This window comes from Streptomyces sp. YKOK-I1 (assembly GCF_054660435.1).
Genome location: NZ_BAAGDR010000001.1, coordinates 7797295 through 7853655 on the forward strand (window position 1 = coordinate 7797295; position 56361 = coordinate 7853655).

Annotated in this window: 50 protein-coding genes and 3 pseudogenes (2 of these 53 cut by a window edge); 27 read left to right on the top strand and 26 right to left on the bottom strand. The window is 73.1% G+C overall.

The genetic code is table 11. The annotated features are described in order from the left end of the window. From ACYQ8Q_RS34690 to ACYQ8Q_RS34700, 3 genes are all read right to left on the bottom strand, one after another. Nucleotides 1-76, bottom strand: partial view of a lysylphosphatidylglycerol synthase transmembrane domain-containing protein gene (locus tag ACYQ8Q_RS34690; RefSeq protein ID WP_460070587.1) — the start only. Its footprint begins 1070 nt before the window's first position; the window shows 76 of its 1146 coding nt (coding positions 1-76); the start codon lies at nucleotides 74-76; its stop codon lies beyond the left edge, outside the window. A gap of 203 nt (nucleotides 77-279) precedes the next feature. Beyond that, nucleotides 280-1689 carry a sensor histidine kinase gene (locus tag ACYQ8Q_RS34695; protein ID WP_460073613.1) on the bottom strand — a complete coding sequence of 470 codons (1410 nt, stop codon included), beginning with the start codon at nucleotides 1687-1689 and terminating at the stop codon, nucleotides 280-282. Nucleotides 1690-1727: 38 nt separating this feature from the next. Next, nucleotides 1728-2420 (bottom strand): response regulator transcription factor, encoded by a 693-nt coding sequence (locus ACYQ8Q_RS34700; protein ID WP_460070588.1) that lies wholly within the window; start codon nucleotides 2418-2420, stop codon nucleotides 1728-1730. Between the two features lie 152 nt (nucleotides 2421-2572). On the opposite strand from ACYQ8Q_RS34700, the gene ACYQ8Q_RS34705 reads away from it, so the two are divergent. The 4 genes from ACYQ8Q_RS34705 to ACYQ8Q_RS34720 all read left to right on the top strand — a co-directional run bounded on the left by ACYQ8Q_RS34705 (nucleotide 2573) and on the right by ACYQ8Q_RS34720 (nucleotide 5675). Beyond that, the gene (locus ACYQ8Q_RS34705; RefSeq protein ID WP_460070590.1) at nucleotides 2573-3910 is read left to right on the top strand and encodes a ferredoxin reductase family protein; all 1338 of its coding nucleotides are present in this window, start codon (nucleotides 2573-2575) and stop codon (nucleotides 3908-3910) included. A gap of 10 nt (nucleotides 3911-3920) precedes the next feature. Next, nucleotides 3921-4613 (top strand): FMN-binding protein, encoded by a 693-nt coding sequence (locus ACYQ8Q_RS34710; RefSeq protein WP_460070591.1) that lies wholly within the window; start codon nucleotides 3921-3923, stop codon nucleotides 4611-4613. A gap of 1 nt (nucleotide 4614) precedes the next feature. Continuing rightward, nucleotides 4615-5352, top strand: a complete 738-nt coding sequence (locus ACYQ8Q_RS34715; RefSeq protein WP_460070592.1) for an FAD:protein FMN transferase — start codon at nucleotides 4615-4617, stop codon at nucleotides 5350-5352. 119 nt (nucleotides 5353-5471) lie between these two features. Then, nucleotides 5472-5675: a hypothetical protein gene (locus ACYQ8Q_RS34720; RefSeq protein WP_460070593.1), complete on the top strand. Its 204-nt coding sequence runs from the start codon at nucleotides 5472-5474 to the stop codon at nucleotides 5673-5675. Nucleotides 5676-5741: 66 nt separating this feature from the next. On the opposite strand, the gene ACYQ8Q_RS34725 is transcribed toward ACYQ8Q_RS34720, so the two are convergent. Both ACYQ8Q_RS34725 and ACYQ8Q_RS34730 read right to left on the bottom strand, forming a co-directional pair. After that, nucleotides 5742-7871: an ArnT family glycosyltransferase gene (locus tag ACYQ8Q_RS34725; RefSeq protein WP_460070594.1), complete on the bottom strand. Its 2130-nt coding sequence runs from the start codon at nucleotides 7869-7871 to the stop codon at nucleotides 5742-5744. After that, nucleotides 7868-8755, bottom strand: coding sequence for a dolichyl-phosphate beta-glucosyltransferase (locus ACYQ8Q_RS34730; RefSeq protein ID WP_460070595.1), 888 nt, complete (start codon nucleotides 8753-8755; stop codon nucleotides 7868-7870). Before ACYQ8Q_RS34730 ends, ACYQ8Q_RS34725 begins: the two co-directional genes overlap by 4 nt. Nucleotides 8756-8978: 223 nt before the next feature. On the opposite strand from ACYQ8Q_RS34730, the gene ACYQ8Q_RS34735 reads away from it, so the two are divergent. From ACYQ8Q_RS34735 to ACYQ8Q_RS34745, 3 genes are read left to right on the top strand one after another with little or no spacing between them, the layout of a single operon-like run. Continuing rightward, nucleotides 8979-10127: an ABC transporter ATP-binding protein gene (locus ACYQ8Q_RS34735; protein ID WP_460073614.1), complete on the top strand. Its 1149-nt coding sequence runs from the start codon at nucleotides 8979-8981 to the stop codon at nucleotides 10125-10127. Next, nucleotides 10124-10804, top strand: coding sequence for an ABC transporter permease (locus tag ACYQ8Q_RS34740; RefSeq protein ID WP_460070596.1), 681 nt, complete (start codon nucleotides 10124-10126; stop codon nucleotides 10802-10804). Before ACYQ8Q_RS34735 ends, ACYQ8Q_RS34740 begins: the two co-directional genes overlap by 4 nt. Beyond that, nucleotides 10801-11469, top strand: a complete 669-nt coding sequence (locus tag ACYQ8Q_RS34745; RefSeq protein WP_460070597.1) for an ABC transporter permease — start codon at nucleotides 10801-10803, stop codon at nucleotides 11467-11469. Before ACYQ8Q_RS34740 ends, ACYQ8Q_RS34745 begins: the two co-directional genes overlap by 4 nt. Nucleotides 11470-11573: 104 nt before the next feature. Here ACYQ8Q_RS34745 and ACYQ8Q_RS34750 read toward each other — a convergent pair whose 3' ends face one another. The 4 genes from ACYQ8Q_RS34750 to ACYQ8Q_RS34765 are packed head-to-tail and all read right to left on the bottom strand — an operon-like array spanning nucleotide 11574 to nucleotide 15964. Beyond that, nucleotides 11574-12173, bottom strand: a complete 600-nt coding sequence (locus tag ACYQ8Q_RS34750; RefSeq protein WP_460070598.1) for a GTP-binding protein — start codon at nucleotides 12171-12173, stop codon at nucleotides 11574-11576. After that, nucleotides 12160-12609, bottom strand: a complete 450-nt coding sequence (locus ACYQ8Q_RS34755; RefSeq protein ID WP_460070600.1) for a DUF742 domain-containing protein — start codon at nucleotides 12607-12609, stop codon at nucleotides 12160-12162. Before ACYQ8Q_RS34755 ends, ACYQ8Q_RS34750 begins: the two co-directional genes overlap by 14 nt. Before the next feature lie 32 nt (nucleotides 12610-12641). After that, nucleotides 12642-13118 (bottom strand): roadblock/LC7 domain-containing protein, encoded by a 477-nt coding sequence (locus ACYQ8Q_RS34760; protein WP_059202334.1) that lies wholly within the window; start codon nucleotides 13116-13118, stop codon nucleotides 12642-12644. Beyond that, nucleotides 13115-15964: a sensor histidine kinase gene (locus tag ACYQ8Q_RS34765; RefSeq protein WP_460070601.1), complete on the bottom strand. Its 2850-nt coding sequence runs from the start codon at nucleotides 15962-15964 to the stop codon at nucleotides 13115-13117. The genes ACYQ8Q_RS34760 and ACYQ8Q_RS34765 overlap by 4 nt, the downstream gene beginning before the upstream one ends. Before the next feature lie 346 nt (nucleotides 15965-16310). Here ACYQ8Q_RS34765 and ACYQ8Q_RS34770 point away from each other — a divergent pair, with 346 nt between their 5' ends. Both ACYQ8Q_RS34770 and ACYQ8Q_RS34775 read left to right on the top strand, forming a co-directional pair. Further along, the gene (locus tag ACYQ8Q_RS34770; protein ID WP_460070602.1) at nucleotides 16311-17270 is read left to right on the top strand and encodes an ABC transporter substrate-binding protein; all 960 of its coding nucleotides are present in this window, start codon (nucleotides 16311-16313) and stop codon (nucleotides 17268-17270) included. Between the two features lie 2 nt (nucleotides 17271-17272). Continuing rightward, nucleotides 17273-19627 (top strand): aromatic amino acid lyase, encoded by a 2355-nt coding sequence (locus ACYQ8Q_RS34775; RefSeq protein ID WP_460070603.1) that lies wholly within the window; start codon nucleotides 17273-17275, stop codon nucleotides 19625-19627. 41 nt (nucleotides 19628-19668) lie between these two features. On the opposite strand, the gene ACYQ8Q_RS34780 is transcribed toward ACYQ8Q_RS34775, so the two are convergent. Next, complete coding sequence (locus ACYQ8Q_RS34780) at nucleotides 19669-21039, bottom strand: glycoside hydrolase family 43 protein (protein WP_460070604.1); 1371 nt, start codon at nucleotides 21037-21039, stop codon at nucleotides 19669-19671. Nucleotides 21040-21194: 155 nt separating this feature from the next. Here ACYQ8Q_RS34780 and ACYQ8Q_RS34785 point away from each other — a divergent pair, with 155 nt between their 5' ends. Then, nucleotides 21195-21704, top strand: a complete 510-nt coding sequence (locus ACYQ8Q_RS34785) for an ankyrin repeat domain-containing protein (RefSeq protein WP_460070605.1) — start codon at nucleotides 21195-21197, stop codon at nucleotides 21702-21704. On the opposite strand, the gene ACYQ8Q_RS34790 is transcribed toward ACYQ8Q_RS34785, so the two are convergent. The 7 genes and pseudogenes from ACYQ8Q_RS34790 to ACYQ8Q_RS34820 form a co-directional block, all read right to left on the bottom strand. After that, a complete protein-coding gene (locus ACYQ8Q_RS34790) occupies nucleotides 21676-22275 on the bottom strand; it encodes a GTP-binding protein (RefSeq protein ID WP_460070606.1) in 600 nt (199 codons plus the stop codon). The two genes, ACYQ8Q_RS34785 and ACYQ8Q_RS34790, sit on opposite strands and share 29 nt — an antisense overlap. Beyond that, complete coding sequence (locus tag ACYQ8Q_RS34795; RefSeq protein WP_055638740.1) at nucleotides 22262-22618, bottom strand: DUF742 domain-containing protein; 357 nt, start codon at nucleotides 22616-22618, stop codon at nucleotides 22262-22264. The genes ACYQ8Q_RS34790 and ACYQ8Q_RS34795 overlap by 14 nt, the downstream gene beginning before the upstream one ends. 1 nt (nucleotide 22619) lies before the next feature. Continuing rightward, nucleotides 22620-23054, bottom strand: a complete 435-nt coding sequence (locus tag ACYQ8Q_RS34800; RefSeq protein WP_359004640.1) for a roadblock/LC7 domain-containing protein — start codon at nucleotides 23052-23054, stop codon at nucleotides 22620-22622. 11 nt (nucleotides 23055-23065) lie between these two features. After that, on the bottom strand, nucleotides 23066-25696 hold the full coding sequence (locus ACYQ8Q_RS34805) for a sensor histidine kinase (protein WP_460070607.1): 2631 nt from the start codon (nucleotides 25694-25696) through the stop codon (nucleotides 23066-23068). A gap of 70 nt (nucleotides 25697-25766) precedes the next feature. After that, nucleotides 25767-26783 carry a substrate-binding domain-containing protein gene (locus tag ACYQ8Q_RS34810; RefSeq protein WP_460070608.1) on the bottom strand — a complete coding sequence of 339 codons (1017 nt, stop codon included), beginning with the start codon at nucleotides 26781-26783 and terminating at the stop codon, nucleotides 25767-25769. A gap of 260 nt (nucleotides 26784-27043) precedes the next feature. Next, nucleotides 27044-27275: pseudogene (locus ACYQ8Q_RS34815) on the bottom strand (SAM-dependent methyltransferase); the annotation flags it as partial. Between the two features lie 55 nt (nucleotides 27276-27330). Further along, a pseudogene (locus ACYQ8Q_RS34820) lies at nucleotides 27331-27393 on the bottom strand (hypothetical protein); the annotation flags it as partial. Nucleotides 27394-27500: 107 nt separating this feature from the next. Here ACYQ8Q_RS34820 and ACYQ8Q_RS34825 point away from each other — a divergent pair. Genes ACYQ8Q_RS34825 through tatA form a run of 3 tightly spaced genes read left to right on the top strand, consistent with a single transcriptional unit; the run spans nucleotide 27501 to nucleotide 30949 of the window. Then, nucleotides 27501-27890 carry an ArsR/SmtB family transcription factor gene (locus ACYQ8Q_RS34825; RefSeq protein ID WP_460070609.1) on the top strand — a complete coding sequence of 130 codons (390 nt, stop codon included), beginning with the start codon at nucleotides 27501-27503 and terminating at the stop codon, nucleotides 27888-27890. Then, nucleotides 27880-30669 (top strand): HAD-IC family P-type ATPase, encoded by a 2790-nt coding sequence (locus ACYQ8Q_RS34830; protein WP_460070610.1) that lies wholly within the window; start codon nucleotides 27880-27882, stop codon nucleotides 30667-30669. The genes ACYQ8Q_RS34825 and ACYQ8Q_RS34830 overlap by 11 nt, the downstream gene beginning before the upstream one ends. 16 nt (nucleotides 30670-30685) lie before the next feature. Next, nucleotides 30686-30949, top strand: a complete 264-nt coding sequence (gene tatA, locus ACYQ8Q_RS34835) for a Sec-independent protein translocase subunit TatA (protein WP_460070611.1) — start codon at nucleotides 30686-30688, stop codon at nucleotides 30947-30949. 75 nt (nucleotides 30950-31024) lie between these two features. Here tatA and ACYQ8Q_RS34840 read toward each other — a convergent pair whose 3' ends face one another. Together ACYQ8Q_RS34840 and ACYQ8Q_RS34845 are read right to left on the bottom strand one after the other, a co-directional pair. Next, entirely contained in the window at nucleotides 31025-31474 is a 450-nt protein-coding gene (locus tag ACYQ8Q_RS34840) for a DUF6114 domain-containing protein (RefSeq protein ID WP_460070612.1), read from the bottom strand. Continuing rightward, entirely contained in the window at nucleotides 31471-32139 is a 669-nt protein-coding gene (locus ACYQ8Q_RS34845) for a DUF6230 family protein (protein ID WP_460070613.1), read from the bottom strand. The genes ACYQ8Q_RS34840 and ACYQ8Q_RS34845 overlap by 4 nt, the downstream gene beginning before the upstream one ends. A 686-nt stretch (nucleotides 32140-32825) precedes the next feature. Between ACYQ8Q_RS34845 and ACYQ8Q_RS34850 the strand changes: the two genes are divergently transcribed. Further along, nucleotides 32826-33461 carry a Tat pathway signal sequence domain protein gene (locus ACYQ8Q_RS34850; RefSeq protein WP_460070614.1) on the top strand — a complete coding sequence of 212 codons (636 nt, stop codon included), beginning with the start codon at nucleotides 32826-32828 and terminating at the stop codon, nucleotides 33459-33461. Nucleotides 33462-33479: 18 nt separating this feature from the next. Here the strand turns inward: ACYQ8Q_RS34850 and ACYQ8Q_RS34855 are convergent, their stop codons facing one another. Beyond that, nucleotides 33480-34412: a lytic polysaccharide monooxygenase auxiliary activity family 9 protein gene (locus ACYQ8Q_RS34855; protein ID WP_460070615.1), complete on the bottom strand. Its 933-nt coding sequence runs from the start codon at nucleotides 34410-34412 to the stop codon at nucleotides 33480-33482. 307 nt (nucleotides 34413-34719) lie between these two features. Here ACYQ8Q_RS34855 and ACYQ8Q_RS34860 point away from each other — a divergent pair, with 307 nt between their 5' ends. Next, entirely contained in the window at nucleotides 34720-36531 is a 1812-nt protein-coding gene (locus ACYQ8Q_RS34860; protein ID WP_460070616.1) for a S8 family peptidase, read from the top strand. A gap of 118 nt (nucleotides 36532-36649) precedes the next feature. On the opposite strand, the gene ACYQ8Q_RS34865 is transcribed toward ACYQ8Q_RS34860, so the two are convergent. Next, nucleotides 36650-37300: a ScbR family autoregulator-binding transcription factor gene (locus ACYQ8Q_RS34865; protein ID WP_460070617.1), complete on the bottom strand. Its 651-nt coding sequence runs from the start codon at nucleotides 37298-37300 to the stop codon at nucleotides 36650-36652. A gap of 215 nt (nucleotides 37301-37515) precedes the next feature. Between ACYQ8Q_RS34865 and ACYQ8Q_RS34870 the strand changes: the two genes are divergently transcribed. From ACYQ8Q_RS34870 to cyc2, 4 genes are all read left to right on the top strand, one after another. Beyond that, nucleotides 37516-38382 (top strand): ScbA/BarX family gamma-butyrolactone biosynthesis protein, encoded by an 867-nt coding sequence (locus ACYQ8Q_RS34870; RefSeq protein WP_460070618.1) that lies wholly within the window; start codon nucleotides 37516-37518, stop codon nucleotides 38380-38382. 70 nt (nucleotides 38383-38452) lie between these two features. Further along, nucleotides 38453-39100: a ScbR family autoregulator-binding transcription factor gene (locus ACYQ8Q_RS34875; protein WP_460070619.1), complete on the top strand. Its 648-nt coding sequence runs from the start codon at nucleotides 38453-38455 to the stop codon at nucleotides 39098-39100. 144 nt (nucleotides 39101-39244) lie between these two features. Continuing rightward, the gene (locus tag ACYQ8Q_RS34880) at nucleotides 39245-40453 is read left to right on the top strand and encodes a damage-control phosphatase ARMT1 family protein (RefSeq protein ID WP_460070620.1); all 1209 of its coding nucleotides are present in this window, start codon (nucleotides 39245-39247) and stop codon (nucleotides 40451-40453) included. Nucleotides 40454-40569: 116 nt separating this feature from the next. Next, on the top strand, nucleotides 40570-42747 hold the full coding sequence (cyc2, locus tag ACYQ8Q_RS34885; RefSeq protein ID WP_460070621.1) for a germacradienol/geosmin synthase Cyc2: 2178 nt from the start codon (nucleotides 40570-40572) through the stop codon (nucleotides 42745-42747). Here the strand turns inward: cyc2 and ACYQ8Q_RS34890 are convergent. Then, entirely contained in the window at nucleotides 42735-43469 is a 735-nt protein-coding gene (locus tag ACYQ8Q_RS34890) for a CTP synthase C-terminal region-related (seleno)protein (RefSeq protein WP_460070622.1), read from the bottom strand. The genes cyc2 and ACYQ8Q_RS34890 overlap by 13 nt on opposite strands. A gap of 87 nt (nucleotides 43470-43556) precedes the next feature. Between ACYQ8Q_RS34890 and ACYQ8Q_RS34895 the strand changes: the two genes are divergently transcribed. The 5 genes and pseudogenes from ACYQ8Q_RS34895 to ACYQ8Q_RS34915 all read left to right on the top strand — a co-directional run bounded on the left by ACYQ8Q_RS34895 (nucleotide 43557) and on the right by ACYQ8Q_RS34915 (nucleotide 47893). Continuing rightward, entirely contained in the window at nucleotides 43557-44462 is a 906-nt protein-coding gene (locus tag ACYQ8Q_RS34895) for a LysR family transcriptional regulator (RefSeq protein ID WP_460070623.1), read from the top strand. 151 nt (nucleotides 44463-44613) lie between these two features. Further along, nucleotides 44614-45174 (top strand): PDZ domain-containing protein, encoded by a 561-nt coding sequence (locus ACYQ8Q_RS34900; protein WP_460070624.1) that lies wholly within the window; start codon nucleotides 44614-44616, stop codon nucleotides 45172-45174. Nucleotides 45175-45258: 84 nt separating this feature from the next. Then, nucleotides 45259-45665: pseudogene (locus ACYQ8Q_RS34905) on the top strand (hypothetical protein). A gap of 106 nt (nucleotides 45666-45771) precedes the next feature. After that, nucleotides 45772-46899 carry a M24 family metallopeptidase gene (locus tag ACYQ8Q_RS34910; protein WP_460070625.1) on the top strand — a complete coding sequence of 376 codons (1128 nt, stop codon included), beginning with the start codon at nucleotides 45772-45774 and terminating at the stop codon, nucleotides 46897-46899. A gap of 61 nt (nucleotides 46900-46960) precedes the next feature. After that, nucleotides 46961-47893 carry an aminoglycoside phosphotransferase family protein gene (locus tag ACYQ8Q_RS34915; RefSeq protein WP_460070626.1) on the top strand — a complete coding sequence of 311 codons (933 nt, stop codon included), beginning with the start codon at nucleotides 46961-46963 and terminating at the stop codon, nucleotides 47891-47893. A 91-nt stretch (nucleotides 47894-47984) separates the two neighbouring features. On the opposite strand, the gene treZ is transcribed toward ACYQ8Q_RS34915, so the two are convergent. Further along, entirely contained in the window at nucleotides 47985-49730 is a 1746-nt protein-coding gene (treZ, locus tag ACYQ8Q_RS34920) for a malto-oligosyltrehalose trehalohydrolase (protein WP_460070628.1), read from the bottom strand. A 175-nt stretch (nucleotides 49731-49905) separates the two neighbouring features. Between treZ and ACYQ8Q_RS34925 the strand changes: the two genes are divergently transcribed. The 3 genes from ACYQ8Q_RS34925 (at nucleotide 49906) to ACYQ8Q_RS34935 (ending at nucleotide 52415) form a co-directional block, all read left to right on the top strand. Next, nucleotides 49906-50457, top strand: coding sequence for an FHA domain-containing protein (locus tag ACYQ8Q_RS34925; RefSeq protein ID WP_460070630.1), 552 nt, complete (start codon nucleotides 49906-49908; stop codon nucleotides 50455-50457). 183 nt (nucleotides 50458-50640) lie between these two features. Further along, on the top strand, nucleotides 50641-51960 hold the full coding sequence (locus ACYQ8Q_RS34930; RefSeq protein ID WP_460070631.1) for a M14 family zinc carboxypeptidase: 1320 nt from the start codon (nucleotides 50641-50643) through the stop codon (nucleotides 51958-51960). Further along, complete coding sequence (locus tag ACYQ8Q_RS34935) at nucleotides 51957-52415, top strand: SSI family serine proteinase inhibitor (RefSeq protein WP_460070632.1); 459 nt, start codon at nucleotides 51957-51959, stop codon at nucleotides 52413-52415. The genes ACYQ8Q_RS34930 and ACYQ8Q_RS34935 overlap by 4 nt, the downstream gene beginning before the upstream one ends. Before the next feature lie 36 nt (nucleotides 52416-52451). On the opposite strand, the gene ACYQ8Q_RS34940 is transcribed toward ACYQ8Q_RS34935, so the two are convergent. The 3 genes from ACYQ8Q_RS34940 to glgX all read right to left on the bottom strand — a co-directional run. Further along, a complete protein-coding gene (locus tag ACYQ8Q_RS34940) occupies nucleotides 52452-53702 on the bottom strand; it encodes a M14 family zinc carboxypeptidase (RefSeq protein WP_460070633.1) in 1251 nt (416 codons plus the stop codon). Nucleotides 53703-53849: 147 nt separating this feature from the next. Further along, a complete protein-coding gene (gene treY / locus ACYQ8Q_RS34945; RefSeq protein WP_460070635.1) occupies nucleotides 53850-56186 on the bottom strand; it encodes a malto-oligosyltrehalose synthase in 2337 nt (778 codons plus the stop codon). Nucleotides 56187-56261: 75 nt separating this feature from the next. Continuing rightward, nucleotides 56262-56361, bottom strand: partial view of a glycogen debranching protein GlgX gene (gene glgX / locus ACYQ8Q_RS34950; protein WP_460070637.1) — the end only. 2009 nt of this gene lie beyond the right edge of the window; 100 of the gene's 2109 nt are visible here — the last part of the coding sequence; its start codon lies off the right edge, out of view — the gene reads right to left on this strand; its stop codon occupies nucleotides 56262-56264.

A 56361-nucleotide genomic window follows, 5' to 3' on the forward strand; every position in this document is an offset into this window, starting at 1 on the left:
GGTCGGCGGGATGGTCCGGCGCGGCGGGGGGCGGGGGCGTGGTGGCGGGGCTGGTGGGGAGCGGCAGCAGGGTCACGGCGCACGTCGTCCTTCCGCGGCGCCACGGCGGCGCCGTACAGGCCCTGGGGTGGGGAGGGGACGGGGGAGAAGTTTCCCCTCCGGTGTGACGGCGTGGTGTCCGGGAGCCGACGAGGTGCGGGCGGAGGGGCGACCGGGGTGCGGTGCGGCTGTGGGAGTTCTGCCCTGCCCGGGTACCGCTCATCCCGTCGGCGCCGCGGTTCAGGCGTGACCCAGGGGAAGGGTCAGCAGGAAGGCGGTGGGCTCCGGGGTCTCGGTGAGCTCCAGCGTGCCGCCGTGCGCGCGGACCAGGGAGCGGGCCACGGACAGACCCAGTCCGCTGCCGCCGCGGTCGCGGCTGCGGGCCTTGTCGACCCGGTAGAAGCGGTCGAAGACCCGGTCCCGGTCGCCGGGCGGTATGCCCGGGCCGCGGTCGGCCACCCGGACGCGGGCCGTGAAGGGGGTGACGGAGACCTCGATGTTCACCGGCGTGCCGGACGGGGTGTGCACGGCCGCGTTGGTGAGGAGGTTGTCCAGGACCTGGCGGATGCGGTGCGGGTCCATGCGGAGGGGGAGGGCGGCGGGGCCCGGGGCGAGCGTCAGGGGGTGGCCGGGGTGGCTCGCGCGGAACGCGTCGGCCGCCTGGGCGACCAGCTCCACCAGGTCGGCGTTCTCCATCCTGAGCGGGGTCTCCACCTCCGCCGCGTCCAGCCGGGCCAGCAGCAGGAGGTCGTCGAGGAGGACCCCCATCCGGGCGGCCTCGGCGCGCAGCCGGGCCAGATGCCGGTCGCGTTCCTCGGGGGCGTTGGCGGCGGCGTACTGGAAGAGGTCCGCGTACCCGCGGACCGACATCAGCGGGGTGCGCAGTTCGTGTGAGGCGTCCGCGACGAACCGGCGCAGCCGCTGCTCGGCCCGCGCCCGCACGGCGAGCGAGTCGTCGATGTGCTCCAGCATGGTGTTGAACGCGGTGCGCAGCTCCTCCACCTCCGGGCCGCCGCCCGGCCGGTCGGCGCGCAGCGGCAGCCGGGACGCCGACTCGGTCAGATCGTGGGAGGCGATGCCGTGCGCGGTGTGCGCCATGGCGCTGAGCGGCTGGAGCCCGCGCCGCAGCATGGCCCGCCCGAACACCACCAGGGCCGCGAGCGCCAGCACGAACGTGACGACCTGGATGGTGATCAGGTGCTGGACGGTGTTGTCGATGCCGTCCAAAGGAGCGCCGCTGACCAGGACCACGCCCGGCTCCACCTCGCAGGCGCGCAGCCGGTACACGCCGTCTCCTCGGAGGTGCTCGGTGCGCACCACCTCGTGGTCGGCGACGGTCTGCGCCCGGGCCAGGGTGGTGAGGTCCTCGACGTCCTCGGGCACGTCGCCGGGGTCCTCCGGCTTGCGCAGCACGGGCGTGCCGTCGCGCACGTCGTACACGGCGTAGTACCAGCCCCAGTACTTCTTCCCGGTCAGGCTGCCGGAGTCGACGATGCTCTTGGTCTGGGCGACCTGGGCGATCGCGAGCTGCTCGTTGAGCTGGGCCGACAGATAGTCCCGCATATAGGTGGTCAGGGCCGTGCCGACGACGGCGAAGACCACCAGGGCCAGCGCGCCGAGGCCCAGCGCCAGCCGGGTGCCGAGCCGCATCCCGCGGTACGTCCGCCGCAGTCTGCCGATCGCCGGGCTCACTCGGCCGCCTGCCGGATGACGTACCCGAAGCCCCGTACCGTCTGGATCAGCGGATCGTCGCCGGTCACGTCCAGCTTGCGGCGCAGCCGGCTCACCACCAGCTCCACCACGTTGGAGCGGCCGCCGAAGCCGTACTCCCAGACGTGGTCGAGGATCTGCGCCTTGGTCAGCACGGTCGGCGACTTGCGCATGAGGTAGCGCAGCACCTCGTACTCGGTGGGGGTGAGCGTCAGCAGCTTCCCGGCGCGGCGGACCTCGCGGGTGTCCTCGTCCATCGTCAGGTCGGCGACGCGCAGCACCGAGCGCTGGAAGCCGGGCCCGGCGCTGCGCCGCAGCACGGTCCGCAGCCGGGCCATCAGCTCCTCCACCGCGAACGGCTTCACCAGGTAGTCGTCCCCGCCCCGGGTCAGCCCCGCGACCCGGTCCGCGACCCCGTCCCGGGCCGTGAGGAACACCACCGGCACCATGGTCCCCGACTGCCGCAGCCGGTCCAGGACGCCGAAGCCGTCGATGTCGGGCAGCATCAGGTCGAGCACCACGATGTCCGGATGGAACTCGGCGGCGCGGCGCAGCGCCTCCTCACCGGAGTTCGCGGTGACCGCGCTCCAGCCCTCGTAGCGGGCGACCGTCGCCACGAGATCGGCGATCGGCGGGTCGTCGTCCACGACGAGGAGGCGCACTTTTTCCACCCGCTCATAGTGCGCCACCCGCGCCCCGGCGCCAGACCCGCGTCCGTCCCGCGCGCGGATCGATAAACTCTTGAAAGTTGTACGACAGGAAATCGACAGCACAGCACGGACAAGCTCTGTGTTCTGAGGACCCGATCAAGGAGTTTCCGTCCGTGACGACCGTCCAGTCGCCTCCCGTTCCCCCCACGGCGATACGTCCCAAAGTAGTGGCCCGCACCGGCCTGTACGCCGTGCTGGCCGCGAACGCGGCCGTCGTGACCCTCTTCGCCGTGCAGGCGGGATTCGCCTCCAACGCGCTCGTCGTGATCGGCCGGTTCGCCGGTCTGTACGGCGCGCTGCTGATGGCGTTCCAGCTGCTGCTGGTGGCCCGGCTGCCCTGGCTCGACCGCCGGATCGGCATGGACCGGCTGACCAACTGGCACCGCTGGACCGGCTTCGGCCTGCTGTGGACGCTGGTCGGGCATGTGGTGTTCATCACCTTCGGCTACGCCGACTCCTCCTCGATGGACCCGGTCAGCCAGCTCGTCGACCTCGCCGAGACCGTCGAGGGCGTGCTGCGCGCCGCCGTCGCCATGGTGCTGATCCTCGTCGTCGGCGGCGTCTCCGCCCGCTGGGCCCGCCGCCGGCTCGCCTACGAGACCTGGCACTTCATCCACCTGTACACCTACGTCGCCGTGGTGCTGGCCTTCACCCACCAGGTCGCGGTCGGTACGACCTTCACCGCCTCCTCCGCCGCCACGGCGTACTGGTACGGCGTGTGGACCGTCGCCCTCGGCTCGGTGGCCCTCGGCCGGGCGGTCCTGCCGCTGTGGCGCAACTGGCGGCACCAGCTGCGGGTCGAGAAGGTCGTCCCCGAGTCGGACAACGTCGTGTCCGTCTACATCACCGGCCGTGACCTGGACCGGCTGCCCGCGCGCGCCGGCCAGTTCTTCCTCTGGCGTTTCCTGACGAAGGACCGCTGGTGGCAGGCGAACCCCTTCTCCCTGTCCGCCGCCCCCGACGGCACCCGGCTCAGGCTGACCGCCAAGGCCGCCGGTGACGGCTCCGCGGGCCTGCGCCACATCAAGCCCGGCACCCGCGTCTTCGCCGAGGGCCCCTACGGCGCCTTCACCGCGATGCACCGCACCCGCCCCGAGTCCCTGCTCATCGCCGGCGGCGTCGGCGTCACGCCCATCCGGGCGCTGCTGGAGGAGATCGACGGCCACGCGATCGTCGTCTACCGCGTCGGCGGCGAGCGCGACGCCGTCCTCTACGACGAGCTGCGCGACCTCGCCGCCGCCAAGGGCGCCGAGCTGCACCTGGTCACCGGTCCGCCGGTGCCGGACCGGCTGGCGCCGCGCGAGCTGGCCGCGCTGGTGCCGGACATCGCCGAGCGGGACGTCTTCCTGTGCGGACCGCCGCCGATGATGAACGCGGTGCTGGGCTCCCTGCGCGAGCTGGACGTGCCCAGGACGCAGATCCACTTCGAACGCTTCAGCCTGGCGGGATGAGGAAGAAACAGTGAAGCGAGCCCTACCTGTCCTGGTCCTGAGCGTGGCGGGTCTGATCCCGGTCTGGCGCTACGAGCCGTCCACCCCGGCCTCGTCCTCCTCCTCGGCCGCGGCGGAGTCGACGACCCCCTCCACCTCCGCCTCGGGCACCACCTTCACCGGTACGACCGTGACCACCGAGAAGGGCGACGTCCAGGTCCAGGTGACCTACGACGGCGACGAGATCACGGCCGTGAAGATGCTGAAGCAGCCGAACCATCCGCAGACCACGGCGGCGGTGCCGAAGCTGATCTCGCAGACGCTTCAGGCGCAGAGCGCCGACATCGACACCGTCTCCGGGGCCACCCTCACCAGCGACGCCTACAAGGAGTCCCTCCAGGCCGCGATCGACCAGGAGGCGTCCGCCGCGTCGGCGTCCCCGTCGGCCTCGGCCTCCGCCGCCTCCTCGCAGACGGTCCCGGGTTCCACCGTGTCCACGGAGAAGGGCGACGTCCAGGTCCAGGTGACCTTCGAGGGCGACGAGATCACGGCCGTGAAGATGCTGAAGCAGCCGAACCATCCGCAGACCACGGCGGCGGTGCCGAAGCTGATCTCGCAGACGCTTCAGGCGCAGAGCGCCGACATCGACACGGTGTCCGGCGCGACGATCACGAGCGACGGCTACAAGGAGTCCCTCCAGGCCGCGATCGACGCGAAGGGCTGACATGCACAGGGTCGAGCACGTCATGGGCTTCCCCGTCTCGCTGCGCATCGACGACGAGCGGGTCCCCGAGGGGGCCGCGGACGCCGTCTTCGCCTGGCTGCGGGAGGTCGACGAGCGGTTCAGCCCCTTCAAGGAGGGCAGCGAGGTGTCCCGGCTGGACCGGGGCGAGCTGTCCTCCGCCGAGGTGAGCGCCGATCTCGCCGAGGTGCTCGGCCTGTGCGAGGAGTACCGGGTCGCCACCGGCGGCGCCTTCGACGTACGGCTGCCCGGGCGGGGCCTCGATCCCTGCGCGGTGGTCAAGGGCTGGTCGGTGCAGCGGGCGGCGGAGCTGCTGACCGGCGCCGGGCTCCACCGCTTCTGCCTCAACGCCGGGGGTGACGTGGTCGTCTCGGGCGGGCCCTGGCGGGTCGGCGTACGGCATCCCCATCTCGCCGACAAGGTCTGCGCGGTGCTGGAGCTGACGGACGCGGCGGTCGCCACCTCCGCCCGCTACGAGCGCGGCGACCACATCCTCGACGGCCGCACCGGCCTGCCCGCGACCGGCCTCGACAGCCTCACCGTCGTCGCCCCGACCCTCACCCTCGCGGACACCGTCGCCACGGCCGCGTTCGCGCAGGGCGCGCAGGGTGTGCAGTGGGCGGCCGGCCGGGCGGGCTGCGAGGTGTTCGCGGTGCTCGAGGGCGGCGATGTACTGCGCACCCCCGGTTTCCCGACCGCGGGGGAACGGGCCGCGGCCTAGGACCTGGCCTCTGTCGTCGGAAGCTCTCGACTTCCTCAAGTCGTGCTTGGCGTACGGCCCGTGCGGGGCATCCCCCTGCCACACAGATCCGTAGCGAGAGGCAACGGGGGGCAGGAGAGATGGAGTTCCTGGTGATCGTGGGGTTCGGGCTCGTCGTGATGTTCGTGGTCGGGGCCCTGCGCGGGACCGGGTCGTCGCGCCGTCGGCGCAGGGGCGGCTGGGGTGACGGTGGCGGGGGCGGCTGCGGTGACGGCTCGTCCTGCGGGGGCGGTTCGTCCTGCGGCGGTGGCGGTGGTTGTGGGGGCGGCGGGGGAGGCGACTGAGCCCTGAACGCCAAGGGGCGGGCCGCCGGAAGGGGATCCGGCGGCCCGCCCGTCCTTCCCGGCGGGTCAGCTCACGTCGGAGGCGTCCAGGCGGTACAGACCGCTGTAGTCGGAGACCGCCGTGCCGTTCTTCTTGACCCAGGTCGAGATCTCGGTGTTCGACGAGCCCTGCCCGCTGTCGCTGACGACGATGTAGTGCAGTTTGCCGGACTTCACCAGGGACTTGAGCTTGGCGAGGGTCATCGCGTTGTCCGAGCCGGACCAGCCGCCCATCGAGATGACCGGCTCACCGGACTCCAGGATGATCGAGGAGGCCGTCTGGTCGGTGGCGACCGCGACCAGCCAGGTGGCGCCGTCCTGGTTCTTCTCGAGATAGCTGATCATCGCGGAGCTGACCTGCGTGCCGCCGCCCATGCCGCCGCCGCTGCGGGCGCCGTCCGTACCGGACTCGGTGCCGGATTCCGTGCCGGACTCGCTGGACGAGGAGCCGCTTCCGGAGGGGGCGCTGCCGGACGGGGGCTGGCCCGTCGACTGACCGCTCGCACTGCCGGAGCCGCTCGAAGCGCTCGTCGACCCGCCCGGACCGCCGTCACCGCTCGGCCGCTGGCCCCCGCCCATGCCGCCACCGCCGCCCATGCCGCCTCCGGTGCTGGGACCGGCCGTCGGGTTGGTGCCGTTGGTGCTGGAGGTCGCCGCCGAGACCGAGTAGGCCGCCGGACCGGCGAGCAGGGCCACGACCGCCGCGAGGGCCGCGACGCCCATCAGCCGGTGCCGCCGGGTGAAGCGGCCGGCCAGCAGACCGAGGACGGACAGGGTGCCCAGGGCGGCCACCGCGATCTCCGCGACCGTGTACAGCGTGCCGGAGCCGGAGACCCGCTGGAGCAGGACGACCGCCCAGCCGGTGCTGGCCGCGACCGCGGCCGGGAGCACCCACGCCCACTTCGCGGCGGCACCCTCACGGAAGGCCCGGTACAGCATGACCCCGCCCGCACCGGCCAGCGCCGCGACGCCGGGCGCCATGGCGGTGACGTAGTAGGGGTGGAAGGTGCCCTCGGCGAGGGCGAAGGTCAGGTAGTGGAGGACGAACCAGCCGCCCCACAGGAGGAGGGCCGCGCGCTTCGCGTCGGTGCGGGGTGCCCGGCCGCGCAGGACCAGGCCGGCCACCAGGGCGATCGCCGCGAAGGGGATCAGCCAGGAGATCTGACCGCCCATGATCTCGTTGAACAGCCGGTACAGACCCGCCTCGCCGCCGAAGCTGGCGCCGTTGCCCTGGGAGCCCACCGACGCACTCGCGCCGAAGATCCGGCCGAAGCCGTTGTAGCCGATGACCAGGTCCCAGACCGTGTTGTCGGTGGAGCCGCCGATGTAGGGGCGGGAGGAGGCCGGGATCAGATCGACGACCACCATCCACCAGGCGCTGGAGACGACGAGCGCGACCGTGCCGACGGCGAGGTTGCGGATGCGGCGGCCGAGGGAGGCGTTCGCGGCCCACAGGTAGACCAGGAAGAACGCGGGCAGGACGACGTACGCCTGCATCATCTTGGTGTTGAAGGCGAAGCCGATCGCCACGCCCGACCACACCAGCGGCATCAGCCGTCCGGTGCGCACGGCCTTCAGCAGGGCCGCCGCGCCCAGCAGCATCAGGAAGACGAGGACCGGGTCGGGGTTGGTGTCCCGGGTGATGGCGACCGTGATCGGGGTGAGGGTCAGGGCGAGGGCGGCGATCGTCGCCGCGACCGGACCGAAGTCCCGCTTGACCAGCCGGTGCAGGAGGGCGACCGAGCCGGCCCCGACCGCGACCATCGGCAGCATCAGCTGCCAGGTGCCGTAACCGAACACCCGGGCCGACAGGCCCATCACCCACAGGGCGAAGGGGGGTTTGTCGACGGTGATGAAGCTGCCGGCGTCCAGGGCGCCGAAGAAGAACGCCTTCCAGCTCTTGGTGCCGGAGTAGACGGCCGCGTTGTAGAAGGTGTTGCCGGAGATGGAGGACAGGTTCCAGGCGTACAGGGCCGTCGCGAGGACGAGGATCGCCCAGAGGGCCGGGCGGGCCCAGCGCGGGTCGTCGGGGGCGCCGGTGAACAGACGGCGGGCGCGGGCGGCGAGGCCGGACCCGGCGCCGTCGGCCGGCGGGACCGACCGGTGACGGGGGCCGTCCTCCCGGGACGGGGCGGGCGGCGGGGCGAGGGTCGTCATGACGCGTACTCCAGGTGGGCGTGCGCCCCGGCGGGCCGGGCGGTGGGGACGGAGGAGGCGGAGGAGTCGGGGGAGTCGGGGGTGGTGCGGGCCGCGGGTACCTGCGGGGTGCTCGTGCGGCGCGGGACGCCGGGGACGCGGGTGCGGCCGGTGAGGGTGGAGCGGAGCATCCGGCCCATGCCCTTGAGGTCGTCGACGGCCGTGCGGACGATGTCGACGCGGCTGTCGGGGTCGTCGGTCCAGTCGACCGGCACCTCGTGGATGCGCAGCCGGTTGCGCTGGGCCAGGACCAGCAGTTCGGTGTCGAAGAACCAGGCGGTGTCCTCGATGTGTGGGGCGAGGGCGCGGAAGACATCGGCGCGGACGGCCTTGAAGCCGCACTGCGCGTCCGAGAAGCGGGCGCCGAGACCGGCCTTGAGCAGGGCGTTGTAGGAGCGGGAGACGAACTCCCGCTTGGCGCCCCGGACCACGGCCGACTGCCGGTGCAGCCGGCTGCCGATCGCGACGTCGCTGTGGCCGGACAGGAGCGGTGCGACCAGGGGGAGGAAGGCCTCCAGGCCGGTCGACAGATCCACGTCCATGTAGGCGACGACGTCCGCCGTGGACCGCGACCACACGTGCTTCAGGGCGCGGCCCCGGCCCTTCTCCTCCAGCCGCCGGGCGTGGACATGGGGCAGACGCAGGGTCAGATCGGTCGCCACGCTCCAGGTGGCGTCCGTGCTGGCGTTGTCCGCGACCGTGATGCGGAACGGGAACGGGAAGGACTCTTCGAGGTGTGCGTGGAGACGGCCGATGCTGTCGGCGAGGACGTGTGCCTCGTTGTACACCGGCACCACGATCTCGACCGACCGGCGCCGGACGCCTCCCGCGTTCGTTGCGTTCATGGTCTTGACGATGGGGGCCGTCTCTGGGCAATCCCTGAGCCGCTTCTGAGGGGAGAGTGAGAATCAGGGGACTCACAGGTCGGGCACAGAAGACGGAGGTGAAGCGCGCCATACACCCGCTGCCCGTCTGAAACACGACCGGTCTAGACTCTCCCCGCAACAGTCCGAACTCGGCTGGTCGAGAGCGGGCGGGAACGGCCAGACCCGAAGGGTGTTCGGCGTTTTGATACGGATAGATTCAGTCACCAAGCGGTATCCGGACGGCACGGTGGCGGTCGACCATCTCTCCCTGGAGATACCGGACCGCGCGATCACCGTCCTCGTCGGCCCCTCCGGATGCGGCAAGACGACGACGCTGCGGATGATCAACCGGATGGTCGAGCCCAGCGAGGGCGCCATCTGGATCGACGGCAAGGACAGCCGGCAGCAGCCCGTCAACACCCTGCGCCGGTCCATGGGTTACGTCATCCAGAACGCCGGGCTCTTCCAGCACCGCACGATCGTCGACAACATCGCCACCGTGCCCCGGCTGCTCGGCTGGAGCAAGGACCGGGCCCGCTCCCGGGCCCGCGAGCTGATGGAGCGCGTCGGACTCGACGCCTCCCTCGCCAAGCGCTACCCCTACCAGCTCTCCGGCGGCCAGCAGCAGCGCGTCGGCGTGGCCCGGGCGCTCGCCGCCGATCCGCCGGTGCTGCTGATGGACGAGCCGTTCTCGGCGGTCGACCCCGTCGTCCGCAAGGGGCTCCAGGACGAACTCCTGCGGATCCAGGACGAGTTGGGCAAGACCATCGTCTTCGTCACCCATGACATCGACGAGGCGGTCAAACTCGGCACCATGGTCGCGGTGCTGCGCACCGGCGGCCGGCTCGCCCAGTACGCGCCGCCCGCCGAGCTGCTGTCGAACCCGGCCGACACGTTCGTCGAGGACTTCCTCGGCGCCGACCGCGGCATCCGCCGGCTGTCCTTCTTCTCCGCCGCCGGACTCGACCTGCTCACCGCGCCGATCGTCGCCGTCGACGCCACCGCCGAGCAGATCGCCCGCGCCGCCCAGGGCGCCCCGTACGTCCTCGTCACCGGCATCGACGGCAAGCCGCTCGGCTGGAGCGAGCCGGGCGCCCTGACCGCGGGGAGCATCGACACCGGCCGACTCCTCTCGTACGGGCGGCCGTTCGTCGCCGGCGAGGACTCGCTGCGCTCCGCCCTCGACTGCGCTGTGCTCTCCCCCGCCGGCTGGGCCGTCGCCGTGGACGGCGAGGGCCGCGCCACCGGTGTCGTCTCCCAGACCGCCATCGCCGAGGCGATCCGCGGCGCGCACGAGGCCGTCCCGGGCGGCGGCACCACCGGCGCGGGCGAGCCGAAGGCCCTGCGATGAACCGCTTCTTCGACATCCCCAGCGACCTCCAGCACGACTGGATCGGTCTCGTCGGACTCCATCTGCGCGAGGCCCTGCTGCCGGTCCTCGGCGGCCTGCTGCTGGCCCTGCCCATCGCCCAACTGTGCGTGCGGCTCCGCTGGTTGTACCCGCCCGTACTGTGGGTGACGACCGTGCTCTACGCCATCCCGTCGCTCGCGTTCTTCGTCGTCCTCATCGACTACACCGGCCAGACCGAGCTGACGGTCATGATCCCGCTCACCGTCTACACCCTGGTCGTGCTGGTCCCGGCGATCGTCGACGGTGTCCGTTCGGTGCCGCAGGAGACCCTCGCCGCCGCGACCGCGATGGGCTTCGGGCCCGTACGCCGCTACATCCAGGTCCAGTTGCCGATCGCCACGCCCGCGATCGTCGCCGGACTGCGGGTGGCGACCGTGTCCAGCATCAGCCTGGTCAGCGTCGGCATGCTGATCGGCAACCAGGGCGCGCTCGGCAACCTGCTGCACGACGCGCAGATCTACAACCGGCCCGAACTCGCCTGGAACTCCGTGCTCACCACGGCGGCCCTCGCCGTCCTGGTGGACGCCCTGCTGGTCGGCGTACGGGTCCTGCTCACCCCCTGGATGCCGAGCGGATCGGGCGCGACCCGCACCCGGAAGGAGGCCACGGCCCGGTGAACGTCCTGCACTTCATCACCTCCTTCTTCACCGACGGCGCCCACTGGTCGGGCTACGACGGCATCCCGACCCGTCTCCTCGAACACCTCCAGTACTCCCTGGAGGCGCTCGGCCTCGCCGCCCTGATCGGACTTCCCGTCGGCCTGGTCACCGGCCACTACGGCAAGGGCGGCAACACCCTCACCCTGATCGCCACCGCCGCGCGGGCCCTGCCCACCTTCGGCCTGCTGGTGCTCATCGTCATCATCGCCGGCTTCGGCATGCTGCCCGTGATGATCCCGCTGGTCGTCCTCGCCGTCCCGCCGGTCCTCGTCACCACCTACGAGGCGGTGCGCTCCGTCGACCGCTCCCCGGTGGACGCCGCGCGCGGCATCGGCATGTCGGAGATGCGGATCCTGCTCCAGGTGGAACTCCCGGTCGCGCTCCCGCTGATCCTCGGCGGGCTGCGCTCGGCGGCCATCCAGATCGTGTCCACGGCCACCATCGCCGCGTACGTCGGCCTCGGCGGCCTCGGCCGCTACATCGTCGACGGGCTCTACCAGCACGACTACGAGAAGGTCGTGGGCGGCGCGGCCCTGGTGGCGGCGATGGCCCTTGCCACGCTCGCCCTGTTCTGGGCGGCGGCCCGGGCGGCGGTCTCTCCAGGCGTACGCCAGAGCAACTGACCTGCTTTCAAGGGGGGCGGGGCCGCATCGATGTGCGGCTCCGCCGCGTGGGCGCGACCGGCCACAACCGGTCCGCAGTTCCCCGCAACCGCCCGTACCCGTACCTACCCGCCGCTCCGGGCGAGCGCCTGCTCCAGCACCACCAGCAGCGCGTCCCGCACGGACCCCCGCTCCCGCGCGTCGAACACCAGCAGCGGCACGCCCTCGGAGACGTCGAGGGCCCAGCGGACCTCGTCGAGCGAGTGGTCGACCTTGCCGTCGAAGGCGTTCACGGCCACCGCGAACGGGATCTGCCGGTGCTCGAAGTAGTCCACGGCGGCGTAGCAGTCGTCGAGCCGGCGGGTGTCGACGATGACCAGACCGCCGACCGCGCCCTCCACGATGTCGTCCCACATGAAGCCGAAGCGTTCCTGGCCGGGGGTACCGAACAGGTACAGCTTCAGCGTCGGGTCGATGGTGATGCAGCCGAAGTCCATCGCCACGGTGGTCGTGGTCTTGCGCGGCGTGTGGCTGAGGTCGTCCACCCCCGCCGCCACCTCGGTGATGGCCGCCTCGGTGGTGAGCGGCTCGATCTCGGAGATGGAGCCGACGGCGGTGGTCTTGCCCACGCCGAAGCCGCCCGCGATCACCAGCTTCACCGGCAGCGGCGGCCGTACGGCGGCCTGGCCGGCGGCCGGACGGGCGAGCGGTTCAGTCGGAGTCACGGAGTACCCCCCGGGAGTCGGGGATGGCCCGCAGGCCATCGATAACCCTGCGCAGGACGGATGCGTCATGGGTGACGCCGGAGTCGGGCACGTGCACCGAGAGCTGCCCCACCGAGCGCAGGTCCTCGGCGAGGACCCGCACCACGTTCAGGTGCAGCCGCAGCCGGGCCGCGATCTCCGCGATGGACTGCGGCACCCGGCAGGCGGCGACGATGTCGTGCTGTTCGAAGGAGAGCCGGTCGAGCGCGTCGATCCCCTCGGTGGTCGCCACCAGCTGGGTCTCCACGGGCATCGCCCGTCCGGACGTGGCCTCGCCCGCGCCGGCGACCCGGCCGGCGGTGACCAGGAAGGGCCGTACCGCGGGCGCGGGGCCGACCGGGCCGGCCGGGGCGAGGGGTTCCTCGCCGGGGCCGTGCGGGTTCAGGCCGTCCGCCATCGGTGTTCGCTTCCTCTGCCGGTGGCCCGCGGTCAGCGGGTCCGGGTGGCGCCGACGCTGTTCTTCAGCTCCAGGACGAGCTGCGGGCTCAGCGCGGCACCGGCGCGATTGGCGAAGACGGTCATCTCGTAGGCGATGTTGCCCAGCTTGGCCTCCTTGTCGGTGACCACGCCGAGGACGGCGCCGCTGCCGATCGCGGAGACCAGCACGTGGCCGCCCTCCAGATCGATGATGACCTTGTTCAGGCCGCCCAGACCGTAGTTGCCGGAGGCGCCCGCGGCGAGGCTGGTGATGCCGGAGACGATCGCCGCGAGGCGCTCGGAGTCGGCGTGCTCGCGCAGCTCCGACACCGCGATCAGCAGGCCGTCGGAGGACACCGCGATGGCGTCGACGACGCCCGCGGTCTCGGTGGCGAAACGGTTGAGCAGCCAGGTGAAGTCGGCTGCGGCAGCCCGCAGATCGGTCGGCGTGGTGTCTCCGGTGGGAGTTCCACCTGTCGACGTGCTCACTGCTCGGCTCCTTCCGGAAGGTGGTTCTGGTGGTGCGGGGGGTTCCGGTGGTCGTCCGGGACCCGTCGGTCGTGCGCGCTGTCGGTGTCGCGGTGGGCGCGTTCCACGGCCGCCTCGAACTCCTCCAGCGCGCTGCGCACGGCGTCCGCGTCTGCGGGCCGCGCCGCCTGCCGCGCCATTGCGGCGGAGGCGTCCACAGTGGTCCGCAGGGTGGCCCCGCGCACCCGCCGCCGCAGCGGCCGGGCCCCCTCGGCGGCGGCCGCCCGCTCCTCGCCGAGGACGGCCGCGGGGACGGCCGGGCCGACGGGGTCGGGGGTACGGGCGTGGGCTTCGGAGGACATCGAGTCGCCGGAGACCGAGGCGGAGGCGGAGACGGATGCCGGGGCGGGGCCGCCGGTCGCCGGGGCCGCCGCCCGCTCGCCGGACGCCGACGCCGTCGTCGGGTCTGCCGTACGGCCGGCGTGCGCCGGGGCGGACTCCCGGGGAGCCGTGTGTCCCTCGGCGGACGCGGAGGCCCAGGTCGTGCTCCGTCCGTCGGAGGCCGGGGTGCCGTTCGACGCGGCCGTGCCGGTGGCCGGTGCCGGGGCGGACGTCCTGGTCGTGCGGCGGGGCAGGGCCGGGGCCTCCGTGCCGGACTCCTCGGCGGTACGGCGGTGAGCCGCCGTCTCCGGGTCCGCGCCGTCGGCCGCCGTGGCCGGCTCGGGGTCCCGCTCGGCCCAGGAGGGCTGTTCGCGGCGCGGCACCCGGCGGGGGAGCGAGCTCGCCTCGTCGCCCGTCGGGGAGGCCGCGGCGGCGGGGGAGGGACCGGTGGCGGGGGCCGACGGGGCCGGGAGGGACTGGGTCGCGGCGGTGGGCACGCCGACCTCGCTGAGCGTCAGCAGCAGCGTGGCCGGGATGCGGACCTCGGCCGTCACACCGCCGCCCGGGGTACGGGAGAGGGTGACGTCGACGTCCCAGCGGCGGGCCAGCGCACCGACCACGAACAGACCGAGCACCTTCGTCGGCACCAGGTCGAGCCGCTCACGGCGCACCAGCCGGGCGTTCTCCTCGGCGAGCCGCTCGGCACTCATGCCGAGGCCGTGGTCGGAGACGGTGATCGAGGCGCCGCCCTGCTCGGAGCCGACCCGCACCTCGACGGGGCTGCCCTCCGGCGAGAACGACACGGCGTTCTCCAGGAGTTCGGCGATCATCAGCGTGAGGTCGCCGACGATGTCGGGCTCCACGACGGCCTCGCCGCGGGCGTGGAGCTGCACCCGCTGATAGCCCTCGATCTGGCCGAGCGCGGCACGCACCACGTTGGTCAGCTCGGTCGGACCGGAGTCGAGGACGGTCTCGCGGATGCCCGCCAGCAGCATCAGGCTGTCGGCGTTGCGGCGCAGGCGCACCGCGATGTGGTCGATGGAGTAGAGCCGCTCCAGCAGCGCCGGGTCGGTCTCCCCGCGCTCCACCCAGTCGATCAGCGCGAGCTGGCGGGTCGTCAGGTTGGAGACACGGCGGCCGACGTTGCCGAACATCTCGGCGACGTTGCGCCGGCTGAGCACCTGGCGCTCCAGCAGCGCCGCCGCGGTCGTCTGCACGTTGTTGAAGGCCTCGGCCAGCTCACCGATCTCGTCGTCGGCGGTGACCGGCAGCTCACGCAGCCGCGGTGAGCCGGTCTCCTCGGCGTCGTCGTCGGCGACCCGGGCGAGCTCGCGCCCGGCGACGTCGGCGACCTCCTGCGCGGCACCGGTCAGGGCCAGCACCGGGCGCACCACGGAGCGCCGTACGAGGATGGAGAACGCGATCCACAGGGCGAAGCAGACCAGCGCGAGGTTGAGCAGCAGACCGGCCCGCCACTGGGCGCTGACGGAGGCGTCGTCGGCGCGGTCGGCGATCTGGTCGATCAGCGAGGTGGTGATCTTCAGCCGGGTCCCGGCCTGCGCGCTGTAGTCCGGGTAGGAGGCGAGGGCCGCCCGGAACGCCTTGCGGATGTCCGCCTGCGACTCGGCCTGCAACGCGCTCGGGTCGACGGCCAGTTCGGCGAAGTGCTGGCTGATGGAGGCCTGCGCGGAGTTGTGCTCGACGCCGCCGAGCTCGTCGGTCTGCGCCGCGGAGGCGAACCGGCCGAAGCGGTCGGCCTGGTAGGTGTACAGCTCGTAGGAGCCGACCGCGCCGGTGTACTCGATCAGCGCGTTGCTGTCACCGGTGCGCGAGGAGAACACACCGGTCTCGTAGGCGCCGTGGGCGGCGTCGGCGCGCAGCAGCGAGTCGAGCAGGTTGCCGGTGAAGGTGCTGGCCAGGTTGGAGTCGCGGTCCAGGCCCAGCCCGTCGATGACGGCGTCCGAGGCGCCTGAGTACGCCGGGTCGATGTTGTCGGCGGGCAGATAGCCCTGCTCGATCGTGGTCCGCAGACCCGCCAGGCCCTCGATCCCGCGCAGCGCCTGCGCCTCGCTGTCGGGCAGCCGGTCGCCGAAGGCGTCGACCACCTTGCGCACCTGGGTGTCCACGGCGAGCTGGGCCTTGCGGTAGGCGTCCGTGGAGGGCGTGCCGCCGTCGAAGGACGCCTGGTGCCGCACCGAGAGCAGGATCGCCTGCTGGTGCTCGTTCTGGAGATCGGAGACCAGCTGGGCCACCTGGGTGCTGTCCCGCACCAGTTGGGCGGCGTTCTCGGCCTGGTTGGACTCCTGCACCAGCTCGGTGAAGAGGTACGCAAGCATCAGGGCGATGACCCCGAGCGGGATGCCGACGAGCAGGTTCAGCTTGCGCTGGAAGGGCCACCGGTCGGCGAAGCTCCGCAGCCCCCGGCGCACGGACGTCGGTGCCGAAGTCGCTGACCGGGCGGGCGCGTCCACCTCTTTCGTGGACACCGGGCCTCCTTCGAAGGGGTGTTGCGGGCGTGCCGGGCCACGCGTGTGGCCGAATGTGAACGAAACGGCATTCGAGTGGCCCCCGCACACCGCCGTGGCCGCTGCCGACTCCGGCGACGATATCGCTTCTCTGATCGATCGAGCACGTCGCCCTACGTCAAGAATCCATTACGAAGAGCCCCCTAAACCTCCAGGAAGGCCTTTCAAACACTACGCAACTGACCACGAAACGAATCGAATCGGTAACAGAACCGCTCTTGACTGATGAAGAACCGGGTGGATTGGATCAGGCCAGGCTCCATGCCTCGTCAGTTCCTCATCGCCCCCCAGAGCTCGGAACGGAACCGTGACTTCCAACGCCCACAGCAGCAGGTCCAGGTCCCTCAGGAACACCGGCGCGGCGGCCGTCGCGCTCGCCGCGGCGACGGCCCTGCTCGCAGGATGCGGCTCCTCCGACGACAAGTCCGACCCGCTCGCGGGGGACAAGGCGGCAGGCGGGACCGTCGTCGTCGGCTCCAACAACTTCGCCGAGAGCATCCTGATCGCCGACATCTACGGCGAGGCCCTCAAGGCCAAGGGCATCAAGGTGTCCTACAAGCCCAACATCGGCAGCCGTGAGACCACGTACGGCCTGCTCAAGAACGGCTCCATCACCGTTCTGCCGGAGTACAACGGCTCGCTGCTGGCCTACCTCGACGCGAAGGCCGAGCAGAAGTCCCTCGCGACCGTGAACGCCGCCGTCAAGGCCAAGCTCGACTCCAAGCTGACGCTGCTGGAGTCCTCGCCGGCCGAGGACAAGGACTCCGTCACGCTGAACAAGGCGACCGCGGACCAGTACAAGCTCACCTCCGAGTCCACCCTCGCCGACCTCAAGGACGTCGCGCCCGACCTGATCCTGGGCGGCTCGCCCGAGTTCCAGACCCGGCAGCAGGGCATGGTGGGCCTGGAGTCGGTGTACGGCCTGAAGTTCAAGTCCTTCAAGGCGCTGGACGCCGGCGGTCCGCTGACCCAGGCCGCGCTGAAGAAGAACACCGTGCAGGCCGCGGACATCTTCACCACCGACCCGACCATCACCAAGGAAGGGTTCGTCGTCCTCCAGGACCCGGAGAACCTCTTCGGCTTCGCGAACGTGACGCCCCTGGTCTACAAGAGCGGGCTCTCGGACGAGGGCGTGGACGCGCTCAACGCCGTCTCCGCCAAGCTGGACACGAAGACCCTGCTGGACCTGGACTCGCAGGTGCAGCTGGAGAGCAAGGACCCGCTCGACGTCGCCAAGGCCTGGCTGAAGTCCGCAGGCCTCGACTGACGTTGGCAACGCCTTCCGACCCTTTGCCGGTCGTCCTGACCGGCACCGGCCTCACCGTCGGCGAGCTCATCGCGCTCGCCGACGGTGAGGCCGTGCCCGCGGTGGACCCCGAGGCCCGCGAACGGGCCGTACGTTCCTGGCGGGCCGCCCGGCGTCTGGCCGCCCGGGGACGGCTCTACGGCCGCGGTACGGGTGTCGGCGCGCACCGCTCGGTGAGCGTCGACGAGGACGACGAGACCGCCCACGGCCTGCGTCTGCTGCGCAGCCACGCGGGCGGTGCCGGCGCGCCGCTGCCCGCCCGCCAGGTCCGGGCGATGCTCGCCGTCCGCGCCAACCAGCTCCTCGCCGGAGGCTCCGGCATCCAGCCGGCCATCGTCGACGCCCTCACCGAGGCCCTGCGGCTGGGCGTCCACCCGGAGGTCAACGAGTACGGCGGCATCGGCACCGGCGACCTCACGGCCCTGGCCCAGACGGGCCTGACCCTGATCGGCGAACGCCCCTGGACGCCCACCCCCCACCCCGCCCCTCCGCCCCCAGCCCCTGCCTCACAACCGGCCACCGCCTCGCAGCCGGGTGCCGCCCGACAGCCGGTCACCGTCCCGCGCCCGGGCCTCACTCCGGAGCCGGTCACCGTGCCGGAGCCGGGCTTCACCCCGGAGCCGGTCACCGTGCCGCATCCGGGCCTCACGCCGGAGCCGGTCACCGTGCCGCATCCGGGCCTCACGCCGGAGCCGGTCACCGTCCCGCGCCCGGGCCTCGCCCCGGAGCCGGTCACCGTCCCGCGCCCGGGCCTCGCCCCGGAGCCGGTCACCGTCCCGCGCCCGGGCCTCGCCCCGGAGCCGACCACCGTCCCGCATCCGGGCCTCGCCCCGGAGCCGACCACCGTCCCGCGCCCGGGCCTCGCCCCGGAGCCGGTCACCGCCCCGCATCCGGGCCTCATCCCGGAGTCGGTCACCGTGCCGGAGCCGGGCCTCGCCCCGGAGCCGGTCACCGGGTTGGAGCCGGGTCTCGCCTCGGAGTCGGGGGTCGTTCGACGGGCGGTCGTTGCTGCCGCGCAACCGGCCACCGTTGCGGACCCGTTCTCCGTCGGCGGTCCCGAGGTCGGCGCCCCGGGGGCCGTACCGGACGGGGACCTGTTCGACTCGGCGGACGCCGCCTGGCGCGGTCCGGGCCGGGCCGCCGGTCCCGACGCCGGTATGGTCGGCTGGCCCAACACCTCCTGGCGGGACCTCGGACCGGACCCGCAGGCTGATCGGACCGAGCCCGGCGTACCCGCGGCCGCCGCCGTGCCGACCCCGTCGGTCGCGGCGGCCGTGGCCTCCCCGCCGGTGACACGCACCGCGCCCGTCGGGCCCCTCGCCTCGGCCGAGACGCCCCTCACCGTCGCCGCACCGGGGGCGGCCCCCGGCGCCCTCCCCGCCCCCGTCGCCCTGCACCCCGGTGACGCGCTCGCCCTGCTGAGCAGCAACGCGCTCGCGCTGGGACAGGCCGCGCTGGCACAGCACGGGCTCGACATGCTGCTGCGGGCCACGCATGCCGTGGCCGCGCTCTCGCTGGCGGCGGTGGGCGGTTCGGCGCAGGCCTACGCGGCCGCCGTGCACGCGCTCAGACCGTACGAGGGCGCGGCGCGGGCCGCCGGGGAGGTAAGGCGGCTGCTCGGGATCGGGGACGACGGGGAGGGGATGCCCGGCCGGCGGATCCAGGACCCCTTCGGGTTCCGGGCCTTCCCGCAGGCACACGGCTGCGCCCTGGACGCCTGCGCCCGGCTGCGCACGGTCGTCGAGGTCGAGGTCAACTGCCCCTCCGAGAACCCCCTCGTGGCCGCCGACGGCACCACCGCCCACCACCACGGCGGTTTCTTCGCCGCACCTCTGGGCCTCGCCCTGGACGCGGCCGACCTCGCCCTGCTCCAGACGGCCCAGCTCTCCGTGGCCCGGCTGTCCGCGCTCGGCGACCCGGACCTCACCGGGCTGCCCGCCTTCCTCGCCGCCGGACCCGCGAGCAGCTCGGGCACGATGATCCTGGAGTACACCGCCAACTCCGCGCTCGCGGACCTGCGTTCGTGCGCGGCGCCCGCCTCGGCCGGGCACGCCGTCCTCTCGCGCGGGCTGGAGGAGGCCGCCAGCTTCGCCGGCCAGGCCGCCCGGCAGACCCTCCGGGCGACCGCGGCCTACGGCACCGTCCTCGCCTGCGAACTCGTCACCGCCGTAAGGGCGTTGAGAATGCGGCCGGTCCCGCCGCCGGTCCCCGCGTTCACCCTGGCCACGGCCGTCCTGCCCGTCGGCACGGAGGACCGTCCCCTGACCGGAGACCTGGCCGCGGCAGCCGAACTGCTGCTGCGGCTCGCGGAGTTGTGACGCGGTGGCCCGGTAGTCCGATGGTTTGGTAGTCCGACGGCTCAGTAGCCCACGTAGAACGTCGCGTCCTGCTGCTCGGTCGACGTCGAGATCGGGTCGATGCGCAGGACGTAGTTCGAGTGCCGGATGTAGCGGGTGGGGTTGTTGTACGAGCGGAACGACGACCAGGACGTGTCCGCGAGGCCCGCCGTCCGGTAGAAGGTCGCGTCCCCCGCGAACGTCGACGTACCGTCGTTGACGTCCAGTTGGAGCGCGTAGTTGTAGTGCCGCAGATAGCGGGTCGGGTAGTTGACCGACCGGAAGGAGACGCCGGAGCTGTCCGCGAGGCCCGGGACGATCGTCCACAGCGAGTCCTTGTACGGCTCCACCGGGTACTCGTCGATGCGGCCGACGTAGTTGGAGTGGCGGACGTAACGCGCCGGGTAGTTGTAGGACTTGAGACGGTTCCAGGCGGGTGCGCCCCAGTAGGAGAGCAGGGCGTTGTACTGGGCCGTGGTGATCGTCGAGATGCCGCAGTGCTTGGAGTTGACCGGCTGGGTGTACGTCTTCTGGTCCAGCGCGGTCCAGGTGCCCGCCGACAGGTCGCTGGACTGCCAGGCGTAGAAGACGCCGTTGGGGGTGTAGGTGTCGCCCCAGAGCCACCAGGTGCCGGAGGACAGGGACTTGACCAGGGTCGGCGCCTCGGTGCCGCCATGTGCGGCGCCGGTGGAGAACTCCGTGAAGCTGCCCGGGTCGAGAGTCGTGGAGCGGGCCCCCACCAGGGTCTGGTTCTTCTTGAAGTAGAGGTAGTTGTAGCCGTTCACCCCCACGGCCATGTCGCCGTCGATCACGTCGTAGCCCGGGTCGAAGAAGACCTGCGGGGCCGAGGCCGTGACGAAGTCGCTGGTGTAGTTCACCATGATCACGTTGTGGCCGCTGTCGTTGACGGCGGAGTAGATGAGCCCGTACTGCCCCCGGCTCGCGTCCCAGAACGCCTCGGGCGCCCAGCTGTGGGTGTTCATGTCGTGCAGCTTCAGCCGGTGGTAGCCGGTGAACGTGCGCAGGTCCGTGGAGTTCCACACGTGCACGTACTGGCTGACGTAACTCCAGTCGGTGCCCTTGAGGTCGGTGGCGAGCACCACGAAGGTGCCGTCCTGCTTCTTCAGGATGAACGGGTCGCGCAGCCCGAGCGCGCCCTCGGTCGGCGTGACCACCGGGTTGTTCTGGTTCAGCGGCGTCCAGCGCAGCCCGTCCGTGCTGACGGCCAGGTGCAGGCCGTAGTCGGTGCCGTCGCCGAGGTTGGTCGACTCGGTGAAGTAGCACATCACGTACGCCGAGTCGGCCGCGTGGGCCGCCGGGGTGCCGAGCGTGAGGGCGAGGGGCACGGAGGCCGCCGCGCCGAGGAAGAGGCGGCGGGAGGGGTTGGGGGTCATGTGCTCTCCACGGGGGATGCGGGTGCCTTGTCGATATGTCGAACAAGGTTCGATGAGCCGATCAGAAGGTAGGGGTGCGGGAGAAGCGGGTCAATCGCTGTGACAGGAAAAACTCCGGTGAACTCCTCGCCCCGGCACGGCTACCCTCGGCGGCCGTGAACAGAAGACGGCGCAAGAAACTCACGAAGTCCCTTGCCGGGGCGGTCCTGTGCGACCAGGACGCGCGCGTCGACCGGCTGCTGAAGGCCGGCGCCGACCCCGCCGCACCCGACGCGGACGGTACGACTCCCCTGTACGCGGCCTGTGTTCAGGGCTCGGCCGGTATCGCCCGCAACCTGCTGGCCGCCGGTGCGCCGCCCGACGCGGAGAGCGCCGGGCCCGGCGCCGAGGGAACTCCCCTGTGCGCGGCCGCCTGTTGGGGCCACACCGACACCGTCCGCGTCCTGCTGGCCCATGGCGCCGACCCCACGCTCCGCGAGGACCACGGCACCGGCTGGACGCCGCTGCGCTGGGCGCTGAGGGGACCGCATCCGGAGACGGCCGACCTGCTGCGGGCCGCGATCGCCCGCCGGGAGGCCGAAGGACCGGCCCGCACACCGACCGAAGCCCCGGTCGAAGCCCCGGTCGACGGACCGCTCAGCGCGCCGGGCCCGACCCCAGGGTGAGGTCGGCGATCACCCGGTCGATCAGGGCGATCAGCACGTCCCGGCACGACTCCCGCTCCCGCGCGTCGCACAGCAGCACCGGGACCCCCTCCGGCAGCGCCAGGGACGCCCTGATCTCCGCCGCGGGATAGGGGTGCTCCCCGTGGAAGCCGTTCACCGCGACCACGAAGGGGATGCGCCTGCGCTCGAAGAAGTCGATCGCCGCGAAACTCGACTCCGGCCGGCGCACATCGACCAGCACCACCGCCCCGAGCGCCCCGACGGCCAGGTCGTTCCACATGAACCAGAACCGCTGCTGCCCCGGGGTGCCGAACAGATACAGCACCAGGTCGTCGCCGATGGTGATCCGTCCGAAGTCGAGGGCCACGGTGGTGGACCGTTTCTCCTCGATGCCCTTCAGATCGTCGACCTCCAGCCCGGCGACGGTCAGCGGCTCCTCCGTGCGCAGCGGAGCGATCTCGCTGACCGACCCGACCATGGTGGTCTTGCCGACGCCGAAGCCGCCGGCGATGAGGATCTTCACCGTGTCGGGCGCCGCGACCGCGCCTGCGGTGGGCTCAGATCCGGCCAAGGCCGTCCCTCACTTTCTGCAGCAGGTCCAGATCCGCGGCACCGGAGACGGAACGGGGCGGCCGGGCCGTGATCAGGCCCGCCTCCAGCAGATCGCAGAGCATGATGACGACCACGCTCACCGGCAGGTCGAGATGGGCCGCGAGCTCCGCCACGGCCACCGGACGCGCGCTCAGCCGCAGGATCCGGGCGTGTTCCGGCTGCGGCCGCGCGGCCCGCTCGGGCGGCGGGTCCACCGCCGTCACCGTCGTGATGAGCGTGAAGTCGGCTCGGCTGGGCCGGGTCCGCCCACCGGTGAGGGTGAACGGCCTGACGAGCCGGCCCGCTTCGTCGCCTTGGCTCACCTCACCCGCCGTTGCCGCGGACGGCGGGACCGATACCGGCCCGCGGTGCCGCGCTCAGGTGCTCGCCGATCTTCTTCACCAGCATGTTCATCTGGTACGCGACCACACCGACGTCCGCGTGCGAGCCGGCCAGCACCACCAGATGGGCGCCGGGCCCCGCCGAGGTGAGGATCAGATAGCTGTTCGCCATCTCGATGAGCGCCTGGCGCACCGGGCCGCCGCGGAAGTCCATGCTGACGCCCTTGCTCAGGCTCATCAGGCCCGAGGCGGTCGCCGCCAGCCGCTCGGCGTCCTCCCGCAGGAACCCGGTGGACTTGCTGACCACCAGCCCGTCCTCGGAGAGCACGACGGCCTGGTTCACATCGGCAACCCGGTCCACGAGGCCGGTCAGCAACTGGTCGAGCTGGGTGTTCGTGGCGGGGATGGAGTGTGTCATCGCGGTGTCCTTCATGAGCGGTCGGCGGGCGGGGTCGGGGTCTGGGTGGCGCCTGCGGCGGTGACCGCCGGACCGGGCGGGGGTACGGCGTCGTCGGCATCGGTGTCCTCGTGGTCGCGTGCCTGGAGCGTGCCGCGCTGGAAACCGGCGAGGGAGGAGGCCGCGCGCTCGGCCGTGAAGTCGTCGGGGAAACCGTCCTCCTCGCAGGGGGGCGCCTCCTCCCGCAACTCGGCGGCGAGGCTGGTCTGCGGAACCCGCTGCGGCAACGGCCTGAGCCCACTCGCCCGGGCCCCGGCACCGGCGGTCGCGAGCCCGGGGGAGCGGGGTGCCTCTTCGTGCTCGTGCTCGTGCTGGTGCTCGTGCGCGTGCCGGGACTCGGACGCGGACTCGGGTGCGGCCGGGGACGACGGCGTGCCGTTCGTGTTCCTCGGGCCGCCCGCCGGTGCGGAGGCCTCCTGGATGGCGGCGGCCTTGTCGCGTCGCGGCAGCGGTGGGGTGCGCCCGCCGTGGGGCCGACCGGGCTCGGGCCCGGTCGTGGACGGGGACGCGGGCTTCTCGGCGCCGGCCGGCTCCACGGCCGTACCGGACCCGTCGGACATCTCGTCGGCCACGGCCGGTTCCGCCTGGTCCGAGAGCCCCCGCAGGGCCTCGGACAGTCTGCGGATCGTGTCCACCGGCTCGGGCGCGGCCGGGGCGAGCGGGGCGGTGGTCTCGCGGACCACGATGTCGTGCGGGACCAGGACGATCGCCGTGACACCGCCGTACGGCGAGGGGCGCAGGGTCACCGCGACGCCGTGCCGGGTGGCCAGCCGGGCGATCACGAACATGCCGAGCCGCAGGTCGTCGGCGAGCGCGACCACGTCGAACTGCGGGGGCACCGCCAACTGCGCGTTGAAGGACTCGTAGTCCTCCTCGGACAGACCGAGACCGCGGTCCTCGACCTCGATCGCCAGCCCCTTGGCCACCATCGAGGCCCGCACTCCCACCGGACTCGGCGCCGCCGAGTACGAGGTCGCGTTGTCGATCAGCTCGGCCAGCAGATGGATCACGTCGGCCACCGCGGGCGGCGCGATGTAGAGGTCCTCCTCGGTGTGCACCTCCACCCGCTGGTACTGGGCCACCTCACCGACCGCGCTGCGCAGGATGTCGATCAGCGCCACCGGCTCCGACCAGCTGCGCCCGGGCCGGCCGCCGCTGATGATGACGAGGTTCTCCTCGTACCGGCGCAACTGGCTGGCCGTGGAGTCGAGTTCGTACAGTCCCTTGAGGACCTCCGGGTCCTGGTGGGTGCGCTCCAGCGCGTCGAGCTTGCTGAGCTGGAGGTTGACCAGGTTCTGGCTCTGCCGGGCGATGCCGAGGATGACCTTCTGGAAACCCCTCCGGGTGTCGGCGAGTTCGACCGCGGTGTGCACGGCGGTGCGCTGCGCCGCGTTGAACGCCGCGGCCACCTGGCCGAGTTCGTCGCCGCCGTAGTCCAGCGGCGGGGTCGCCGATTCCACATCGACAGTCTCTCCCCGGTCCAGCCGCGCCACCACGTCCGGGAGCCGTTCCTGCGCCAGACTGAGCGTCGCCATCCGCAGACCGCGCAGCCGCCGGGACAGCGACCGGGTGATCCGCCAGGACATGCCGACGCACAGCAGCAGGGCGACGAGACCGCCGGCGCTCAGCGAGGCGGCCTTGATGAGCAGGGAGCGCGCGTTGTCCGCGCTGTGCTGGAGCAGCGAGGCGGTCTGCCGCTGGATGAGCGCCGCGTACTGGTCGGAGACCTCGATGAGCGCGGCCCGCCACTGCTTCTGCACGTCCGGCAGGACGACCAGGCCCTTCTTGTCCCGCTCGGCCCCGGCCGCGAGCACCTTGTCCTCGATGGACTGCAGGATCTGCCACTGGTAGCTGGTGAGGATCTTCTCGGTCTCGGTCTTCGCGGCCCCGGTGAGGGAGGGGACGATCTGGTCCTCCACCAGCCAGCGGCGGGTGTTCACCGTCTGGGCGAACTGCGACCAGGTCTTCTGGTCCATCCGCCCCGTGGGCCCCGCCAGGGTCAGCCGGAGGTCCTCCTCCGAGACGAGTTCCGCCGCGTGCTCCAGCGCGACGAGCGGCCCGGCCTCCGAGGTGAGGTCGCCGTCGTCGACCTGCGACAGCTCCTGGAAGGCGTGGATCTGGACGTCGATGATCGAGGTGTACTGGTCCAGGGCCTGCGCGGCGGTGATGCCCGTGGGACGGTCCACCTGGCCCCGGTAGTACTCCAGGCTGCTCACCGAGGCGACGACCGAGTACAACTGGTCCTTGACCCGCTCGGGCGCCTGCTGGATGTCGTCGGCCCGGGAGACCAGCTTGGCGACGGCCCCGTCCGTCCTCCTGCGCTGGGCGTCCAGCGCGGCGCGGGCGGTGTCGCCCCCGGAGGCCAGCCACACGGCCGACAGACTGCGCTCCTGCTGGAGCGCAAGGGTCGCCTCGGTGCCCATCGCGCCGGTGGAGCGGCTCAGTTCGGTCTGCGTGCGCAGCCGCAGCCCCTCCGAGAACATCTGGATCGTCGTCACACCCCACATGGCGGCGAGCGTGACGCTGGGCACCAGCGCCAGGAGTATCAGGGAGAGACGTATGGAGCCGAGACGCCGGCGCCGGGCACCTGTCCGTGGAGACATGGTCGTCCTAGGGTGATCAGCGGGGAGCGGATGCGGGGAGAGGGGCGGGGGACCGGCGTGGGCCGCCGGGTCAGCGCGTGCCGTCGGCGGCGAACCGTGCCACGTCGGAGACATTGGCCTTCGTGACGAAGGCCGGCCCCGTCAGGACGGGGGACACACCGCCTCCGCTGATGTTGCCGTTCGTCCGGTACAGCCAGAGCGCGTCCACGGCCAGATAGCCCTGGAGATACGGCTGTTGGTCCACCGCGAACTGCACACTGCCGTCACGGACCGCCCCGACCAGGTCCTTGTTGAGGTCGAAGGTGGCGACCTTCGCCTTGCTGCCCGCCTTCTTCGCCGCGTCGACGGAGGCGAGCGCGAACTGCGCCCCGTTGGCGATCACTTCGTCGATGCCGGGATCCTGCTGGAGGCGTGCCGTCACGGCGGCGGTCATCGCGTCCATGTCGGTCCCGTCCACGTAGAGCATCTCGGTCTCCCCGGTGAACGTCTTCTTCACACCGGCGCAGCGGGCCTCCAGGGAGATGTTGCCGCGCTCGTGGATGACGCACAGGGCGTGCTTCGCACCGAGGCCGTCGAGCTTGTCGCCGACCGCCCGGCCCGCGACGCTCTCGTCCTGGCCGAAGTACTCCAGCGCTCCGGTCGACTGCCAGTCGTCGATACCGGAGTTGAGACCGACCACGGGTATCCCGGCCGCCTTCGCCGCGGCCACCGGGCTCTTCATCGCCTGCGGCTTGGCCAGCGTCACCGCGATGCCGTCCACGTTGTCGCGGACCGCGTCCCGCACCAGCTCGGCCTGACCGGCCGCGTCGGCGTCGCTCGCATAGCTCAGCTCGACGTTGTCCTTGGCGGCCGCGGCCTCGGCGCCCTTGCGCACCAGCTCCCAGAAGGCGTCGCCCTTGGCGCCGTGGGTGACCAGTGCGACCTTCATCCGGCCGCCGGAGCCGCTCGCTCCGTCCGACCCGGAGGAGCCGTCGTCGGAACAGCCGGCGAGGAACAGGGCGCAGGTGACCGCGAGGACGGTCAGGCGCACCGATCCGGTGGGGCCGGCGGGTCTTGGAGGCGGTGAGGCGGGGAGGGGACTGTTCATGGGGGGCTGCACCTCGCTGTGCGGCAGAGCATGAGGACGGGGCTGCGCCGCCGGAGCGACGGGGTGGGCGCCGACGAGACGCTATCGCTGGCTCGGAGCCAACCGTGTGTGACCGCTGGTAGTCAAGTAAACAACCACTTGGGGTGAGGTGCTGCTGCCGCATCGTGATGTGGGACGGGACCGGAGGGGGCGAAAGGGAGCATAGCCGCAGGTTGATTGAATGATCGTCAAAATTGCGGAACGCGCCGCGTCACCGCGGGTCAGGGCTTGCGCGCCACCGCCCCGTACATCGCGATGTCCTCGTCGCACGGCACCTCGGTGCCCGTACCGTCGGGACGCCGGCGGTGCGCCTGGACGATGCCGGGCTCGACCAGGCCGAGCCCCGTGAAGAACGCGGTTGCCCGGGGGCGGCGGATCGAGCAGCCGGCGCACGAGGCCCACCGTGTCGTCCTCGTCCAGCGGGAAGCGCGCGATCGCGATCACGGTCCGAGCCGCCCGGCATCGCGTCACCGGCCTCGCGGTCCGCCGGGAAGTGGTCCTCGCCGCCGATGAGGCAGTCGTAGACCCGCGCGGGGTGAGCTGTCCCGGTGTCGGTCTCTTCAGGGCTCATACGTCCAACCTCCCACTCCCGTGAGCCGGTTGAACAGGCGTACGGAGCCGGAAACGACCGCCCCCTACACTGAACCGGTTCACGCCCAGCCGAGGAGGTCGACCACCGTGGCGTTCGAGGATCCCGCGGCCGAGGTGCTCGCGCACGCGGCCGAGACCTTCGGGCTGCTCGCCTCCCCGGCCCGGCTGCACCTGGTGTGGGCGCTGGCCCACGGCGAGAGCGATGTGACGGGGCTCGCCGAGCGGGTCGGCGGCGCGCTGCCGGCCGTCAGCCAGCATCTGACCAAGCTGAAGCTGGCCGGTCTCGTCCGCTCCCGCCGCGAAGGCCGCCGCCAGGTCTACTTCGTCGACGACCCGGACGTCGTGGACGTCGTCCGCCTGGCCATGGACCGCCTCGCCGACCGGAGCGACCCGGCCGACCACCGGACCCGTCCGTCCGGCCGGTCCGACCGCGTCGCCGGGGCCGCCCGCCCGGCCGCCCGTCTCCGTGGCCTCTGACGCACCCGCCACCGGCGCCGACGGCACCGCCCTGCAGGTGCTGCGCCGCCTGGAGAGCGGGCCGCGCGGGCTGACCGACGCCGAGGCCGCCGCCCGGCTCGCCGCCACCGGCGACAACACACCGCCCGCGGCCCGCCCCGCCTCCTGGCCCCGGCTGCTGCTGCGCGGCACCCGGGACCCCTTCACCACCGTCCTCCTCGTCCTCGGCCTGGTCTCCGCGCTCGTCGCCTCCTGGGGCACCGCCGCCGTGATCCTCGCGCTCGTCGCGGTCGGCGTGGCGCTCCGCGCGAGCGGCGAGCACCGCGCCGACCGGTCCCTGGCCGGGCTGCGCGCCCTGGTCGCCGGCACGGCCACCGTGCTGCGCCGCCCGGCCGACGGGGAGCCGCCCCGGGCCCGTGAGCTGCCGGTCGCCGATCTCGTCCCGGGCGATGTGATCCGGCTCGGCCCGGGCGACCTCGTCCCGGCGGACGTACGACTGCTGCGCGCCCGCGGCCTCACCGTGCACCAGTCCGCGCTGACGGGCGAGTCGGCGCCGGTCGCGAAGTCGGCCGCGCAGAGCCCGGACCCCGCCGCCGAGTCCCACCTCTGCTTCCAGGGCGGCGGCATCGCCTCCGGCAGCGCCACCGCCGTGGTCCTCGCCACCGGGGCGCACACCCGGATCGCCGCCGCGCTCGACGGGCCGGGACGACGGGAGCCCAGTGCCTTCGACCGGTCCGTGCACGGCATCTCCTGGGTGCTGATCCGCTTCATGCTGCTCACCCCGCCGCTGGTGCTGATGGCGAACGCCGCCCTGCGCGGCCGGGGCCTGGAGACCCTGCCCTTCGCGGTCGCGGTGGCCGTCGGCCTCACGCCCGAGATGCTCCCGGTGATCGTCACCACCTGTCTGGCCCGGGGCGCGGCGCTGCTCGCCCGTACCCACGGCGTGATCGTCAAACGGCTGCCCGCCCTGCACGACCTCGGCGCGATCGACGTCCTCTGCGTCGACAAGACGGGCACCCTCACCCAGGACCGCCCGGTCGTCGACCGCTCCCTCGGCCCGGACGGCCACGACGACCCCGGCTCCCTGCACTGGGCCGCCGTCAACGCCTGGTGGACCCTCCAGCTCGCCGAACTCCCCGAGCCGGACACCCTCGACGAGGCGCTCCTGGAGGCGGCCGCGCATCCCGGGGCGGACGGCCCCGAGGCGTACGACGCAGTGGACGCCGTCCCCCACGACCCGGTCCGGCGCCTGGCCACCGCGGTGCTGCGCGGCCCCCGTCCCGGCACCCACACGCTGGTCGTCAAGGGCGCGGTGGAAGATGTCCTGGACCGGTGTGTCCTGGCGGAAGGGGAGCGGGACCGGCTGGCCGCGCTCGCCCGGCGCGAGGCGGACGGCGGTCTGCGCCTGCTCGCCGTCGCCACCGCGCAGCGCCCCGCGCGCACCCGCCCCTACACCCCCGCCGACGAACGCGGCCTCACCTTCCGCGGTCTGGTCACCTTCCGCGACACCCTCGCCCCGGAGGCCGCCGAGACCCTGCGCGGCCTGCTCGACCAGGGCGTCACGGTCCGCGTCCTGACCGGGGACCACCCGGGCACGGCCACCCGCGTCTGCCGCGAGCTGGGGTGGGAGCCGGACCGGGTGGTCGTCGGGGCGGACACCGGCCCGGAAGCGGACGGACGGCCCCCGACCGGCGGCACCGGTACGGACCCGGCGGTCGTGGGTGCGGGGGTCGGAGGTGCGGGTGCGGGGCAGAGTCCGGAGGCGGGTTACGGTGCCGACCCGGCGGTCGTGGGTGAGGGCGCGGGCGCCGGCGGCGTAGGCGCGGACGCGGGGCACGGGCCGGACGCGGGGCACGTTGCGGCAGCGCAAGGGCGCGCCGCTGCCGGACCCGCCGTCCCCGGCCTCACCGTGCACGCCCGGTGCACCCCCGCCGACAAGGCGCGCGTGGTCGAGGAGCTGCGGGCGGCCGGGCACATCGTGGGGTTCCTCGGGGACGGGGTCAACGACGCCCCCGCCCTGCGCGCCGCCGACGTCGGCATCGCGCCGCGCTCGGCCTGTGCCGTCGCCCGGGAGTGCGCAGACGTCGTCCTGGGCGAGAAGGACCTCGCGGCCGTGGGTCACGCCGTCGCTGCGGGCCGGCACAGCAGCGGCAACATCGCCTCGTATCTGCGCGTCACCCTCTCCTCCAACCTCGGCAACGTCCTCGCGATGCTCACGGCGGGTCTGCTGCTGCCGTTCCTGCCGATGCTCCCGGCCCAGGTGCTCGTGCAGAACCTGTGCTTCGACGCCGCCCAGCTCGCCTTCGCGTACGACCGTCCCGGCGCCGCCGCGCTGCGCCGCCCCGCCGGGCTGCGGCCCCGCTCCTTCCTGCGGTTCCTCACCGGGTTCGGCGCGCTCAACGCGGTCGCCGACCTCGCCACCTTCGGGGTGCTCGCCCTCGCCCTGCACGGCCCCGACGCGGTCGACGACGAGGCCGTCTTCCACTCCGCCTGGTTCACCGAGAACCTGCTCACCCAGGCCCTGGTGATGGTGCTGCTGCGCACCGGACGCGGCGGCGCGGGCACGGGGCCCGTCGCCCGGGCCGCCGCCCTGCTCGGCGCCGTCGGACTGCTGCTGCCGCCGAGCCCGCTGGGCGCGCGGCTCGGCATGACCGCGCTGCCGCCGGCGTACTACCTGCTGCTCACCACCGTCCTCGGTCTGTACGCACTGGCCCTGCGCCGGGGCGCTCGGTGGGCTCGGGGCGCTCGGTGCGAGGAGCCTGCGGGTTGTACAGTTGCGCAACATAGCAACCATTGCTGACGGAGAGGTCTCGAGCATGCTGCGCAATGGACTGGAGCCCTGGCACCTGCTGGTCGTGGCGGTCGTCGTCGTCCTGGTGTTCGGCTCGAAGAAGCTGCCGGACACGGCGCGCGCCCTCGGCAAGTCGATGCGCATCCTCAAGAGCGAGGCCAGGGCGATGAAGGAGGACGGCGCCGCGGGCGGCACCGTCTCCGAGGCGCAGACCCCGGTCACGACCACTCCGGTCACGGCCGCTCAGGTCACGACCTCTCCGGCGGAACCGCCCGCCACCGCGTACTGAGACAACCGGCGGGGCCGGGACCGTCCTGCCGTGCGCAGGTGGTCCCGGCCCCGCCGGTGTGGTCGAACGCCTGCCTCAGGCGGGCTCGCCCGGCAGCGCGGGCGGCTGGAGCGCCTCGGCGGCCGCCCGGGCCGCCTTGCGCCGCTTGCGACGGCTCACCCTCGGATCCTGGTCGGGCAGCCAGCCGAACGTCATGCAACTGCCCACGACGCCCAGCAGCAGGCCGACGAAGAACCCGCCCAGGTTGGACGTGACCCAGGTGGCCAGCGAGAGCAGTACCGCGATCACGGAGTAGAACAGCCGCTGCGCCGGGTTGAAGACGATCAGCAGGCCGCAGACGAGCATCAGGGTGGGCAGGAGGTAACCCGCCAGGCCCTGCATACCGATGTGCAGGATGACCGGAAGCGGCGCCTTCATGGTCACCAGGATCTCGGCGCCGCCGAGCGTGAGCAGCACCCCGCCCAGGAAGGGCCGACGCCCTCGCCAGGCACGGTAGGTGCTGCGCCACTGGCTCTCGCCGCTCACTGAGGGCAACCCCCGGTCCCGAACCGCATGTGCAGGTCGGGCAGCTTGAAGACGCCGGCGGTGGCCGCGTAGTTGTGCTGGTACAGGTTCTTGATGAGGACGGTGTCGGCCTGCTGGCCGTAGACGCCCTCGGGGCCCTTCACGCCGCCCTTGTTGAAGGTGCTGGCGTCGCCACCGATCTCGATGCCGTGGAACTCGGCGTCACCCTTGATGACGTCGGAGTCGATGGCCAGGTTCTCCACGTGCACCGGCGTGCCGTCGCCACCCGCGGTGAGCAGGAGCTGGATGCCGCCGAGGTCGACGCTCTGGCACATGTTGGTGATGTCGCCGTTCTTCACGACCGAGGTGACGACCAGGACCTGGCCACCGGTGTCGCCCTGGTTGGGGCTGTTCTCGATCATGCTGTCCAGCGCGCCGAACTGCTCGAATCCGGTGCCGTCGAGCTTGTCGCCGGTGACCACGAACGGCATGCCCGAGATGGCGAACTGCACGCCGAGGGCGCCCTCGGCGGTGAGGATCGCGAGGCCGGCGGCGACCGCGGCGGCCGGCACCGCCATCACCGCGGCCCGGCGCAGCCGGACCCGGCCGCGTCTGCCGGAGGAACCGCTTTCCGGGTTCCCGGGGGTGTTGTCGTCGGACGGCGTGGCGTCCGGGGACGAGGCCATGTCTGCTCCCATGCGCTTGAAGTGGTGCGGGTCGGGCTTCAGTGGCGCGTTGTCCTGGCGCGGACAGCGGCTGCCGCGCACGCCTCCTCGCAACTCCCGGAAGCCGTAAGGGCTTTCACGTTACGCAGCAGTAGCCAACGAGGAAGTTACCGATGGTTACAGCAAGGGGTCAAGGGAGATGTGGAAAAAGAGTGTTCATCATGTGGCGCCTGTGGATCAAGTCCGTCACATGTTCCCTGCATATATCTGTCAGATCATCAACTTGCTTACAACGTATTGACGTTGACGGAACCTCAGGTCTACAACTCTCCCTGGCTCAGCCCGTATCCGTGGCTCGGCCCGGATCCGTGGCGCCGGATCCGCCGCGCGGCGACCACCGCGCTCCCGGACCTTCCGTTCCCTGTGGGCGGATCCACCCGAGTCCGATCCCCATCCGGCACCGGTACGGCCGCTTCCCCCCGCGGGCCGCATCCGGTCGCCCATCCCGCCCGGCCCGGCCGGAGTCACCCTCCAGTGACTCCGGCCGGTCACCGGCCGGCTGCCGTTGCCGGTCCGTCACGTACGGAGAAGGCGTCACGGGCCGGCAACGGCGGACGCCGCGTCGCGTCCCCCCACGTTGCGAACGGCACCCACGATCCAACCAACTCCCCCGAAACACCCCCCAGTTCAGAGAGAGGCACCCGCCAATGCGCATCCGCTCCCTTCTTGCCGTCGCCGGTACCGCCGTCGCGCTCACCCTCCCGGCCGTCACCCCGGCCTCCGCGGCCGGCGCGGTCCTGACCACCGTCAACGGCGATGTCGCGGTCGGCGACGTCCTCACCGCGTCCCTGGCCAGCGGTACCACCGCGACGCTGTACAACAGCGCGACCGGTACCAGCGGCGTCACCTGCACCACGTCCACCTTCACCGCCGCGGTCACCGACAACCCGGCCGCCCCGGGCACCGCCACCGAGTCGCTCACCGGCCAGACGTTCAGCAACTGCACCTCGAACGTCCTCGGTGTCACCGGCGTCACCAGCGTCACCGTCAACAACCTGCCGTACACCACCACGGTCACCTCGGACGGCGTCGTCGCGGTCACCCCGCCCAGCGGCTCCACGGTCCAGACCACGCTCGTCCTGCGCACCCTGCTGGGCAGCATCACCTGTGTCTACCAGGCGCCCAGCCTGGCCGGCACGGCGAGCAACACCGACAACAGCATCGCCTTCAGCAACCAGGCGTTCGCCAAGTCGTCCGGCTCGACGCTCTGCCCCTCGGCCGGCTACTTCACCGCCACGTACGCCCCGGTGACCGACGGGACCGACGCGGTCACCGTCAACTGACCCTCGTAACAGAGGACTTCAGCGCCGGCGCAGACGCAGCGCCAGGGCGACGCCACCGGTGAGCACCAGCACGGCGGTGGCGCCGCCCGCCAGCAGCGGCGCGGACGGACCCGAACTAGCTCCGGTGGCGGACGCCACCGGGGTGCTCCCGGGTGCGTCCGCGCCCGTCTGTGCGGGCGAGGCGGCGGCCGGCTCCGACGAGCCGGCGGCCGCCGTGGACGCGGTGGCTGTGGCGGAGGCGGTCGGCGCGGCCGACGAAGGTGTCGCCGAGCCCTTTGCCGAAGGCGTCGCCGCGGCCTTTGCCTCCTTCTCCTCCGAGAACACCACGTCGGAGCACGAGTAGTACGTGTCGGGCGTGCTGCTGTTCTGCCAGATCGTGTACAGCACCTGACGCCCCGTCCGGTCGGCGGGCAGTTTCGCGCTGAACCGGTAGGCGCCCTGGCTCAGCGTCGGGTCCTTGACCTCGGCGAACGGGCGCTCCGGGAGATCGTCCCAGGTGAGCGGTTTCGTGGGGTCGTAGCCCTGCTTCGTCAGATAGAGCCGGAAGGTCCCGGTGTGCGGGATCGTCGAGGCGTACGTCATCCTCAGCGTCCCGCCCGGCGTCAGCCGGGTCGTCGGCCAGTCGGCGCGTGCGAGGTCCAGCCCCTGGTAGGCGGACAGCCCCCCGCTGCACAGCTTGCCGTCCGGAATCGTCTGCCGGTCACGGCCGTTGACGTTCGCCACCCGCAGGTTGTCCCAGGCGGCGAACGACGTCCCGTTGGCGGCGATCGCCGCCTTGCAGGCCGCGCTGCCGGTCTGCGTGCCCTCCGGGGAGCAGCCGTAGACCCGGCTGGACGGCTGGGTGGGCGCGCCATGGGCCAGGGCGGGGCCGGCGGCCCACAGGTTCAGCAGCAGGGGACTCACGGCGGCCGCCGTAAGGGCGGCGCTGCGGTGTGCGGTCATCCGGGGCATCGGGGACGTCTCCTCGGCCGGCGCGGGCGGTGTGTTCAGTCCAGTACGGGAACCGCGACCGGCGCGTTCAGTCCACCCCTGCATGCGTCAAGGGTGGGTTTCCGGCCGGATCGAGGGTTTCCCCCGTATCGGGATGACCATTCCTTTGCCTATCGTTCCTGCACAGCTGAACCACAGGTAACCCCTGGCGGAAGCAGCTTCCCGCGCCTGGCCGGCCATCGCGTTCCACCCCCCTCCGCTTCGACGCCGAAGCGATCGACCGTTGCTCCGCGCTGCCTGCCCGGAGCCGGCCACGAAAGGCACGCCCTTGCGCACCTCACCCGCTCTCAGGCGACAGCTGATATCCGCCGCCGCGCTCTCCGCGGCCCTGCTCACCGCCGCCTCCACCGCCTCCGCGGTCGCCGCCCAGGACACTGCTCCCGCCGCTTCCGCCGTGCCCGCCGCGCAGACCGAGGCCGCCCCCGGCACGGTCGCCGAGCGCCTCATCGTCGGTTACAAGTCCGGTGCCGACGAGGCCACGTCGAACGCGGCCGCCGAGGCCGACGCCGCCGCCAAGGGCGAGCAGGCCGGCGAGGACGTCGACTTCCGGCGCCGGCTGGGCACCGGCGCGGCCCTGGTCGACCTGGGCGAGGACCTCACCCGGGCGGACGTCGCCGACGTCGTCGCGCGGTACCAGGCGGACCCGCAGGTCGCCTATGTCGTCCCGGACCGGCTCAACACGCCCCAGGCCGACCCGAACGACACCGAGTACGCCAAGCAGTGGGACCTCTACGAGACCACCGCCGGTATGAACGTCCCCGGCGCCTGGGCCACTTCGACCGGCAGCGGAGTCACCGTCGCCGTCATCGACACCGGTTACGTCGCCCACAGCGACCTCGCCGCGAACATCGTCGGCGGCTACGACTTCATCGCCGACACCGCGGTCTCGGTGGACGGCGACGGCCGCGACAGCAACCCGGCCGACCCGGGGGACTGGTACAACGCGAACGAGTGCGGCTCGGGCATCCCGGCCTCCACCTCCTCCTGGCACGGCACCCATGTGGCCGGCACCATCGCCGCCGTCACGAACAACAACAAGGGTGTCGCGGGCATCGCCTACGGCGCGAAGATCTCCCCGGTCCGTGTCCTCGGCAAGTGCGGCGGCTACGACTCCGACATCATCGACGCCATCACCTGGGCGTCCGGCGGCACCGTCTCCGGTGTGCCCGCCAACACCAATGTCGCCAAGGTCATCAACATGAGCCTGGGCGGCGACGGCGCCTGCACCTCCGCCACCCAGAGCGCGATCACCGCGGCCGTGAACCGCGGCACCACCGTCGTCGTGGCGGCCGGCAACGACAACGACAACGTCGCGAACCACTCGCCGGGCAACTGCAACAACGTCATCTCGGTCGCCGCCACCAGCCGTACCGGAGCCAAGGCGTCCTACTCCAACTACGGCTCCCTGGTGGACATCTCCGCCCCCGGCGGCCAGACCAGCACCGGCACCGCCAACGGCATCCTGTCCACGCTGAACTCCGGCAGCAAGACGCCGTCGACCGAGTCGTACGCCTACTACCAGGGCACCAGCATGGCCACCCCGCACATCGCGGGCCTGGTCGCGCTGATGAAGTCGGCGAACTCCGCGCTGACCCCGGCGCAGATCGAGACCGCCATCAAGAACAACGCCCGTGCGCTGCCCGGCGCCTGCTCCGGCGGCTGCGGCGCGGGTCTGGCCGACGCGGCGAAGACGGTGGCGGCGGTGAGCGGCACCGGCGGCGGCTCGACCGGCGGCACCACGTTCTCCAGCAGCACCGCGGTCGCCGTCCCGGACAACGGCGCGGCGATCACCTCCTCCATCGCCGTCAGCGGACTGAGCGGCAACGCGCCCTCGACCCTGAAGGTCGCCGTCGACATCACCCACACCTACCGCGGTGACCTGGTCGTCGACCTGGTCGCCCCGGACGGTTCGACGTACCGCCTGAAGGCCTCCAGCACCTCGGACTCCGCGGACAACGTCAACACCACCTACACGGTGGACGCCTCCAGCGAGGCCGCGAACGGCACCTGGAAGCTGAAGGTCCAGGACGTGGCCGCGCAGGACACGGGCACCCTCAACGGCTGGAAGCTGACCTTCTGAGCCGACCGCGGGGAACGCCCCGCGTGAGCTGAGACGGGCGGGCCGACCGGTGTGGATGGACACCGGCCGGCCCGCCGCACTGTTTTTCACGCGCCCTTTCGCGCGGTCCCTTACGCCGTCAGGAGGCCGCGCGCTCCTCCAGCGAGGCCAGCACCCGCTGCCCGCGGTCGGCCCGGGTGTCCAGACGCGGCAGCACCCCCGACACCGCGATGCTCGGCAGGATGTGCGCCCACATCACCGACAGCCGGTCGGCGAGGTCCGCGCGGCCGGTCAGCGCCCGTGACATCAACTGGATACCGGTGAAGGAGCCCACCAGCAGCTCCACGGTCTCCCGGGGCCTCACCGTGGGCAGCAGCTCACCTCGCTCGCGGGCCAGTTCGAAGAGGTCGGTGAGCCGCTCGGCCCACTGCCGGAACGGCTCGCCGTGATCGATCCCGGACGGTGTCTCCATGTCCACCGCCAGCCGCACACTGCCCCGCAACAACGCGTTGCTCAGCAGCCGTTGACCCACCACGAAGGTCATGTCGACGATCTCCTGGAGCTTGCAGGCCTGCGGCGGCACCGCGCCGAACGGCACCTGCTCGTTCAGGACCGCGTGGGCGAGCGATTCCTTCGACGGGAAGTGGAAGTACAGGGCGCCCTTGGTGACTTCGGCACGTTCCAGGACCATGGAGATGGTGGTGGACATGTAGCCGTGCTCGTCGAAGACCGCGCCGGCCGCCTCCACGATCGCCCTGCGCGTCCGGATGGCGCGCTCCTGTTTCGCCATAAGAGCCCCTTCACGGCAGCGAGTTGGGCAAGAACGCGCGATCGACCGCGGTCCGCCCCGATCATAGGATGCCGTCGACTGATCTCATTGAAAACAAACCGGTCGCCTCGTACTCTAACGCTTACCGGAGCGGACGGTTCGCCGTCTGCCATGGCCTTCGGGGGACCGTAGGGAGAGACATGACTCGACCGCGGCAGCTTGCCGACGCTCCGTCCTTGACCGCCACCGTGCCTCGCCAGCTCGTGCATCGCGCGGCCCTGTCGGAGACCCTGCTCACCGGCTGGCGGCGTACCGGGGAGGACCGGTTCTCGGTCTCCGCCCAGTGGCCACGGGCCCATGGGTTACACGTGTCGCCCGACTGGTCCGCTTATGACCCCCTGCTGGTCGTCGAAACGGTCCGCCAGGCCGGCACCCTCATCACGCACGCCGAGTACGGCGTTCCGCTGGATCACCAGTTCGTCATGCAGGAGTTCCAAGTCCACGCGGTGGCCGAGAAGTTGGCGGTGGACCCACGGCCGGCCGAGCCGGAGCTGGAGCTGCTCTTCGCCGAGGTCCAGTACCGCGGCCGACGCCTTTCCGGCGCCCGGTACACCGCGCGGGTGCTGCGCGAGGGCGAACCGGTGGCCGCGGCGGACGTCTCCTTCACCGTCGTCGCCGGGCCCGTCTACCGCCGGCTGCGCGGCGGGCGCACCCCCGAGTCGGTGACCGTGACCCCGCTGCCGGCCGGTCTCTCCCCGGCCGACGTGGACCGCGCGCTGCCCACCGATGTGGTCCTCGCCCCGGCCGACGGCCCCGATCGCTGGCAGTTGCGAGTAGATACCGCACACCCCGTTTTCTTCGACCATCCGCTCGACCATGTTCCCGGCATGCTCCTTCTGGAGGCCGCCCGTCAGGTGGCCCGGCTGCTCGGAGCCGACGGACGGTCGGCTGTTCTGTATCACGCGCTCTTCCATCGCTACGCCGAACTGGACGAACCCATCTGGATCGAGGCAAAGGGAGGCCATGGAACCGATGTGCAAGTCCTCGGAACGCAAGGGGAGTCGACGGTCTTCACATGCCTGGTGGGTACCGCCGCACGGTGAGCTATTGTGTACTGGGGGTAAGAAACAAACGGCATGACCCGTTCTTTACCGGCCCAGGAGAGTCCAGTCGATGGCGAGGCAGTTACGCGCCGAACAGACCCGCGCGACGATCATCACGGCCGCTGCCGATCTGTTCGACCGGCACGGCTACGAATCGACGAGCCTCAGTGAGATCGTCGAGCACGCCCGTGTCACCAAGGGAGCGCTCTACTTCCATTTCGCGGCCAAGGAGGATCTCGCCCACGCCATCATGGAGTTGCAGTCCCAGGCCTCTCGCCGGGTCGCCGGCGAGATCGACGACCGGGGCTATCCGGCACTCGAAGCGCTGATGCGCCTCACGTTCGGCCTCGCGCGGCTTTCGGTCGAGGGCCCGATCGCCCGCGCGGGGCTCCGGCTCGCCACCGGGGGAGTGCCGGTCAAGCCACCACTGCGGCATCCGTTCGCGGAGTGGCTGGAGCTGATGAACCGCCGGCTCATGGGCGCGGTGAAGGAGTCCGACATCCATCCGGACGTCGACATCGACGCCGTCTCCCACTCCCTGGTCTGCTTCTTCGTGGGCACCCGGGTGGTGGGCCGCTCCCGTGAACCGGCGGCCCGGCTGCCGCGCCGGATGGCCGAGATGTGGTACGTCCTCATCCGCGGCCTGGTGCCGGTCCCGCGCCGCCCGCGCTACCTCAGCCTCGCGGCGCGACTGGAGCGGGAGATCATGGCGGGCTGAGGGCTGAGGGCTGAGGGCTGAGGGCTGAGGGCTGAGGGCCGAGACGGGCGCGGCGGAGCCGACAGCTGAGCGGCGCCGCGGTGACGTACCGCGCGGGGCCGGACGACGGCCGGGTGGAGCGGGCCGGGCGCTACGGTGAGCCGTATGCCCGACACCCCCACCCCGCCGCCCGGCGTCCCGGCCCCGCCGCCCGTCATCCTCGGCGACGAGCCCGGCTCCTTCCCTCACGGTGTCCTCGCCGAGCGGCACCCGGCGATCATCCGGCAGGTACGGGACGCCTTCCCCTGGGACCCCGCCGTGCACCACGCCCTGGACGCGCTGCTGGAGAGCTGTCTGAAGGGCGTGGTCGAACCGCTCCCCGCCGACGCGCCCGACGTCGACCGCTGGCGGCGATGGGGCCTCGACACCTGCACGGGCCGGTCCTGGTTCGAGACCCCGTGGCTGTGGGCGGAGAGCTACTTCTACCGCCGACTCCTCGAAGCCGTCGGCCACTTCGGCCCCGGCGTCTGGCGGGGCATCGACCCGTTCCAGCCCTTCAAGCGAGCCGAACTCGACGCACCCGAGACCGGTGAGGAACTGGCCGCGCTCGACCCGCTGCGGACCCGCCCGGCCGACGAACGCGCCCGCGCCCTGCTGCACGGCTCGCTCTGGGGCAACCGCGCCGACCTCGGCTTCCGCCTCTCCGACGCCGACGCCGAGGCACGGGACGCGGCGCCGGGACTGGTCGCCGACGACAGCGAGGCCCTGTGGGCGCTCCTCCCGGCCGGCCGGAGGACCCCCGGCACGGTCTGCCTGATCGCCGACAACGCAGGCCGCGAACTGATCCCCGACCTCCTCCTCGCCGCCCATCTCCTCGAACAGGGCCGGGCCGGCCGGGTCGTCCTGCATGTCAAGCCGTACCCGTACTACGTCTCCGACGCCACGCCCGCCGACGTCGTCGACGCGCTCCGCACGCTCACGGCCGCCCCGGGCGAGGCCGCCGCGTACGGCCGCCGGCTGTGGGCGGCGACGGCGGACGGCACCCTCGCCGTCCGCGCCCACCCCTTCGCCGCCGCACCACTGCCGTACGCCGAACTGCCGCCCGATCTGCGCGCGGAGTTCGCCGCGGCCGACCTGACCGTCGTCAAGGGCGACCTCAACTACCGCCGTCTGGTGGGTGACCGCCGCTGGCCGCCCACCACCCCCTTCGCCGACACCGTCGGGTACTTCCCCGGCCCGGTCGCGGCCCTGCGCACCCTCAAGTCCGAGGTGATCACCGGCCTGACCGAGGAGACCGAGTCCGCCCTGGACGCGGCGGAGGGCGGGCGCTGGCGCACCGGCGGCACCCACGCCCTGATCCAGGTCCGGGACTGAGCGGCGGCCGGCGCGGACGTCCCCGAATCGCAAGCCCGGCCGCCCCGTTCACGCGATGGTGTGATCATGTGCCGCCGTACGGATGGGTGTCGGGGGCCCCGGGTAGGGCCCCGGCCATGAAGCAGCCGTTCGAACTCCCGCACTTCTACATGCCGCACCCCGCGCGGCTGAACCCGCACGTCGAGGAGGCTCGTGCCCACTCGACGCGCTGGGCGCGCGACATGGGCATGCTGGAGGGGTCCGGGATCTGGGAGCAGGCCGATCTGGAGGCGCACGACTACGGCCTGCTCTGCGCCTACACCCACCCCGACTGCGACGGCCCCGCGCTGTCGCTGATCACGGACTGGTACGTGTGGGTGTTCTTCTTCGACGACCACTTCCTCGACATGTTCAAGCGCACTCCCGACCGCGCCGCCGGCAAGGCCCATCTGGACCGGCTCCCGCTGTTCATGCCGCTGGACCCGGCGGCGCCCGTACCCGAGCCGCGCAATCCGGTCGAGGCGGGTCTGAAGGACCTGTGGGCGCGCACGGTGCCCGCCATGTCGCCGGACTGGCGGCGCCGTTTCGCCGTGGCCACGGAACACCTGCTCAACGAGTCGATGTGGGAGCTGTCCAACATCGACGGGGGACGGATCGCCAACCCCGTCGAGTACATCGAGATGCGCCGCAAGGTGGGCGGCGCGCCCTGGTCGGCGGGGCTCGTGGAGTACGCCACCGCCGAGGTGCCCGCCTCCGTCGCCGGAACGAGGCCGCTGCGGGTGCTGATGGAGACGTTCTCCGACGCCGTGCACCTGCGCAACGACCTGTTCTCCTACCAGCGCGAGGTCGAGGACGAGGGCGAGAACAGCAACGGCGTGCTGGTCCTGGAGACCTTCTTCGGCTGCACCACCCAGGAGGCCGCCGACACCGTCAACGACATCCTCACCTCCCGCCTCCACCAGTTCGAGCACACCGCGTTCACCGAAGTGCCCGCGCTGGCCCTGGAGAAGGGCCTGCGCCCCGACGAGGTCGCCGCCGTCGCCGCCTACACCAAGGGCCTCCAGGACTGGCAGTCCGGCGGCCACGAGTGGCATCTGCGCTCCAGCCGCTACATGAACCAGGGCGCCGTCTCCGTCGCCCCCTGGCAGCGGCTGACCGGTCCCGGCACCACCGCCGCGGATGTCGTGGCGCTGCTCGCCTCGGCCGCCTCGGAGCGCCTGCGGGCGTACGCGCACATGCCGTTCCAGAAGGTCGGCCCGTCGCTGCTGCCCGACTTCCGCATGCCGTACCAGGTCGAGCTCAGCCCCCATCTGGCGGCGGCCCGGCCCCGGCTGACGGCGTGGATGCACGGGACGGGCATGCTGGCCGAGGGCGTCTGGGACGAGGACAAGCTCGACGCCTACGACCTCCCGCTGTGCTCGGCCGGCCTCGATCCGGACGCCGCCCCCGAGGCCCTCGACCTCAGCGCCCAGTGGCTCGCCTGGGGCACCTACGGCGACGACTACTACCCCCTGGTCTTCGGCCGCCGCCACGACCTGGCCGCCGCCCGCCTCACCACCGCGCGCCTCTCGGCCTGTATGCCCGTCGGGGACGAGCCGGTGCCCGTCGTGCCGGTCAACGGCATGGAGCGCGGCCTGATCGACCTGTGGGCCCGCACCACCGCCGGCCTCACCCCCGAGGAGCGGCGCCCGCTGCGCGCCGCCGTCGACAAGATGACCGAGAGCTGGGTCTGGGAGCTGTCCAACCAGCTCCAGAACCGCGTCCCCGACCCGGTCGACTACCTGGAGATGCGCCGCGCCACCTTCGGCTCCGACCTCACCCTGAGCATGTGCCGGATGGGCCGGGGGCCCGCCGTCCCGCCGGAGATCTACCGCACCGGACCCGTGCAGGCCCTGGAGAACGCCGCCATCGACTACGGCTGCCTCACCAACGACGTGTTCTCGTACCAGAAGGAGATCGAGTACGAGGGCGAGATGCACAACGCGATCCTCGTCGTGCAGCACTTCTTCGGGTGCGACTACCCGACCGCGCTCGGCATCGTCCATGACCTGATGACCCAGCGGATGCGGCAGTTCGAGCACATCGCCGCGCACGAACTGCCGGTCCTGTACGACGACTTCGAGCTGTCCGCCGAGGCCCGCGCCGCCCTCGGGGGCTATGTGGCGGACCTCCAGAACTGGATGGCGGGCGTCCTGCACTGGCACCGCGAGGTCGACCGCTACAAGCCGGCCTTCCTGGCCCGGCGCTCCCACGGCTTCCTCCCGGACCGCGTCCCCACGGCGCCCGTCGCCCGTCCGGCGGGTCAGACGGGCTGACGCTCCGTCCGGGCGGCATGCTCGACCGCGGCCCGCGCCAGCGCCCGGACGACCGGGTGCGGGCGCGAGCCGTCGCCGGACAGCTCCGGCTGGAAGAGGGACGCCAGGAAGAAGGGATGGCCCGGGAGTTCGGCGATCCGGACGTGCCCGTCCTCGTCGTGGCCCGAGAAGCGCAGCCCGTGGGCGCGCAGGGTGTCGAGGTGGCGGGAGGGGCCGTAGGCGCAGAAGTAGCGCTCGACCGTGCGCTCCGAGCCGATCACGGACTCGGCGAGCGAGCCCGGCTCGATCGTGACGACGCCCTCGTGGCCGACGAGCGAACACGCCAGCGGCGCGATGAGGAAGTCGTCGGCGTCCGGGTCGTTCTCGGCGTGCGCCACGTGCGGGAGTCCGCACACGTTCCGCGCGAACTCCAGCAGGGCGTGCTGGAATCCGCCGCAGGTGCCGAGGAAGGGGATGCCCGTCTCGCGCGCGGTGCGGATCGCGGCCAGCACGCCCGCCTCGCTGCGGTACGGGCTGCCCGGCAGCACCCACACCGCGTCGAAGCCGCGCACGGCGTCCGGTGCCTCCGCGTCCTCGGACGAGATCCAGTAGGCGTCCAGGACCAGGCGGTCCCGGGCGGCGAGGGCGTCCAGCAGAAGGGGGACGCGGGTGTGCGAGACGACATGGGGGGAGCGGTCGCCGACCAGGGCGACCTTGGCGATCCGAGCTGCTGTTTCCGTCATGTCCCTCATCCTGGGCGCGGTGTCTCGTTCACGTCCAACGATGATTTCTGCTCTCTCGATAAGCAGTCCTGATGAGACGCTGGCCGTATGGACCCGCACCTCCTGCGCACCTACGTCACCGTCGCCCGCCTCGCCTCCTTCTCCGAGGCCGCCCGGGAACTCGGCTACACCCAGTCGGCCGTCTCCCAGCACATCGCGGCCCTGGAACAGGATCTCGGCGCGGCGCTGCTCACCCGCCGCCCCGTCACCCCCACGGCGGCCGGCGAGAGGCTCCTGGAGCACGCGGGCCCGCTGCTGCTGCGCCTGGAGGCGGCCCGCGCGGACGTCGTACGGATGGCCGCCGCGCCCGCGCACGGACTGACCCTCGCCACCTCCCCGACCGCCCTGCTCCCTGCGGCCCTCGCCGCGCTTCCGCCCGCCGGGGTGACCCTGCGCGTCCTCGCCCGCGACGAGGTCCCGGCCGCCGTCGCCGCAGGCACCGCCGACCTCGGCCTGGTGGACGGCCTGGCCGCGCCCAGCGACCCGCTCCGGCTGCCCGACGTGGCGCCGCTGACCACGTACGGCGTGGCGGAGGAACCCGTGTGCGTCCTGCTCCCTGCGACCCACCCCCTGGCCCGCCGCACCGGCCTGCGCCTCGGCGACCTCGCCGACGCCCGCTGGCTGGACGCCCCCGGCACGGCCCTCCCGCTGCCCCGGCTGCGCGCGGCGAACGGCGGCCGGGGCTTCAGGCCCGCCCTGCGCTACGACGGCACCGACGTCCGGCTGCTGACCGCGCTGGCCGCCGCCGGCCACGGCCTCGCGCTGCTGCCCCGCTCGGCCGCCACCGGAGTGCCCGGCGCGGTCGCCGTGCCGGTCACCGAGCCCCGGCTCGTCCACCGCACGGAACTCGTCCACGGGGGCGCGCCGACGGGCGCGGCGGGGCTCCTGGCGCAGGAGCTGTCCACGGGGGCAGGAACGCACGCGGGTGATCTGGACGCCGGTCGCCGCGAATGAGGGGGCGGCGCCCCCCTTCCCGGGGGCGCGGGGAACCGCGCGACCGGCCCCCACCGCCCGCGCATCTCCGCACCCGCGCACGACCAGTCTCACTCGTTCGGGAAACGTCACGCACCGCGGCGCCGGGTAGAGCCCCACCCGGAGGCGATCCATGGAACAGACCGCGTTGCGTCCCAAGCCCCTGCCCGGCCGGGAAGCCGGCGGCGGCGCCGAGCGGGGCGGCCGGGCCCGCCGCCCGCGCGCCGGCCGCCGCGGGGGCCGGCCGGCGCGCGCCCTGTCCGGCCTGCTCGCCGGAGCGGTGCTGCTGCTCTCCGGTGTCGGCCTCGGCACGCTCGGGACGGCCGTGATCGGCACGAGCGGGCTCGCGGAGCTCCGGCGGGAGACGGTACGGGGCCTCGCCGACCGTGCCGGTCCCGCCGCCCCGGCGACCCCGGCCCCGCGACCGTCCCGCGCGACCCTGGGCCTGGAGGCCGTGGACGCCGGGCGGGAGGGCGCCCGGATCGTCGCCGTCCACGTGCCCGGACCCGGGTACGCGGCGGGGCTGGTGCGCGGCGATGTCCTGCTGGCGTTCGGCGGGACGCGGATCGGCTCGGCGGCCGATCTGGCGCGCGCGGTCGGCGAGGCCCGTCCCGGCCGCCGGGTGACCCTGAAGCTCCGTCGTGAGAACGGCGGCCACCGGCAGGTGAGGGTCACGCCCGGTGTGGTCGTGTGAGGTCACCCGGCCCGGAAGCGGCTGATGAGCCGGCGCCCGTCGGACCACTGGTCACGGCCGCCCCCTGAGGGTCACCATGAGCCCATGCCCGGCACCCTTCTCGCCTTCCTCGGCGCCTGCACGCTCATCGCCGCCTCGCCCGGACCCAGCACCGTGCTGATCATCAAGCGGTCGCTGCACAGCCGCCGCGCCGGCTTCCTGACCGTCCTCGGCAACGAGACCGGCGTCGCCCTGTCCTTCCTCCCGCAGTTCGTCCCCGAGGGGGCCCCGCACCTGCCCGTGGGGGCACCTCCCACGCCCTTGAGGCAGTGGGGGAGGTGGGCCTCGCCGCCCTGTGGGCCCACTACGAGGTCGGGTTCCACGGCCTCTGCGTCTGGTTCGTCGGCCGGATGAAGGCCGTGCTGTCCCGGGCCGGGGCGCGCCGGCGCCTGGAGCAGGTCTCCGGCGGCGTGCTGCTGCTTCTCGGCGTCCGCATGGCGCTGGAGAGCTGACCGGACCCGGCACCACCGCCCGCGCCGCGCGAACCGGCTCGCGCGGCTCCCGCAGGCCGGGCAGGATGCTGCCCGTAGTCACCGTTCACCACCGAGGGAGACCCGGATGACCGGCACCGCGCCCGCGCTCTTCACCGCCGACGACTACCGGGCCCGTATGGCACGGGCCGCGCGCGAGGCCGCCGACGCCGGACTCGCCGGGCTGCTCGTGGCACCCGGACCCGACCTCGTCTGGCTCACCGGCTACGCGCCCCCCGCCGCCACCGAACGGCTCACCCTGCTCGCCCTCACCCCCGGCCACGACCCCGTCCTGGTCGTCCCCACCCTGGAGGCACCGGACGCGGCGAAGGCGGCCGGCGCCCCGGCCCTCACCCTGCGGGACTGGACCGACGGCAAGGACCCCTACGCCGTCACCGCGGGCCTCCTCGACCCGCGCGGCCGGTTCGGCGTCAGCGACAACACCTGGGCGATGCATCTGCTGGGCCTGCAACGGGCCCTGCCCGGTACCTCCTACGCCGCCCTCACCGAGGTCCTGCCGATGCTGCGGGCCGTCAAGGACCCGGCCGAACTGCGGCTGATGGCCGCCGCGGGCGCCGCCGCCGACCGGGCGTTCGAGGAGATCCGCACCCTGCCCTTCGCCGGGCGCCGCGAGGCCGAGGTCGGCGCCGACCTCGCCGGCCTGCTGCGCCGCTTCGGGCACTCCCAGGTCGACTTCACCATCGTCGCCTCAGGACCCAACGGCGCCAACCCGCACCACGAGGTCGGCGACCGCGTCATCGCACACGGCGACATGGTCGTCCTCGACTTCGGCGGCCTCAAGGACGGCTACGGCTCCGACACCTCCCGCACCGTCCACGTCGGCGAACCCACCGACGAGGAACGCCGGGTCCACGACCTCGTCCGCGAGGCCCAGGAGGCCGGCTTCCGGGCCGTGCGCCCCGGCGTCGCCTGCCAGGAGGTGGACCGGGCCGCCCGCGCGGTCATCGCCGACGCCGGGTACGGCGCGTACTTCATCCACCGCACCGGCCACGGCATCGGCGTCACCACCCACGAGCCGCCGTACATGATCGAGGGCGAGGAGCAGCCCCTCGTGCCCGGCATGTGCTTCTCCGTGGAGCCCGGTGTCTACCTGCCCGGCCGGTTCGGGGTGCGCATCGAGGACATCGTCACCGTCACGGAGGACGGCGGCCGCCGCCTCAACGACACCACCCGCGAGCTGGTCGTCGTCGACTGAGCCCGCCCCACCGACCCACCCCCAGGAGTCCGGCACCCACCCGAACGGCAACGGCGCGATCATGACCCAGGCACCGACACCCACCGCGGACACCGTCCGCCGACTGGTCCGCGCGCTCCTCAAGGAGGGCGACCGCGGCGGACCGGGACCCCAGGTGCGGCCCGTCGCCGAGGAGGGCGGACACTGGACCTGGTGGGTCGGCACCCGCCATGTGCTGCGGCTCGCCCCCGACCACGACGCCACCGTCCGCCAGCGCCGCGAACTGCGGCTGCGCGACCTGGTCCGCCCGCACGTACCCGTCGCCCTGCCGACCGGCGTCGCGCACGGCGAGTGGTCGCCCGGGCTCACCTACACCCTGGACACCAAGGTGCCCGGCGGCACCGCCGAGGAGCACGACGTGTCCGCCGTCGGCGAGGCCGACCTCGCGGGCCTCCTCGGCGGACTGCGCGAGGTACCGCCCCGGCAGGCCGAGACGCTCGGCGTGCCGCGCGTCGCCCCGCGCTCCCTGGAGGCGCTGCGCCGCATGGCCGTGGCCGCCGCCGACACCCTCGCCCGCGCCGACGAGTTCGACCCCGTACGCCTGCACCAGTTCACCCAGGCCGGCGCGGCCCAGCTCGCCGCGCAGCCCGCCACCGCCGTGCTCGTCCACCACCGGCTGCGCGGCGAGCACCTCGTGGTCAGCGCCGACGGCCGGGTGCGGGGTGTCCTCGACTGGACGGACGCGGTGATCGGCGACCCCGCCGAGGACATCGCCGGACTCGCCCTCGCCGTGGGCTCCGGCGCCGCCGTCCGCGCCGCCACCCTGGCCGGCTACGGCGCCCGCCCCTGCCTGCGCGGCCTCTGGCTGGCGCGCTGCGACACGGTCACCCGCCTCGCCGACCGCCTCGCCGGCCGCGGCACGCCCCCGCTCCCCGTCCTGCACACCCAACTCCGCCACGCCTGGGAGCCGATCCTGCTGGAGAGAACGACGGAATTCAGAGAAGACGACGAGTAGACGCGCCCCAGAAGGGGCGCGGGGAACCGCGCGACCGGCCACGACGCACCCGCACCCGGCAGCCGGACAGCACACACCACCCCGGACCCCGTCACTCCTGCAACAACACCACGCACGACTCCCCGGGCACCTCCAGCAGCCCGTCCGCCCCCGGCACGGAAACCGGCTCCCACGCGGCGAGCACCCGCGCCGGCCGCGGCCCCAGCGGAATCGCCGCAGGCCCCCCGCCCAGGTTCACCGCGACCCGCACGTCCCCGCGCCGGAACGCGAGCCAGCGGGCCCCGGCGTCCCGGGCGACCTTGATGTCCGCGAGGTCGGGATCGGTGAGGTCCGGCTGACCGTGCCGCAGCGCGATCAGCTCGCGGTACCAGGCGAGCACGCGCGCGTGAGGCGCCCGTTCCCGCTCGGACCAGTCCAGGCAGGAGCGGTCCCGGGTCGCCGGGTCCTGCGGATCCGGTACGTCCGCCTCGGCCCAGCCGTGCTCCGCGAACTCCCGCCGCCTGCCCCGCCGTACCGCCTCGGCCAGCTCGGGATCGGTGTGGTCGGTGAAGTACTGCCAGGGCGTGCCCGCCGCCCACTCCTCGCCCATGAACAGCATCGGCGTGAACGGCGCGGTCAGCGTCAGCGCCGCCGCGCAGGCGAGCAGCCCGGGGGAGAGGGCGGCCGCGAGCCGGTCGCCCTGCGCCCGGTTGCCGATCTGGTCGTGGGTCTGGGAGTAGCCCAGCAGCCGGTGCGCGGGGACGCGGGAGCGGTCCAGCGGGCGCCCGTGGTGCCGCTCCCGGAAGCCGGAGTACCCGCCGTCGTGGAAGTACCCGCCGGTGAGGGTCCTGGTGAGCGCGGCGAACGGATCGCGCGCGAAGTCGGCGTAGTAGCCCTGGGACTCCCCGGTGAGCGCGGTGTGCAGGGCGTGGTGGAAGTCGTCGTTCCACTGGGCGTGCAGCCCGAGTCCGCCCTCGCGGCGGGGCGTGATCAGCCGCGGGTCGTTCAGGTCCGACTCGGCGATCAGGAACAGCGGCCGGCCCGTGTCGGCGGCGAGCGCGTCCACGGCCGCCGACAGCTCCTCCAGAAAGGGGTACGCGCGCGTGTCGGCCAGCGCGTGCACCGCGTCCAGCCGCAGCCCGTCGAGCCGGTAGTCCCGCAGCCAGGCCAGCGCACTGCCCAGCAGATACGCCCGCACCTCGTCCGAGCCGGGCGCGTCCAGGTTGACGGCCGCGCCCCAGGGCGTGTGATGACGCTCGGTGAAGTACGGGCCGAACTCGGGCAGGTAATTGCCGGACGGGCCCAGGTGGTTGTGCACGACGTCCAGGACCACGCCCAGGCCCCGTTCGTGCGCCCGGTCGACGAACCGCTTCAGCCCCTCGGGTCCGCCGTACGGCTCGTGCACCGCCCACGGCGAGACCCCGTCGTACCCCCAGCCGTGCCGGCCCGGGAACGGGCACAGCGGCATCAACTCGACGTGGGTGACACCGAGTTCGGCCAGATGTTCCAGGCGTCCGGCGGCCGCGTCCAGGGTGCCCTCGGCGGTGAACGTGCCCACGTGCAGCTCATAGAGGACCGCGCCCGGCAGCGGGCGCCCCGGCCACGGGACACGCCAGTCGTACCGGCCCTGGTCGACGACCGCGCTCAGCCCGTCCGGCCCGTCCGGCTGGCGGCGCGAGCGCGGGTCCGGGCGGACCGGGCCGTCGTCCACCGCGAAGCCGTACCGCGAACCGTCCGCGGCCTCCGCCTCCCCCGTCCACCAGCCGGCCCGCTCCGGATCCGGCCGGAGCGCGCGCGGGACGCCGTCGCACTCCAGCGTCACCCGGCCGGCCTGTGGTGCCCACACCTCGAACTGCACGGACGGTTCCCCTTACGTCTGCTCACCGTGATGTAGCCGGGGTCCATCGTGCGGCAAACGGGTTCCGTCCCACGGGGCAACACCCCCATCGCGGGGGGTGTCTTCGGCCACGCGCGCGGGCGGCCGTTCACCCGTTTTCTGGACACCCGGGGTTCACTGACCGACAATCACCAGCGTGACGTCGTCTTTCGAGGTGAACCCGTACCCCGCGCGGCTGTCCGACGCGGAGCGCGACAGGGCGCTGAAGGTGCTCCGTGACGGCGTCGCCATGGGCCGGCTGTCGCACGACACCTTCATCCGCCGCATGGAACTCGCGCTCGCCGCCCGCCGCTCCGACGAACTGGTCGCGCTCACCGCCGACCTGCCCAAGGAGAGCCGGCTCTCCCGCGTGGTCTTCGGCTCCGTCGAGGCCGTCTCCGGGTTCACCGTGCGGCTGCGCCGGGCCTGGCAGGCCGAGCGGCTGCCCAAGCTGCTGCTGCCGCACCCCGGCACCGAACAGGCGCTGCGCATCGGCCGCGACCCCGTCAACGGGCTGCGGCTGACCCACGAGAGCGTCTCGCGGGTGCACGCCGAACTCACCCGCCAGGGCGGCATGTGGGTGCTGCGCGACCTCGGCTCCACCAACGGCACCACCGTCAACGGCCGCCGGGTCATCGGCGCGGCCGTCGTCCGCGAGGGCGACCAGGTCTCCTTCGGGAACATCGCGTTCCGCCTCTCCGTGAACTGAGCCGGCCCACCGCCGGAGCCTCCACCCGGACCCGCCTCGACCGCCTTGCCCGGGTAACGGCGGATACGGCGGTGTTGACGTACCACCGCGCCATGACTCAGGGTGCGTAGACCGGATACGCCCGGTGAAGCGACGGCGCCGTCATGGAGGTGTGCCCTGCCGCCACTCCTCCGCTACCCGACCGTGGACGAACTCGCGGCCCGCGCCGCCGCGCTCGCCGCCCGCCACCCCCGGGACGCCCGCCTGCGCCGGGTCGGGCTGTCCCGCGCGGGCACCCCGCTGTGGCTGCTCTCCGTCGGCCGGGGCACCCGCCAGGTCCTCGTCGTCGCCGGACCGCACGCCAACGAGCCCGTGGGCGGCGCCACCGCCCTCAGACTGGCCGAACGGGCCCTCGCCGACCCCCGGCTCACCGAGGGCGCCGACGCCACCTGGAACCTGCTGCTCTGCCTCGACCCCGACGGGCTGCGCCGCAACGAGGGCTGGCTGACCGGCCCCTACAGCCTCGGCCGCCACTTCCGGCACTTCTTCCGGCCCGGCTTCCTGGAACAGCCCGAATGGCTGCCCGACGGGGCGGCCGCCGCCGCGCTCCCGGAGACCCGGGCGCTGCTCCGCCTCCAGGACGAACTGAAACCTTTCTTCCAGTGCTCGCTGCACGGCGTCGACATCGGCGGCGGGTTCGTCGAACTCACCCGTGACCTGCCCGGCCTCGACCGCCGCATCGCCTACGCCGCAGCCCGGCTCGGCATCCCGCGCGAACTCGGCGCGTACGACACCCTCTACTGGCCGGTGCTGGGACCCGCCGTCTACCGGATCCCGCCCCCGTGCCGGCGCGACCTGGCCGCCGCCATCACCGAGGCAGCCGTCGAGTCGACCTGGTACCACCCGCACCGGCACGGGACGCTCACCGCGGTCGTCGAGGCGCCCATGTGGGGCGTGGCCGCGGTCGAGGACGGCTCCCCGCCCGCCGACCGGGACGCGGCGCTGCGGGCCGTGAGCGGCACCCTGCGGCACGACACCCGGGTGCTGGAGGACCTCCTGGCCCGGATACGGCCCCGGCTGCCCGGCACCCCCGAGGCCGACCGGCTGCTCGCGCCCGTCGACGACTACCTCCTGGTCTGCCCCGGGCTCGCCGACGCCTGGGACCCCGGCACCGCCGACCCCGGGCGCCCCCTGCCACCCCTCACCACCGCCCATCTGACGGCCCTGCGCATCGCCGGCCGGCGCATCGCCGTCCGCACCGCGGGCCTGCTGCACCAGCTCGTCACCGGCGCCGGGCACGACCCGGCGGGCGCCCTGCCGGAGCTGGACGCGCTCATCGACCGCTGGTGCGCCGCCTTCCGGGACGACTGCCAGGCCCGCTGGGTCCCGGTCGCCCGCCAGGTGGAGTACCAGGCGAGGGTCGTGCTCGCGGCGTTCGAACTGGCCGGGCGGCCCCCTCGGCCCACGCGTTCGGGTGAGCCGGACTGGGGAACCCAGGCCACCGTGCCGATGCACCGGGAATGAGACACTCGCACCCCCTTTCCCCGCTGCCCCTGCGGGGCGTCCTGCTGCCGGCCACCGCCGCCCTCCTCCTCGCCGCCGGTGCCGCTCCCGCGCGGGCGGCCTCCCAGGACCCCCAGCCCGGCAACTGGCTCCAGCTCTCCGTCACCCGCGACACCGCCCCCTCCGACGACACCCGCGGCACCCTGCTGCTGTGCGGCCCGCCCCAGGGCCACCGGCGCGCCGCCGAGGCCTGCGACCAGCTCAACGCGGTCAACGGCGACCTGCACGCCCTCCCGGCCGCCCAGGACACCGTCTGCACCCTCGTCTACGCCCCGGTGACCGCCCACGCGAGCGGACAGTGGAACGGCAAGGCCGTCGCGTACGCCCAGACCTTCGCGAACGCCTGCGAGATGGAGGCCCGCACCGGCGCGGTGTTCGCCCTGGACGACACCGGGACCACCGCACCCGGAGCCTGACCGGGGTACCGCCGAGGGGGTGGCGCGGGCCCTGCCCTACGCCGCCCGCTCGCGCGCGTGCAGGGCCGCCGCGACGACGGTGCGGCTCTGGTGCTCCACCTGGTGCTCGAGCGGCACCCAGCGGGCGCCGAAGCGCACGGCGAACGCGTCGCTCCACATCCCGACGAGCTGCTCCAGCCGTGGCGCGGCGTGGTCGTCGCTCTCCTGGAGCACCCGCCACAGCATCGCCGCCGCCCTCAGCGGCAGCCGCCGGGCGAAGGCGTCCACACTGCCGACGTACGCCCTCGTCGTGTCGGCGGGCGGGGTGTGCGTCCAGTCCGAGGCCAGGCCCGGCACCAGCTCCAGCCCCCAACGCGCCGCCCGCAGCAGCGGCCCGTCCACCCCCTCCAGCCGCGGCAGCGCCTCGGTGAGCACCCGCTCCACCTCCCGGGCGTCCCGCAGCAGCCGCTCCGCCAGGCGCCGGATCGCCGCGGCCGGCGCGGGGTGCGGCGCGCAGTCGTCCACCAGGTCGCTCGCCCACATCGGCACCTCCACCACCGCCGTCAGACCGCCGTAGCGATGGGCGTGGTACCAGGTGCTGTGCCGGGCGTCGTCCGGCATGCTCGGGTACGCCGCGCCCGCGTCGGCGTCCGGCATCACCCGCACCCCCGGCCCGGAGGCCGGCCAGCCCGCCGCGTCCGAGGCGCCCGTCTCGACGGGGATGTGCAACTGCGCCGCGGACTTCGCGAACGGCTCGGCGAGCCCCGGGATGTCCTTCGTCAGCTGTACCCAGCTGCCGCCCAGATCGGTGCCGTGCAGGGTCACCTGGAGGTAGGGCCGCAGCTCGTCGATGACCCGGGTCAGCGCACGTGTCTCGGGCGGCAGCCGGTCGGGCGGCAGCACGGCGGGCGACCACTCCGGCTGCTCGGGCCCCGCCGGCCGGAAGAAGCCCAGGTGGTACTCCAGCAGACTGCGCGGCGCGGGCGTGACATGCAGACTCGCGCCGTCCGGATCCGCGCACAGCAGGAAGTGCCAGGAGGTGCCGTTGCGCAACTCCCTTTCGTGCAGCACCCGTTCGGCCAGGGACAGCAGGGTCGGGCCGCCGGTGGGCTCATTGGCGTGGGCGCCCGCGACGACCAGCACCGCCCGCCGGGCACGCCCCACGGACAGCAGATGCAGCGGACGGCCCGCGCGGGAGAGCCCCACCTGGCGCAGGGCGCACAGTCCGGGATGCCGCGCGGTCAGGGCCCGGGCGCTGGTCGTCAGTTCGGTCACCGTGGGGTAGCGCAGCACCGGCAGGAGACTCACCCCCGTCTTGTCCGACCGGCTTCGCTCTCCGCAGTACCCCACGGACTCGGTGAACTGTCAAGAATGCCCAGGGAGCCGCGGGGGAGCCTCCGGGGGGCGCCCGGAAGCGCGCGCCGCCGGACCCGGCGAACGGCTCCGCCGCCCGGCTCAGTCCGCGCGTTCCAGCAGCGCCACCGGCAGTTCCGCGAAGAGTTCCGCCACGCGCGCGTGCCCCTCGAACTCCCGACCCGGCACCAGGACGTCGGCCCACCGTCCCGGCGGCAGCGGCAGCCGGGTCTCCCGCCAGCCGCCCGCCTCCGCCAGCCGCAGCGACAGCCGGGTCACGGCCGTGACCGTCTCACCCGAGCGCGCGAACGCCAGGCAGTGCTCCCCGGCCGGACCCTCGGCGGTCAACGGCTCGTACGCCGCCGCCGTCCCGAACGCGCCGGGCCGGCGCCGGCGCAGCCGCAGCGCGGCCCGGGTCACCGCCGCCTTGGGACCGCCCTCCTCGGGCGGGAACCGCACGGGGCGCCGGTTGTCCGGATCCACCAGGGCGCGGCAGTCGTTCTCGGTGCCCTGGTAGACGTCCGGCACCCCCGGCATCGTCAGATGCACCAGGGCCGTACCGAGCACATTGGCCCCGATGTACGGCTCCAGCGCGCGGCGCAGCGCCGCCACCCGCTCCCCGGACGCCCCGCACGGGCCCGCCGCGACGAACGCGGCCACCGCCTCCTCGTACGGCGGCTCCTGCTCGGTCCAGCTCGTGTACAGGCCCGCCTCGCGCACATGCTTCAGCAGCGCCTCCCGCACGCGCTCCCCGTCCGCCGGGCCGAGCCCGAACACCGTCTGCCAAGCCGCCCAGGCGAGCTGACCGTCCGGCACCTCCGCCTCCGCGCGCGTGACCTCCTCCAGGACCTCCGCCCAGCGCTGCGGGCACTCGGTGAGCACGGCCAGCGCGGCCCGTACGTCGGCGCTGCGCTTGGTGTCGTGCGTGGACACGACCGTGCCGCTCGCCGGCCAGTCGCGCTGCACGCGCGCGCAGTACGCGTGGAACTCCGCCGGGGACACCCCGGGACGGTCCGGCTCGCCGCCCACCTCGTTCGCCGCGAGCAGCGGGACGTACCGGTAGAACGCGGTGTCCTCCACCGACTTGGCGCGCAGCGCGGACGCCGTCTGCGCGAACCGGGCCCGGAACTCCGCGCGCAGCGGCCCCTCCCCGCCCAGCACCAGCGCCCGCACCGCGTCGACGGCGCCCGCCTCCTCCGCCACCGTGAACGCCCCCCGGGCCTCCTCGGCCGCCTCCTCGGTGACCACGGCGGCCGCGTCGCCCGAGGCGTACGGCCGGTAGACCTCCATCCGGACCAGCAGCTCCTCCAGCGCCGTGCGCAGTGCCCAGGGCGCCCGGTCGCGCAGCACGGGATCCGCGGCGTCCGCGCAGATCCGGGAGGCGAGCCGGGTCAGCCGGTCCCGTTCGGCCGCCAGCTCGTGCGTCAGCACCCCGTACGCCGCCCGGCGCGCGGTCGCCGCCCAGTCGCCGCCCCGGTCCGTCTGCGGGGCCGCGAAGCGCCGGTACAGGCCCAGCAGCTCCCGGGCGCCCACGGGGTCCGTGAAGAGGCCGTCGACGCGGCGCAGGGCGTCGTAGCCGGTGGTGCCGGCGACCGGCCAGGAGTCCGGCAGCCGCTCCCCGTCCGCGAGGATCTTCTCCACGACCGTCCAGCGGCCGCCGGTGGCCTCGTGCAGCCGCTCCAGATAGCCGTCGGGGTCGGCGAGCCCGTCCGGGTGGTCGATCCGCAGCCCGTCGAGGACGCCCTCGCGCAGCAGCCGCAGGACCGTGCCGTGGGTGGCCTCGAAGACCTCCGGGTCCTCCACCCGCACCCCGATCAGCTCCGAGATGCTGAAGAACCGCCGGTAGTTCAGTTCGGTGCGGGCCAGCCGCCACCACACCGGCCGGTACCACTGGGCGTCCAGCAGCCGCGGCAGCGGCAGCTCCGCGGTGCCCGCGCGGAGCGGCAGGACATGGTCGTAGTAGCGCAGGACGTCCCCGTCCACCCGCAGCCGCTCCAGCTCCCCGCCGACGGGCCCGCCGAGCACCGGCACCAGCACCCGGCCGCCACCCGCCTCCCAGTCGATGTCGAACCAGCGCGCGTACGGCGACCCGGGCCCCTCCCGCAGCACCTCCCACAGGGCGCGGTTGTGGCGCGGGGCCATCGCCATGTGGTTCGGCACGAGGTCCGCGACCAGCCCGAGCCCGTGCTCCCGCGCGGTGGCCGCCAGCGCCCGCAGCCCCTCCTCGCCACCCAGCTCCTCGCGCACGCGCGCGTGGTCCACCACGTCATAGCCGTGCGGGGAGCCCGGCACGGCCTCCAGGACCGGGGAGAGATGCAGATGCGACACACCGAGCGAGGCCAGGTACGGCACGGCGGCCGCCGCGGCGCCGAACGGGAACGCGGGCTGCAGCTGCAACCGGTAGGTGGCCGTGGGCACGACAGGAAACGCGAGGCTCATGGAAACCTACGTACCCGCGCTGCCTGCTTTCCTGTCACTCGGATCGACGGGGTCACCGGGGTTCACCGGCCGGGATCAGGCCGGCCGCTGCAGCACCGCCATGCTCCGATCGGCCAGCACCAGCCGCTCACCCGCCTGCACCTTGCGGCCCGTGCCCGGCGCGACCGGCTCCGGG

Bases quoted from the DNA above. Each gene is read 5' to 3' on its own strand.
- ACYQ8Q_RS34695 (WP_460073613.1), bottom strand. From the start codon at position 1,689: ATGCGGCTCGGCACCCGGCTGGCGCTGGGCCTCGGCGCGCTGGCCCTG.
- ACYQ8Q_RS34715 (WP_460070592.1), top strand. From the start codon at position 4,615: ATGCACAGGGTCGAGCACGTCATGGGCTTCCCCGTCTCGCTGCGCATC.
- ACYQ8Q_RS34720 (WP_460070593.1), top strand. From the start codon at position 5,472: ATGGAGTTCCTGGTGATCGTGGGGTTCGGGCTCGTCGTGATGTTCGTG.
- ACYQ8Q_RS34725 (WP_460070594.1), bottom strand. From the start codon at position 7,871: ATGACGACCCTCGCCCCGCCGCCCGCCCCGTCCCGGGAGGACGGCCCC.
- ACYQ8Q_RS34730 (WP_460070595.1), bottom strand. From the start codon at position 8,755: ATGAACGCAACGAACGCGGGAGGCGTCCGGCGCCGGTCGGTCGAGATC.
- ACYQ8Q_RS34740 (WP_460070596.1), top strand. From the start codon at position 10,124: ATGAACCGCTTCTTCGACATCCCCAGCGACCTCCAGCACGACTGGATC.
- ACYQ8Q_RS34755 (WP_460070600.1), bottom strand. From the start codon at position 12,609: ATGGCGGACGGCCTGAACCCGCACGGCCCCGGCGAGGAACCCCTCGCC.
- ACYQ8Q_RS34780 (WP_460070604.1), bottom strand. From the start codon at position 21,039: ATGACCCCCAACCCCTCCCGCCGCCTCTTCCTCGGCGCGGCGGCCTCC.
- ACYQ8Q_RS34800 (WP_359004640.1), bottom strand. From the start codon at position 23,054: ATGACACACTCCATCCCCGCCACGAACACCCAGCTCGACCAGTTGCTG.
- ACYQ8Q_RS34805 (WP_460070607.1), bottom strand. From the start codon at position 25,696: ATGTCTCCACGGACAGGTGCCCGGCGCCGGCGTCTCGGCTCCATACGT.
- ACYQ8Q_RS34810 (WP_460070608.1), bottom strand. From the start codon at position 26,783: ATGAACAGTCCCCTCCCCGCCTCACCGCCTCCAAGACCCGCCGGCCCC.
- tatA (WP_460070611.1), top strand. From the start codon at position 30,686: ATGCTGCGCAATGGACTGGAGCCCTGGCACCTGCTGGTCGTGGCGGTC.
- ACYQ8Q_RS34845 (WP_460070613.1), bottom strand. From the start codon at position 32,139: ATGGCCTCGTCCCCGGACGCCACGCCGTCCGACGACAACACCCCCGGG.
- ACYQ8Q_RS34850 (WP_460070614.1), top strand. From the start codon at position 32,826: ATGCGCATCCGCTCCCTTCTTGCCGTCGCCGGTACCGCCGTCGCGCTC.
- ACYQ8Q_RS34855 (WP_460070615.1), bottom strand. From the start codon at position 34,412: ATGCCCCGGATGACCGCACACCGCAGCGCCGCCCTTACGGCGGCCGCC.
- ACYQ8Q_RS34865 (WP_460070617.1), bottom strand. From the start codon at position 37,300: ATGGCGAAACAGGAGCGCGCCATCCGGACGCGCAGGGCGATCGTGGAG.
- ACYQ8Q_RS34875 (WP_460070619.1), top strand. From the start codon at position 38,453: ATGGCGAGGCAGTTACGCGCCGAACAGACCCGCGCGACGATCATCACG.
- ACYQ8Q_RS34880 (WP_460070620.1), top strand. From the start codon at position 39,245: ATGCCCGACACCCCCACCCCGCCGCCCGGCGTCCCGGCCCCGCCGCCC.
- cyc2 (WP_460070621.1), top strand. From the start codon at position 40,570: ATGAAGCAGCCGTTCGAACTCCCGCACTTCTACATGCCGCACCCCGCG.
- ACYQ8Q_RS34890 (WP_460070622.1), bottom strand. From the start codon at position 43,469: ATGACGGAAACAGCAGCTCGGATCGCCAAGGTCGCCCTGGTCGGCGAC.
- ACYQ8Q_RS34895 (WP_460070623.1), top strand. From the start codon at position 43,557: ATGGACCCGCACCTCCTGCGCACCTACGTCACCGTCGCCCGCCTCGCC.
- ACYQ8Q_RS34900 (WP_460070624.1), top strand. From the start codon at position 44,614: ATGGAACAGACCGCGTTGCGTCCCAAGCCCCTGCCCGGCCGGGAAGCC.
- ACYQ8Q_RS34910 (WP_460070625.1), top strand. From the start codon at position 45,772: ATGACCGGCACCGCGCCCGCGCTCTTCACCGCCGACGACTACCGGGCC.
- ACYQ8Q_RS34915 (WP_460070626.1), top strand. From the start codon at position 46,961: ATGACCCAGGCACCGACACCCACCGCGGACACCGTCCGCCGACTGGTC.
- ACYQ8Q_RS34935 (WP_460070632.1), top strand. From the start codon at position 51,957: ATGAGACACTCGCACCCCCTTTCCCCGCTGCCCCTGCGGGGCGTCCTG.
- treY (WP_460070635.1), bottom strand. From the start codon at position 56,186: ATGAGCCTCGCGTTTCCTGTCGTGCCCACGGCCACCTACCGGTTGCAG.